The organism is Gemmatimonadota bacterium, from assembly GCA_040882465.1.
In the GTDB taxonomy this organism is placed as follows: Bacteria; Gemmatimonadota; Gemmatimonadetes; order Longimicrobiales; family Gaopeijiaceae; genus JBBEBG01.
Genome location: JBBEBG010000002.1, coordinates 1 through 46889, shown reverse-complemented (window position 1 = coordinate 46889; position 46889 = coordinate 1). Strand labels below are relative to the sequence as shown.

The window sequence follows — 46889 nt, the reverse complement described above, 5'->3', positions numbered from 1 at the left end:
TGTGGAAAACTTTAGAGACACGCTGCTCAAAAATCTGAGGGTGTTCCGGTGAATCCGCTGAAGACGGGCGGGTTCCGGTGCCCGGAGCCGCCTCGAATTTCCTTGTACGACAAGGGATTGCGTAGGGGGGCTCCGATTGGCACCGGACTTGCAAGTCATCGGCTCGGACTATCTCAACGCGTCGGCCGCGAAATGCCGGGAAAAAGAAGTCGGTAGCACAATCCACCGGGCATCACGAACGATGCCCATTCACACTCAGGGGGAGTGAATGATGAAGCTGCATCGTTCTACACTATTCGCCGGGCTGATGGCCTTCGGGCTGGTTGCCTGCGGAGACGACGTACAAGTCGTAGATCCGCCGCCGCTGCCGCCGCCGCCGCTCGTCGTGTCCATGTCGCCACAGAATCAGCAGATTCTGGTCGACGAGACCGCGGACTTCGCAATCAACATCTCCGGTGGCGCCGAGGGCGCCGACATCACCTGGACATGCACCTCGCAGAACATCAACGTGGCGAGCGACGCCACCGAGATCGGTGACGACTCCAACCCCGGGTGCCGCGTGACGGGCGAGGGGGTCGGAAGCACCGTGGTGACAGCGTCCGTCACGAAGGGCACGCAGAGTGCCAGCGTGGGCGGACAGATTACGGTGAGCCAGATCCCGGTCGAGCCCGCGACGATTTCGATCCAGCAGCTGACCCAGAACAGCGCGGGTGGTGGGATTGTAAGCGCGCCTATCGGCGCCATCCGCGGTCAGCTAAATGTCATCATGAATGTGGCTGGGAACGACGAGACGCCGACGGAGGTGTCGGTCTATCTCGGCGGCACGAAAGTGGCCTCTCAGACACTCTCCGCCGGTGCTTTCGCGGAGGCCGGGGTCGGGCCAGACGGCGTTCTGCTTCCGGTGACGATCGAGCTTTCCTTCCAGACCGATCGGTACGACGGGATGATCATCGGCGAGATCCCCACGGGCGACGCTTGGCACCTCAATGGTCTCCAGAACATTCAGGCCTTCCTCGAAGTGTCGGAGCGGCCGGATGAACCGAGCGCATCGAATATCATTGAATTGACGCTTGCCAACTTCAATCGGATTCACATCTCCGAGGTCGGCCTGGCTGCTTACCAGACCAAGCTCCCGACCGCGAAGGCCATCGGCACGACTTCCGGCGCACTGCCGGGTCAGCTTTGGTATGGTGGTAGCTCGGGCTCGGTCTTCTTCCAGGCGGCTCCCGTCATCTATCAGCCGGAAGTCCCGGGCGGGTTGACGGCGCGGAGCATCGCGGCTCCGAATGGGTCGCTCAACGTTGGCCTCCCGGGGTGCGCCGCGGATGTCGCGGCGCCTTATGGGGTCGCTCCGTTCAACTTCACCTTCCCTTGCGCTGGCTTCGAGTCGGGGGTGGCGGGCGTTGCCCCGGCCATTCTCGGCGTGCCGATCGACAAGGAAGGGAATCCCCTCGTGTTCGGAGGCGCCGTCATCTTCCCGGTGCCCAACATCGTTCCGGCGATCGTGGGACCGCATCCGTTCCCGATCAACATTGATAACAAGGCCCCGACGGGCCAAGCGATCGACTTCCGCAGGCAGGCTTCCATCGAGAACCGCGAGAACTGGGGCAACGAGACCTATGGGCTCGCGACGGGATATACGGCCCCGGTCGACGGTGGAGTCGGGCTGAACACGACGAGCGCCAGCCAGGTGCGACGCTTCCGTGTCCGCACGGGCGCGATTGTAGTGTACACTGGCAGCTATGGTGAGTCGCCGTGCCTAGGACTTACCACAGGTCCTCCGGCTGAGGGTTGTACTCCGAATACCGGGATCGCCAAGTCGGCCAACAATACGACCTACAACGCTCAGGTCGAGGTGCATGACTTCGGACTCGAGAACACGAGCAGCTGGACGAGCCAGAGCCTACCCACCGGGGCCAACGCACCTTGCGCTGTCGAGCCCACAGTTTGCGAGTTGACGGCGAGCAACGCCGCATCTCACACGCTGACGACGTTCGGCTACGATCCCGATGATCCGTCGGCGCTGTATACGACTGTCGGGGGCGCTACCGCACTCGGTCCCCTTTTCTCGACTGTTCCCTTCCCTCCGAGCATTCCCGCGATGGCGGTGGATGGCCAGGCGCGCCAGTACGTCTTTGAGACGGTACCGGCCGGTGCGAACTTCGAGTTCTCGGCGACCGACATGATTTCCGGCTTCGCCGCACCGGGCGCACCCGGAGGCTCGCGCGCGCTGCTTCACTCGCACGTGACGGCGACGGCGACCGTGAACTCGCCCCTAGGCGTGTTCACAGGAGCAGGCATCGGCCACCTGTTGGGCACGGCTCTGGTGCCGGCGAACGTGACCCCCTTCGGCACCTCGAAGGCAGGTACGGGCTTCGTGAACAGCCCGCTCAACACGGGCGCGTACGTCCAGACGCCGACGTCCATCACGACGGCGGCAGCCCCTGCGGTTCTGGTCAATGGTGGAGTCGTCGCCACGCCGACCCAGGAGGTCTACCAGGCGCGTGCGCGTGACCGCGCGGGCAACCTGACGCTGATCATCGCGTGGCACGTTTACACGAACAACACGGTGCGGCCCATCTTCACGGGGCTGATCGCACAGGGGCTCTTCTTCGGAGGCACCCTGGCGACCTTCCCGGGCACTTCGCAGGACGGGGATCCGGGGGCGACCTTCGGAAACGAGGTCTATGAGGCTTCGTTCGACCTATCCTATCTCGGTATGGCAAACCTGGTGTATGAGCGGGCCGTCAATTCGGCCCTGAAGTTCTCCACGTTGTTCGACGACTTCATCCTCATGCCGCAGCCGATCAACTTCACGACCGGCGCGGCTGGGGCAACGGCCACGTCGCCGGCCTTTATCCGGGCTCTCCAGCCGGTGACCGGTGTTGTGGCCGCGGTCTCGCCTGACGGTGAGCCGGTCGCGGGCGGTACGCCTGCCGGCGTGCAGGTCAAACCATCCATCATGACGGGACGCGCCTACAACGGGACGCTCGAAGGGCTGGCGCTGTCCCCGCTCCCGGTGCCCATTTACCCCTGTCACGCTTGGGCCGGTGCCGTGCTTGCAGCCTCGTTCAGGCCGTGCCATATCACCGATGGCGCGCCGATGGCTGCGAGTGCCACCGGAACATCCGCGCATGCGGGTGCGACGATCCTCTCGACACAAGTCGAGACGGGGACGGCATTCAGCGGCGCCGTCGGACCGCTGAACATCGCGAACTTCTACATCGCGGAGATGACGGTGTCGGCCCCGTCGGGCTCTGCTCCGAACGTAGTGCGCACCGCGACGATCAAAATTCGGGCGCGGGGTCCGACGATCACGTTCGCTAACCCGTTCCCGGGTGGGCTCGTGGTGGTCGAAAACCTTGGAACGCTTCTTCCAGGTCCGGTCGGGCCGTATTACAGACCGATCGCGGGTGCGACGGCGTCGCCCACACCCCTCTTCGCGGCGGGCTTCCCCACGCTCGACAACGGGTCGATTCGTGACTTCGACTGGACGTTCTCCTTCACCCTCCCGGTTACGACCGTGGCGGATGGTCTCGCGACCAATGGTTCGCGCGAGATCCGGGTTATCGGGCTGAGCGGCGGATTCGACGGGCTCGTTTCGAGCGGCGCCCAGGTGCCGTTTCACGCGACCACGGCGCTCACCACGGCAGTGGGTATCATGTACGTACCGTAAGCAGTCTCACTCCTCGCGAGGGGCCGGCGGCGTACCAGCCGCCGGCCCCCCTCGGGGGGGACCACCGATGGGTTGAACGCCTCGCCCCCCAGGGTGGGGCGTTCGCTTTTCTAATCGAGAGAAACGACGATGCGCGAAGGGATGAGGCCCTCGACGTTCGCTTGGACGCTAGCCATTCTTCTGCTCGCGGGATGTGAACAGCCGCCCGGGGCGGAGATTCTGGAGACCTTCGAGCCGGGTGCGCCGAAGGCGGAAGTTCTCGCTCGGATCCCTCACGGCGGAGTCGTCGCGTCCGATCCGATGGAGGCGCCCCTGATACTGCAGGGATACTGGTTCGAGCAGTACTTCGTGGACGGGGGAATCGTCGAGGTCATGTGGCTCCACGACGTGGAGCGGGGTTATCCGGAGGAAGAGTTTCGGCGCAATCTTAACCCCGTGATCTTCCGCGACGAGGTGCTGGACGGGTGGGGGTGGAGCCACTTCGACCGGCGGCAGGCCGACTGGCGCATCATCGAGCGGCAGCCGGGAATGGTGGGGAGGTATCCCGAACCGGGGGAGGACTTCATCCGCGAGCGGGCCCCGGACCGCCCAGGGGCTCCCGAGGCGATCCCGGCGGATACCGCGCCGACCGGGCCGAGGGGCGACGGAAGCGGGTCGGGAACGACCGCCTGACCTCGGGAAGGGTCGGCCAGTCAGGCCTGCGGGGGCCCCCGGAACGTCAGTACGTGGCGAGCTCCCGGATCGCGCGGAGCACGTCCGAGGTCTGCGGTAGGATGACTTCTTCCAGCTGGGGCGAGTAGGCGACCCAGGCCTCTTTCGCCCCCACCCTGCGCACCGGTCCGTCGAGCCAGGGAAAAAGATCGTCCGCGATGCGCGCGGCGATCTCCGCTCCGATCCCCCAGGCCACCGGATCCTCGTGCGCGACGATGGCACGCCCGGTTTTCTTCACCGATTCGCCCACCCGGTCCATATCGAAGGGACTGAGCGACCGGAGGTCGAGCACCTCCACCTCGATCCCGTCTTCCTCGGAGGCGATCTTCGCGGCCTCGACCGACCGTCGCACGAGGGCCCCGCAGGCGACGATCGTAAGATCCGATCCCTCGCGGACCACTTTCGCCTTCCCGAACGGGATCATGTAGTCCGGCCCTGGATACCGCCCCTTGTTGTGGATTTGCCGGTAGAGGTGCTTGTGTTCCAGGAAGAGGACGGGGTCGTCCGACCGAATCGCCGTCCTCAGGAGTCCGTTCGCGTCCTCCGCGGTGGAAGGGAGGATGACGCGAATCCCCGGGGTGTGCGCGAAGATGCTGGCGCCCGTCTGCGAGTGATAGATGGAGCCGCCCTTCAGGTATCCGCCGAAGGGGGCCCGGATCACGACGGGCGCCGCCCAGCCGTTCCCCGAGCGGTAACGAAGGGTGGCGAGCTCGTTCCGGATCTGTTGGAAGGCGGGCCAGATGTAGTCGAAGAACTGGATTTCGACGACCGGCTTGAGCCCGCGGGCGGCCATCCCGAGCGCGCGGCCGACGATGTTCGCTTCGGCGAGCGGCGAGTTGAAGACGCGGGTCCCGCCGAATTCCCGCTGGAGGCCATGGGTGACCTTGAAGACGCCCCCCTTTCCGGAGACCTCTTCAAGGGCCTCTTCGCGCGAGCAGTCGGCGATGTCCTGGCCGAAACAAACGATCCGGGGATCGCGCGCCATCTCGTCGCGAAGGCAGGCGTTGAGGAGGTCCACCATGGTGAGTCCCCGGTCGTCCACGTAGGCCGGGGAGTCCTCCGTGTCGAAGTCGGGGCCCGTCGGGTCCACGACCTCCGAATAAAGCCAGCGGGTCGCGTCGCGGGGATCTGGCTGGGGGTGCCTCAGGGCTTCATCGGCCGCCTCCGCCACCTCGTCATGGAGCTCCGCCTCGAGCGCGTCGAGCTCCTCTTCGTCGGCGAAACGCTCGTCGAGGAGGAGGGCCCGGGCGCGCACGATCGGGTCGCGGGCGGCCTGCGCGTCGAGCTCGGCCGCCGACCGATACACGCGGTCGTCATCGGACATCGAATGGGGCTGGAGCCGGACCACCTGAGCGTGGAGGAGGGCCGGACCGCGGCCGTTTCGGCAGTGCGCCACGGCCTCGCCCGCTTTTTCGAAGGAGTCGAGGAGGTCCGTCCCGTCGCAGGGGACGATGTGCAGGTTCGGGAATCCCGAGACCAGTCGGGAGATGCTCCCCCCCGCGGTCTGCACTTCGACCGGAACGGAAATCGCGTATTCGTTGTCCTCGATGAGGAAGACGACCGGGAGCCGGAGGTTGCAGGCGGTATTGAGCGCTTCCCAGAACTCCCCCTCCGAGGTTGCGCCGTCACCCGAGCAGACGAGCGCGACTTCGTCGTCCTCGAATTCATCCATCCGGCTTCGCAGCTCGGGGAGGAGCTGCGCCCGAACTCCGGCCTCGGCGGCCCCCACCGCGTGGAGATACTGGGTCCCCGTGCAGGAAGAGGAACTGACGATCCGAAGCCCGGGGTCGCTGTAGTGCGTAGGCATCTGGCGTCCCCGCGAAGCCGGATCGGCGTCGGCGGCGACGGATTGGAGCAGGTGCTCCAAGGGGGACTGGCCCAGCGCCAGCGTCAGGGCCCGATTTCGGTAGTAAGGGAAGATCCAGTCGGACCCCGGACGGAGGTGCCGCGCGATCGCGACCTGGATCGCCTCGTGCCCCGCTCCGGAGATCTGAAAGTACGCCTTGCTCTGTCGCTTGAGGCTCTCTTCTCGTTCGTCCACCAGGCGGGAGGTCACCATGACCCGGTACATCTCGAGGAGCTCGGCCCGACCGAGACCGTGCAGGTCCCGGGCCGCGACGGTCTCGGGTTGTGGAAGCCTCGTCGCCATCAACACTCCGTGTCAGGGTCCGGATCAAGATAGGGCGGCCCCCGGAGAGGGCCAAGCCGTGGAACGAGGTTGGGGCCGGCCTAAGCCGGGCGGGTCGCGACGCGCCGAAGCTGGGCGGCGAGCTCCTTCGGATCGGTCGTGGGGGCCCGGCAGGCGAAGTGCTCGCAGACAAAGGCGGTGGGAGCGTCTCCGACCGGCACGCGCCCGGCGAGGAGTGGGGTCGCAAAGGGCGGATCCATCCCCCTTCGCACGCCGGTAACGACCCGCCCGGGAAGGAAGGGGCGGTGGACTTCGCGGAGGAGGAGGTCGGTGCGGATGCCATCGTCCGCGCCGGCGATGGCCACCTCCACGGGGCTCGCGGCCAGCCGGCCCGCCACCGCGAGAAGGCGCCCGAACCCGAGGGGAGAGGATGCCATGAGGGGCGCTTCGCGCGCCACGATCGCCCGCGCGTCTTCGAAACGGGAGTCGCTTCCGAGGAGGCGGGCGAGCCGCATGCGGAGCTCCGCGGCGAGAGAGGTTCCGGAAGGGATGGGAGAATCCGAGCTCTCCCTGGGCCGCACCAGGAGCCGGTCCCCGTCGTCCGGGGCGTCGTAGAGGAGGCCGCTCTCACCGTCGCGGTACCGCGCATCCACCTCTTCGTCCAGCTCCACGGCCGCTTCGAGCCAACGCGGGTCCAACGTCGCCTCGTGGAGGGAAAGGAGGGCGTTTCCCAGGGAGGCGGCATCTTCCAGGAATGCGGGGATCCGGGTCCCCGCATGGGGTTCCTGGTGAAGGAGCCGCCCCGCCGGCCGGAGCGTGCCCAGGAGCCAGTCGGCGGCCGCCGAGGCGGCCTCGACGTAACTCGACTCACCCAGGGCCGCCCCGGCTTCGGCGAAGCTTCGCACGGCGAGGCCGTTCCATCCGGCCAGGATCTTGTCGTCCCGGAGGGGCGGCTCCCTCGAGGCGCGCGCCTCCTTCAAAGTCGCGAGCGATTCGCTGAGCGAGAGGTCGAGCGCCTCGCGCGACATCCCTTCGCCTCGAGCCACGGCGTCGAGGTCGTGGGGGAGGTGAAGGATGTTTCGTCCCTCGAAGTTCCCGCCCTCGGAGACGTCGTAACAGCGCCGAATCAGCCGCGCCTCGTCCTTCGAAAGGAGTGCCTCGACTTCCCCGGGGGTCCAGAGGTAAAAGAGCCCCTCTTCGCCCTCCGAATCGGCGTCCCGCGCGGTGTAGAAGGCCCCTTCCGGCGCCCGGAAGTCGCCGAGAAGGTCGTCGAAGATTCCCCGCGCGACGGTCAGGAGCTCACTGTCGCCAGTGATCTGATGGGCCTTGACGTATACACCCGCGAGCAGGGCGTTGTCGTAAAGCATCTTCTCGAAGTGGGGAACGAGCCACCGCTGGTCCACGGCGTACCGGTGGAAGCCCCCGCCGAGGTGATCCCGGATCCCTCCGCGCGCCATCCGGCGGAGGGTGAGGAGGACGGCGTCGAGCGCGGGGCGGTGGCCCGTCAGGGCGTGGTGCTCCAGAAGGAATTCGAGAACTACCGGCTGGGGAAATTTGGGGGCGCGGCCGAAGCCGCCGTATGCGGGATCCATCCTTCCGAGAATCTCCCCCACCGCTTCGGGCACGAGGCCGGCGTCCACGACTGGCGTCTCGCCGCCCGGCCCGGACTCCGCCGGTTCCATCGAGCGTGCGAGCAGGTCGCGGATCCTCGCCGCCGCGCTTTCCACCTCGTGGCGCCGCTCTTCCCACGCCGCTCGCGTCGCGGCGAGCAGCTGCGGAAAAGAAGGGAGTCCGTGACGGGGCTCGGGAGGGAAGTAGGTTCCCCCATAAAAAGGGGCCCCCTCCGGAGTGAGAAAGATGGTCAGCGGCCATCCGCCCTGGCCGCCGAGCGACTGAACGGCCCGCATGTAGAGGGCGTCCACGTCGGGGCGCTCTTCGCGGTCCACCTTCACGTTCACGAATCCTTCGTTCATCGCCCGTGCGGTCTCCGGGCTCTCGAACGACTCGCGCTCCATGACGTGGCACCAATGACACGCCGAGTAGCCGATGGAGAGGAGGATCGGAAGCTTTTTTTCGCGGGCCCGCGCGAAAGCTTCGTCTCCCCAGGGGAACCAGTCCACCGGGTTGTGCGCGTGCTGGCGGAGGTAGGGGCTCCGCTCGTGTTCAAGGCGATTCGGCATGGTGACCCTGGACGCCGCTCTGAACCTGGCGAGGGTCAGGGTGTCGAGGCGAGATCCGGAATCTGGACTCCGCGGGCGATCTGACTCAGGACGAAGTGGGCCACCTCGTCCGGGGAGGCCGATTCTTCGCGGGAGACGATGCGGGCGACTCCGATCTGCCGCCCATTGGCGCACACGAGGCTGAGGAAGGCGGCCGGAAGCGAGTGCATGGGGCTTTCCGCTCGCCATGGCTCGCGCGGGGCGCTGTCGTCTTCGCGGAGCGCGGTTTCATCCACGGATACTCCAGCGACGGCGACTCGCACATTTCCGCTGTCGAGAGCTCTCACCAGGGCGTCCAGATCGGCCGGCCGCACGGGGATCGTGGCGAGGAAGGAGGGGATCCCCTTCACCAGGAGCGCGAGGGATAGGGTGGCCTGCCCGGTGAATCCGGGATCGCCGGGACCGCCAACGGGCTTCACCGACCGGAGAACCGGGTAATCCGGGCTGACGAAGGTGTTGAATTCGGGCATGGTCCGTCCGATCGCCTCGCTTCCGCTCTTCTAACCACAGGGGTCCGAATGCTACCTTGCTACCTGAGGGAATACCCCGGTCGAGGTCAGGGGTCCCTCCGGATTCTCCCGGGGGGCCGGGCGGCCCGGATTCCGGGGCCCTCGCGCCGAACGCGCGCGGCGGCGCACGTCTGACGAGTTTTCCTGGGGGGCCCGATGGGACTCCATAGCTCGATGGTCCGGCTGGTCCTCCGGCATCCGTCGCTGATTCCTGCGCTCCTGGCGCTCTCCTGGGCGAGTCGTCCGCGGCGTTGGTACCTCCGTTCGCCCTACCTTCCCATTCCCCCCGCGCCCTACCTGCGCTGGAGGATGGAAACGGCCTACGGGGACGGGACGCACCAGCCTCCGCAGCGCGAAGGTGCACGGTACCTGCGCTGGACCTGGAGGATGCGGAGGGCCCGGTGACGCCGCAAAAGGGGAGAGCGTGGGAAGGCTCCTGATCGTGCTTCTGATCGTGCTGGGAGCGGGGCTCTATTTTCCGCGGACCCGCGAGAGGATCTTCGAGCGGGCAAGCCCCCTCCTGACCCCGGCCTACGTCTGGATGACGAACCAGGAGCTGGGGCAGATCGCCGTGGATCTGAGCGCCCTCCAGGGATCCCGCACCGGCCTTCCGACGCGACGGGGAGAGTTCGATGCGTGGATGGACGGGCGGTATCCCGGAGAGAAATCCCGCGTGGACCCCTGGGGAACGCGGTATCGCCTCGAGGTCTTTTCGAGCCGGTTCCGGGTCATCTCCGCCGGACCGGACCGCACCTTCGGGACCGACGACGACCTGAGTCGGGAGGCACCGAGCGACGTGGTCTCGCGGTCCCGATGACGATCGCCGCGCCAGGGGAGGGCGGCCGGTCCGAGGCGACCTCCGGGGCCGGTCCGGGCGGGGCGGGACGTGTTCGGCGCGTCCTGGTCTTCACCGCCAAGGTCCTCGCACTCCTCGGCGTCTTCGCCGCGGCGGTCTGGATGAACCTCTACGGGGCCGAGGCGGCCGGCATCGAGGAGACGGTCCGCGCTTGGGGGTATCCGGGGCTCTTCGCGATGTCCGCGCTGAGCGGTTTCAACCTTCTCGTCCCGATCCCCATCGTCCTCTTTTTCCCCTTCTTCATGGAAATCGGGATGCATGGGGGCGCGACCCTCCTGACGATCGCCGTCGGAATGACGATGGGCGACCTGGTCGGTTTCCTTCTCGGCTCGATCGGGCGCCAGGTGGTGGAGCTTCCCGATGGGAAAGTGCTGCGCATGTTGAGAGACCTTCGCAATCGCCCCTGGCTGCCCTACGCCGTGCTCTTCGCCTATGCGAGCTTCGCTCCATTTCCGAACGAGATCCTGGTGATCCCGATGGCCTTTCTCGGATTTTCGGTGGTGGGAATCTTCGCCTCGACTTTTTTGGGCAACCTCATCTTCAATACGATCGCGGCGCTCGGCCTGACGGGCGTCTTCGGGGGTGGATGAGCCTCCCGGGGCGCGGGCCGTCATGATCCACGTCGGCCTCACCGGGAACGTGGCCTCCGGAAAGTCCGCCGTCGGACGGATCTGGGCCGCGCGGGGGATCCCCGTCCTCGACGCGGACCTCTTGGCGCGAGAGGCGGTGCAGCCCGGAAGCCCGGGGCTGGCCGCGGTCCGGGAGGCCTTTGGAGAGGAGGTGGTCGCCGAGGACGGGACGCTCGACCGCGCGCGCATGCGGGAAATCGTGTTCCGGGACCCCGAGGCGCGCCGGCGCCTCGAGCGCGTTCTCCATCCCCTCATCGCATCGCTTCACCGCCGCTGGATCGCCGAGCGGGCGAACGAGGGGACGCCGCTCGCCGCAAGCGAAGTCCCCCTCCTCTTCGAGACCGGGCTGGAGGACGAGTTCGACGTCGTCGTGCTGGTGGATGCTTCGGAGGCTGAACGCCTCCGCCGTCTCGTCGAAGAGCGCGGCCTCGCCCCGGCAGAGGCTCGAAGCATCATGGCGAGCCAGGGGGACCCGGCGGTGAAGCGCTCGAAGGCCGACCACGTCCTCGACAACGATGGGTCGCTCGCGGAGCTGGAGGCGAAGGCAATCGCTCTGCTGGATCACCTTCGCGGCGGTGCGAGCGCGTGACGGGCCTCCTTCGCCTCGACCTGCACCTCCACACCCGCGGGTCGTGGGACTGCCTGTCGGATCCGGAAGAGGTCCTCGAGCGCGCCGCGCGGGGCGGGATCGGCCGGATCGCGATCACGGACCACAATCGGATCCAGGTCGCGCTCGAGATGGCGGAGCGTTACCCCGACCGCGTCATTCCCGGCGAGGAGGTGAAGACGGCGGAGGGGGTAGACGTCATCGGGCTCTACCTCCGCAGCGAGATTCCGAAGGGGACTCCGGCCGACGAAACCTGCCGGCTGATCCGGGAGCAGGGAGGAATCGTGTATCTCCCGCACCCCTATGCGTCCGGCAAGGGGGGGTCGGGGCGCCTCGCGGAGCGGCTCGCGTCCCAGCTCGACGTCGTCGAGGCCTTCAACGGGCGTCTCCACGATCCGGCGCGCGACCTCCGGGCGGTCGAGCTCGCGGATCGCCATTCCCTCCTCCGGGGTGCCGGCTCGGATGCGCACACCCTCGCGGAGATTGGCCGGACCTGGATCGAGGTCCCCCTTCACCCGAACGAGCCGCGCGCCCTCCTGGAAGCGCTGCGCCGTGGGACGATCCACGGCGAAAAGGCCCCCCGTTACGTGCATCTCGCCTCGACCTGGGCGAAGCTCCGGAAGCGGCTTCCGGGCGCTTGACCCTTGGCAACGGGTGGTCTACCCTTCGCCCCACTTCTCATGAGCTACCAGATTCCAGAATCCCGGCGGACGGACGTCGCTCGGCTCCTCCGCCTCCTTCGCGGGTCCCGGCGGGTCATCCTCACCACGCACCTGAACGCCGACGGCGACGGAACCGGTTGTGAGGCCGCGCTCCTCTCCCTCCTGTCGGCGATGGGGAAGGAGGCGTGGATCGTCAACCCGACCCCCTTTCCGGAGTCCTTTCGCTTCCTCGTGTCCGAGACGGAGCGGATCCTCGGCGCGGGGAGCCGCGCCGCGGCGGAGCGCTGCCGAGACGCCGACCTCTGCGTCGTCGTGGACACCGGCGAGAAGTCCCGCATCGGACGGGTGAAGCCGCTGGTGGATCACCTGACCCTCGCCGTGGTGGACCACCATCCCGCCGGCGGGGATGCGCTGGACGCGGTCTCCTTTCGGGATCCGGCGGCCGCCGCCGCGGGCGAGCTCGTGTTCGACCTCGTTTACGCGCACGGCGGTCCGTGGACGCCGTCGATCGTGGAGGGGCTGTACGTCGCGATCCTCACCGATACCGGATCGTTTCGGTTTTCCAACGCGACTCCCTCGGCCCATCGGGTCGTGGCGGAGTTGATCACACACGGAGCTTCCCCGGATGGGCTGTACCGGCGCGTTTATGGGGACGTGCCGCTGCGCCGCTACCGGCTTCTCCGTGAGACGTTGGACACGCTCGAGCATTCGGCCGAAGGGCGCGTGGCATGGATGACCGTACCGGAGAAGGTTTTTCGCGCGCTCGGATGCACGTCGGAAGATTTGGACGGAATGGTGGACTATCCCCGTGGGCTCGAGGGCGTCGAGGTGGGGCTTCTCTTCCGCGAGATCGAGCCGGGACAGGTCAAGGTCTCCTTCCGCTCGAACGGGCGGCTGGACGTGAACGCCCTCGCGCGAAGCTTTGGCGGGGGTGGGCACGTAAGGGCTTCCGGGGCGTTGGTGCGGGGCGCCCTCGAGGAGGTGAGGGAGCGGGTCATCCAGGACGCGGTCGAAGCGGCGCGCGGGATGGCGGAAGCCGGATCCGCGGAACCGGAGGGGGGAAAGGGCGTAATCGAATGACGGAACGAGATGCCGGCGTCCCGGGCGCCCTCGGGGAAGCTCTTCGAGAGTTGAGCGGGCGGGTTCCTCCCTCCCGGCTGGACCGCCTCTGGCTTTTTCCTCCCCTGGCGCGTGGAAGGAGCGAAAGCGGAGTGATCGCGGCGAGTTGTTTCGTGGAAGGCGATCGCCGCCTGCTCGTCACTCTCGCTTATCGCGCGGAGGAGACGGGAAGCGGAGTTTCCTTCAAGCCGGTCTTTCAGGAGGAAGGGGAAGCGCCCGAGGACCGCCTTCCGCGAATCATGGATGGCGTGGTCCGACGTTCGGAAGAGGCGCGGGAGCCCCCCAGGGCGGTTTCCATCGCGGGGGACCCGGGGGCCTTCGCCGGCCTGATCGAAGAGCTCGCGGCGCCCGCGGGCCTACGCGGAGCGGCCGGCACGCAGAGCTCCAGGGAGTGAATTCATTCGCATGACACCAACATCCGCCCCCCAGGTTTCTCCATTCGTCCGTCTCTTCGGGCGGTATCTCCGCGATCAGGGGCTTCCGGTGACGCAGCAGCGGGAGGCCGTCGCCGAGGTCGTTTTTTCTTCGTCGGAGCACCTCTCCGTCGAAGACATCGAGCGGCGGCTGCGCGAGGGCGGGGAGCGCATCGGCAAAGCCACGGTTTATCGCACGCTCGACCTCCTCGTGCGCAGCCAGCTCGTGGCCGAGCACGACTTCAGCCAGGGGTTCAAGCGTTACGAACACCGCCTCTCCCGGCAGCCGGAGCATGAACACCTCATCTGCCAGGAGTGCGGGAGGGTGACCGAGTTCAAGAGCGAGGAGGTCCAGAGGATCCAGGACTCGATCGCGGGAGAACACGGCTTCCTCCCTACCCGGCACAAGCTGGAGATCTATGGGCTCTGCGCCGCCTGCCGGCAGGCGGGGGCCGAGCTTCCGAGCGGAGGGTTGACCTGCCCGATCGAGACCGTCTGACCGAGGCGAAGATCGGGGGGCTGGAGGGGGAGGATGCGCCGAGCCCCTTCCCCGAACGCGCCATGAGCCGGGCTACCGCCTCGTCGCGGATTGACGGGAATCTGATCGCCCTTCAGTTCGATGGTCCCACGACGTTCGACACCTGGCTCGAGGCCATCCGCAAAGCCCGCTCTTACGTACACTTCGAGAACTACATCCTCCGGGACGACGACGTCGGCCGCGAGTTCCGAGATGCGCTGACGGAGCGCGCGCGGGCCGGGGTGCAAGTGCGCGTCCTCTACGACTGGGTCGGATGTTGGGCGACTCCGCGGCGTTATTGGCGTCCGTTTCGCGCCGCGGGGGTCGCGGTCCGGGCCTTTAATCCGCCGAGCGTCGGCGACCCTCTCGGCGTTTTCCAGCGCGGCCATCGGAAGCTCGTCGTCGTGGACGGTGAGGTTGCCTACATCGGAGGGTTCTGCGTCGGCCAGGAGTGGGCGGGGACCGATGTGGATCCTCCTTGGCGCGACACCGGGGTGGAGATTCGCGGCCCCGCGGCGGCTCACGCCGCGCAGGCCTTCGAGCGGTCGTGGACCGAAACGGGGGCGAAAATCCCTCCCGAGCTCCGCGCCGACCCCGCGAATACTCCGATCCGGGGCAACTCGAAGGTCTGGCTAATCGAAGGCCGCCCATGGCGCTCGCGCGTTTATCGAGCCACCCAGCTCATGGCTTCCTGGGCGCGCCATCGCCTCTGGATCACCGACCCCTACTTCCTCGCGCCGCGACCCGTCTCGGAGGCGCTCATGGCGGCGGCCCGGGACGGGGTGGACGTTCGGATCCTGGTGCCCGCGCACAACAACTGGCCCTGGGTGGGGAGCCTTTCCCGCGGTGGATTCCGGTCGCTCCTCATGGCAGGAGTGCGGCTCTTCGAGTGGCAGGGGCCGATGATCCACGCGAAGACGTCGGTCGTGGACGGGCGGTGGTGCCGGATTGGGTCCACGAACCTGAATTCGGCCTCGCTTCTCGGGAATTGGGAGCTCGATGTCGGTGTCCTCGACGAAGATCTGGCCTCCCAGGTGCAGGCGCTTTTTTTCGCGGACCTCGCGTCCGCTGTGGAGATCGTCCTCCCGAATCACCTGTCGGCGCGCCCGAGGGAGCTGGGGGAGCCGGGGCTCGGGACCACCCCCCTCGATGGAGAGCATACCTTTCCAGGGCCCAAAGGGTGGCACCGAGCCGGGGGACAGACCCTCACGATCGCCGACCTCGTGCGCGCGGGCTCCGCTCTTGGAGACGCGATCGCCGGCCAGCGCGTGCTCGGCCGCGAGGACCGCGTGACCCTCTGGACCGCGGTCATCATTCTCCTCGCCGTGGCGGCATTGGCCGCATTTTTCCCGCGGGCGGTCGGATGGGTCTTGGCCGTGGGCTTCGGCTGGATCGGGCTGACGCTGGCCGTGCGGAGCGCGGTCCAGGCCCGGCGCGCCCGCCGGGAAAAGGAAGCCGGGCCGGAGGACTGACCCGGCGTTTGGGGGGAAGCTACCCCGAGGCGCCCGCGAGGGCACCGGGCGCGTTCCCCCTCCCGCTCTCCTCCTCGAGGTCCCTCTCCAGGAGCTGCCGGTGGAGGAGAGTGGCGTACACGCCGCCCTTCGCGCGGAGCTCGTCCGGTGTCCCCGCTTCCACGATCCGCCCCTCGTCGAGAACGAGGACGCGGTCGGCGTGGAGGACCGCCGTCGCGCGGTGGGAGACGATGAAGGAGGTCCGGCCTCTCAGGAATGTCCCGAGCCGAGCGAGGATTTTGGCCTCGGTTTGCGTGTCCACGGAGCTCAGCGCATCGTCGAGGATGAGGATCGCCGGGTCGCGCGCCAGCGCCCGTGCCAGGGTCGCGCGCTGCTTCTGGCCGCCGGAGAGATTGATTCCGCGTTCGCCGAGCCAGGTCGCATATCCGGCCGGGAACTCGGTGACCTGCTCGTGGAGCTGGGCGACTTCCGAAGCCCGGAGAATCCGCGGGTCGGTGCCTTCGTCGCCCCCCGACGGCATCGCATCCGCAAGTCCGAGCCCCAGGTTCGATTCGATGGTCTCGGAAAAGAGGAAGGTGTCCTGCGGGACCACGCCGATCTCCGCCCGGAGCCGTTCCAGGTCGTATTCCCCCAGGGGGATCCCGTCCAGGACGATCTGACCCTCGGTCGGATCGTAGAGCCGTGGGAGGAGGGAGACGAGGGTGCTTTTCCCCGATCCGGTGGCCCCCACGATCGCGATGGTTTCGCCCGGTTCCACCTTGAACGCGAGGTGCCGTAAGACGTCCCGCTTCGTCCCCGGATACCGGAAAGAAACGTCGCGGAATTCGATCTCCCCCCGAATGCCCGCGGTCGGGCGTCCCACCCCGGGGACGACCGCCGGCTCGGCGCCGAGGATCTCGTTGATCCTCCCCATGGAGGCTTCGCCGCGCTGGAAGAGGTTGACCACCCATCCCAGCGCGATCATCGGCCAGGTGAGAAGGTTCACGTAGAAGATGAGGGCGATGAGATCTCCGACCGACAGGGTCCCCGCCATGACCCGCGCTCCCCCCGACCAGATCAGGGCGACCATCGCAATGCCGGTGAGGAGGCCGAGGGTAGGATGGAAGAGCCCCTCGACTCGCACGAGGTGGAGATTTCGATCCATGTACTCTCGGTTCATCTCGCGGAACCGCGCGACCTGATCGGACTCCTGGACGTAGGCCCGCACGAGCCGGACGCCCGTCAGATTTTCCTGCGCCCGCGTGGAGAGGGAGGAAAATTGCTCCTGGATCCTCTGGAAGCGGCGATGGATCACCCGTCCGAAAGCGAGGACCACGGGAGGGAGGGCGACCATCGGCACGAGGACGATGGCCGTCAGTCCCGGCGAAATCCAGAGCATCAGGGAGAGGGCGAAGGCCGTCATCACGGCGGTGTTCGCCGCGTACATGACGGCGGGTCCCACCGCCTGGCGGACGGCGAGGGTGTCGTTCGTCGCCCGGCTCATGATGTCACCGGTGCGGGTGCGCCCGAAGAAAGTCGCGTCGAGGCGCAGGAGGTGGCGAAAGAAACTCGCGCGCAGGTCACATTCGATCCTGCGGCTAACCCCGTTGAGGAGCTCCCGCATCCCGTAGCGGGCGGCGCCTCCGGCGAGCGCGGCGGCCACGATCAGCCCCGCGTACCCGCCGATTCGCGCCGGGGTGGTGTCCGGGCTCCCGAGAGAGTCCACCGCGAGCCGGAGGAGCCAGGGTCCCGCCACGGTGAAGCCACTTGCGATCACCAGGAGCCCGAACCCCGCCGCGACCGTGCCGCGATAGGGGCGGAAGTAGGGGAGCACCGTTCGGAGATGGCTCATCCGGGGAGTGGGGGGTGTAGGAAGAGTCGGATCGGAAGCGCGCGCGCACGCCGCGCAAATCGGACAAGGAGATTATAACGTGGACCGTCGAGACAGGTCCCCCAGCGGCCGGCTCGCCTCTATCCTCGCCCCGGCACTTGTTTTTTGGATCGCCGCCTGCGCTCCGGACGCGGAGACCGCGCCGGAAACCTCCGGAGGAGAGACGCCCGCCCTGAACGACCCGGCTCCGACTCAGTCCGTGGCTCCCGCGCCCGAACCCACCCCGTCCCCAGCGCCCGCGCCGGCGGGAGGGAACGTGACGCCCACGCCATCGTCCGCGACCTCGAGCACTCGGCCGCCCTCGTCGGTTTTTTCATCCGACGAGGGTCCGGCCCCGGACGCGGTCGCCGCAGCCCCGCCGCCCGCTCCCTCCCCCGCGCCCTCGGCCGCCCCGGCTCCAATGCCGGTCACGATTCCCGCGGGGACCACGATTCCGATCGTGATGGAGGTGGCCCTTTCCACTCGAACGCACGTCACGGGCGACCTCTTTTATGCGCGTGTCGCGGAGGAGGTTCTCGCGGCGGATGGGATGGTGCTCATTCCCGAAGGGACCCGGGTCGAAGGAAGGGTGGCCGAGGCGCGCAAGGCACAAAACGCCTCGGAAGAGGCGTTGCTCCTCCTGACCTTTGAAGCGCTTCTCCTGCGGGGCGGGCGCGTCTCCGTAGACGCGGTTGTGACCGAGGTTACGATTGAGGAAGTGGACGACGGGTCCACCACGCGGACGGCGGTCGGCGTGGCCACGGGAGCCGCGGCCGGAGCGATCGTCGGCCGGATCCTGGGGCGGAACCGCAACACCACGATCGGGGCGGCCGCCGTGGGCGCCCTCGCGGGTGCGGGGATCGCGCTCACGACGCGGGATGGGCACGCGGAGATCCGCGAAGGGGCACGCCTCGTGATCGAGCTCCAGACTCCGACCCTTCTCGCGACCTCGGGCTGACCCCGGGGCCGGTGGCGCCATGCCGCCGGCTTCGCGTCAATATCCCGCGGCCGTTCCGCCCCGGCGCGGGTCCGAATAAGCGGAGATCGTCCCGTCGGGGAGGACCAGGATGGCCTGGACGTCCCCCGAAATCCCGCTCCGCTCCTCCAGCGTATGCCCGAGGGCGCCAAGCGCCGCCACGATGGCGGGGTCGAGCCCATCCGCCTCGAATTCGATCCGGTCCGGGAGGTGCTGGTGGTGTACTCTCGGGGCGTTCACCGCCTGGGCGACATTCATCCCGAAGTCCACCACGTTCGAAAGCACCTGAAAGACGGTGGTGATGATCGTGGACCCGCCCGGGGTTCCAGCGACGAGGAAAAGGGCCCCGTCCGCCGTTTCCACGATGGTCGGCGTCATCGCGGAGAGCATCCGCTTTCCGGGCTCGATCGCGTTCTGTTCTCCCTGCACGAGCCCGAACTGGTTCGGGAAGCCGGGACGCGACGCGAAGTCGTCCATCTCGTTGTTCAGGAGGAATCCGGCTCCCGCGACCGTCACCTTGCTCCCATAGCTCGAGTTGAGGGTCGTCGTCAGGGCGACGGCGTTCCCCTCCTCGTCCACGATCGAAAAATGGGTCGTGGATTCCCCTTCCGTGAGCGCCGCTCCGGGTCCGATTTCCGTGGACGGGGTCGCACGCTCCCTCGAGATGCCGCCACCGCGCTCGGCCGCGTATTCGGGAGAGATCATCCGCGTGAGGGGAACGGTCACGAAGTCCGGGTCCGCGAGAACCTGGTTCCGGTCCGCATAGGCCCGCTTCCACGCTTCGGCCATCAGGTGGATGGATTCGGGAGAGTGCCATCTCATCGCTCCGAGCGGATACGGCTCGAGGAGATTCGCCATGAGCGCCAGGGTGGCCCCTCCGGAGGAGGAGGGGGGCATCGAGTGCACCGTGTATCCCCGATACCGGAATGTGACCGGCTCTCGCCAGACGGCGGTGTACTCCGCGAGGTCCGAGGTGGTGATGATCCCGCCCCCCCGCGCCATCTCGGCGACGATGAGCCCGGCGGTCTCCCCGGAATAAAAGCCCTCGGGTCCGGCGTCTCGGATCCGCGTCAGCGTTGCGGCCAGCTCCGGTTGGCGGAGCACGGTCCCCATCGCGGGAAGCGAGCCGCCCGGAAGGAAGGCGTCCCGCGTGGCTTCGAAAAGAGAAAGGCTCCCCTGGAATTCGCGGAGTGAAGCGGAAAGCTGCGACCCGACCGTGAAGCCTTCGGCCAGCTCGATCGCGGGCTGGACGAGAGCGGTCCATTCGAGGCGTGCGAGCCGCTGGTGCGCTTCCCAGAGCCCCCTCACCGTGCCCGGGACCCCGGAGGCGAGGTGCCCCACGATCGAGGCGTCGGTAAGCTCCCCCGAATCGTCGAGGTACATGTCGCGCTGCGCGGCGGCCGGCGCCCGTTCGCGGAAGTCGAGGGCGAGAACCTCCCCCTCCGCGCTTCGGAAGACCATGAAGCCCCCGCCGCCGATGTTCCCGGCGGAAGGATGCACTACGGCGAGAGCGAAGGCGATCGCGATCGCCGCATCCACGGCGTTCCCTCCCTCGCGCAGGATGTCGAGCCCCACCTCGGTCGCATACCGGTCGGTGCTGCTGACCATCGCGTCTGGCGCGAGGACCGGGTCCACTTCCGCGGGAAACTGCCACTCGTCCGGGAAAGCGACCTGGGCCCTCGCGACCGCAAGCGCTGGGGCGGGAGACTCGGCCTCGCATCCGGAGAGCCCGGAGAGGAGGAGGGAGAAAAAGAGGAGGCTCGAGACGGCGCGAGTCATGCCCCTGACTTCGCTTTCCGGGAACCACTCTCCGCGAGGCGTTCCAGAATGTGGACCGCCGAAGTCGCGAGGAGTGCGGCACCCAGGGGAAGGACTTCTTCATCCGCGTCGAAGCGCGGAGAGTGATGTTCCCGCGGCTCCGGGAGCGCCGCTCCGAGCCAGAAGAAGGCACCGGGAACCGCCTGAGCGAAAAAGGCGAAGTCTTCGGCGAGGAGGCTCGGCTCCGCCCGGACGAACCGCTCGTCCCCGATCACGGGTCGAACCGCCTCTTCGACCCATCGGGTGACCGTCGGATCGTTTACCACCGGGGGATACCCTCCATGAAATCTCACTTCGCTCCGCCCTCCCATGGCATCGGCGGTCGCGAAGGCCTGTTCGACTCCGCGGTGGATCCGAGCCCGCACGCCGGGATCGAAGTAGCGGAGGCTTCCCGTGAGAACCACGCGTTCACAGACCACGTTGGGCGCGGTGCCTCCGTGGATCGTGCCGAAGGTGAGCGCGGCGGGCTCCGAAGGGCCGAGCATCCGGCTCACCACCTGCTGGGCAGCGACGACGCCGAGCGCGGCGAGGGCGAGGGCGTCCACCCCTTCGTTGGGCCGTGCGGCGTGAGCCCCTTTCCCCTCGATCGTGACCTGGACTTCGTCGGACCCGCCCCAGAACGGGCCTTCGCGGAGAAAGACGTGCCCCGCCGGAAGGTGCGCCCCGACGTGAAGCCCGATCGCCGCGTCCACCCCCTCCATCGCCCCTTCCTCCACCATCCGCATCGCCCCGCTTTTTCCTTCGCTGTCGCTCGCCTCTTCGGAAGGCTGAAACAGAAGCCGGATTCGGCCTCGGGGGAGGGCCCCTTCGGCGTGCAACTCCGCGAGGATCCGGGCGGCGCCGACGAGGCCGGCGGTGTGGAAGTCGTGCCCGCAGGCATGCATGACCCCCTTCACGGCGGAGGCGAAGGGGAGCCCGGTCTCCTCCTGGATCGGAAGCGCGTCCATGTCGGCGCGAAGGGCGACGGTGGGCCCGTCCCCGTCTCCGATCTCGGCGATGACACCGGTGCGCGCCACACCGGTCCGGACGTCGTACCCGGCCTCCGCCACCTCTCTTGCGGCGAGCGCGGCGGTTCTCGTCTCCCGAAAGCTCAGCTCGGGATTGCGATGAATGTCGCGGCGCAACTCGACGAGGCGAGGGGCGATGCGGCGGGCGCGGTCCAGGAGTTCCATGGGGAGCGAGTGCGGTGTCCTGGCAGGTCGCCGGTCGAGGGTCCGAGGGACGGGAAAACCGCGATCGCCGGCACGTTGGCGAGCCCACCCGGGCGCCGTTAGCTTCCGCCCGCGGAACGGGAATCGGGGCGGGTGCCTCCAAACCGAACATACCACCGGTGGCGGGCCCGCGACCACCCCTCCCACTTCTCCAGCGAACTGCTGAAATGGAGCGCGCGGAACGGGTGAAGCGGGATCGAATGCTTGTGGGAGGCATCCTCTCCGGCACCTCCCTGGACGGCGTGGATGCCCTCCTCCTCGAGGTCCGTGGACGGGACGCGGAGTCGCTCGAGTGGGAGATCCTCGGTTTCCTCACGGAATCTTACACGCCGGCGGAACGGAACCGGATCGCGGAAACGATCGCCTCCGGAGGCGTCCGGGAGCTCACCCTTCTGGCCACGGATCTCGGGCGACGCTTCGCCGGAGTCTTTTTGGAGCTCCTCTCCCGAATCGGGGTCGCGCCGGACGAGGTCGAGGCCGTGGGGTCTCACGGGCAGACCGTTTGGCACGAGCCACCCGCAGGGGGCAAGCGAGGCGCGACGCTCCAGATCGGGGATCCCGCGACCCTCGCGGAGGAGACCGGGTGCCCCATCGTCAGTGACTTTCGCGGGCGCGACATGGCCGCGGGAGGGCACGGGGCTCCGCTGGTTCCCTGGGCGGACTGGGCGCTCCTTCGGCGCAAGGGCGTGGGGCGCGCGCTCCAGAACCTCGGCGGGATGGGAAACGTCACTTTTCTTCCCGCCGACGGCACCACGGACGGGGTGCGCGGCTTCGATACGGGGCCCGGCGTCGCCCTCCTCGACGGTGCGGCACGCCGGGCCTCGGGCGGGACGGAGGCCTGGGATGCCGACGGGCGGCGGGCGGCGCGGGGGCGCGTGAACGCCGAACTCCTCGCGAACCTCCTCTCCGATCCCTTCTTCGCCCTCCGGCCACCGCGCTCGACCGGGCGCGAGCGATTCGGAGAGACGCGCCTGGACGAGATCGTGAAGGGTGTTCGGCCCGAATCGAAGGAAGATTGGGACGGCCTCCTCGCGACCCTCGTCGCCCTCACCGCCGGGTCCATCGCGCGCGCGTACCGCGACTTCCTTCCTTCCACCGGCGTGGACGAGGTGGTGCTCACGGGTGGGGGGGCCCGGAATCCCGCTCTGGTGGCGGCGATCGCCGAGGCGGTCGCTCCCCTTCCCGTCCGTTGCGGGGCGGAGGCGCTCGGCATGGACCCGGACGCCCGCGAGGCGGCCGCCTTCGCCATCCTGGCGTGGGCGCACAAAAAGGGGATCCCGGCAAACCTCCCCGCGGCGACCGGCGCGAGCGGCCCGCGGGTGCTGGGGTCGCTGACCCCTGGTGGACCGGGACGGTGACCCGGCCCGATCGCCGCGCAACCGCGCTCCTGGCCGGGGGGATCGCCCTCGCCGCGGCTCTCGTCCTCGGATCCGTCTTCACCCCGGCGCCACACACGGGGGGAGACAACGCCACCTACCTCTCCCTCGGCCACTCCCTCGCGGCAGGGACCGGTTACGTCGAGCATTGGGATCCCGGCGCGGCCCCGCACACGAAGTATCCCCCGCTTTTCCCCGCACTCCTCGCGGGTCTCGTCCTGGCGGGCGCCTCCACCTGGACGACCTTCAAGCTCCTTTCGGCACTCGCGGTGGGGAGCGCCGTCCTCTTCGCGTTCGGATGGGCCGCGCAGCGGCGGGGTCCCCTCGCGGGAGCGGCCGTCGCGCTCCTCACCCTCCTCGCGGGAGGGTGGATAGACGCCGGGCGATGGATCCTTTCGGAGCCTCCCTTTCTCCTCCTGACCTTCCTCGGGCTCTGGGGGGCGGAAGTGGGGATGACCCGAATCCGGCCGATCGGGGCGGCCGCGCGCGCGGCTCCCGTTCCCGACCCCGAAAGGGTGCCGGGACATTGGGGTTGGACCGCGCTCGCGGCGGCCGCCGCGCTGCTCGCGTTTTTTACCCGATCCGCGGGGCTCCCCCTGGTGTTGGCCCTGGGAGGCGTGCTCCTGGCGACCCGAAGGTGGCGTACCGGAGCGATCTTCGGCGCAGCCTTCGCACTTCCGGCCGCCTGGTGGGTGCTGCGGGCGCAAGGGGGCGGGGAAGGGGCATACCAGTCGGAGTTCTGGATGGTGAATCCCTACGAACCGGGCCTCGGGACGATCGGGATCCTCGACCTCCCGGTCCGGGCGTGGGAAAACCTCAAGTTGTACGCCGGCGAGATCCTGGGTGCCCAATGGTGGGGGAGCGGGAGCATCCCCACGGTCGCGATCGCGGGACTCGTCATCGCCGCTCTCGCGCTCTGGGGATGGACCCTGCGCGTGCGGTTGGGGGCTGGCGTGGCGGAGCTTTTTGTGCCCCTTTACTTCGGGCTCATCCTCGTCTGGCCCGAAGTCTGGTCCGGCGACCGGTTTCTCCTCCCCCTGATCCCGATCCTCCTTCTCTATGCCGGGGAGGCCGTCCGCTACGCCGCGCTCCCGTTGGGAAAGACGCTCGGGACCGCGGTCCTCGCCGCCGGGATCCTCCTCCTCGCCCTTCCCGCCGTTCCGGGATGGCTTCGAATCGCGGACGCCGCGGGGGACTGCCGGCGAATGGCCTCCCTGGGAGACGTCTTTGAGTGCCACGCACCGAGCTTCCGCGAGTTCAGGAGCGCCGCGGCCTGGTCCGGGGCGAACCTCCCCGGCTTCGCCGTCGTGTTGAACCGGAAACCCTCGATGTTCCACCTTCTCGGTGGAAAGCCGGGGCGGATCTTCCCTTTCACCGGAGAGCCCGGACCCTTCCTCGACGAGGCCGATCGCCTCGGAGCGGCCTACGTCCTCTTCGACCACCTGGACGGGATCTCCGCCCTTTACTTATCCGCGGTCATCCGAGCGCGGCCGGGGGCTTTTTGTCACCTGATTGGATGGGGCGGAGGGGAGAGCGTCCCGGGGACCGAGCTCTTCGGAATCCTTGCGCCCTCCGAGAGGATCCCAGGAAGGGACATCCCGGAGATCTACCCGTGTCCCGCCTCCTACCGGCGGGCGCAAGGAAGGGAGCCGGTCATCGAGGGAGTGCGAATCCCGCTCCTCGTCGGTGCGGAGTCGCCGGGTCAGGCGTCGCCGGTGTCCCCGTAAAGGACGCCGAGGATCATCCCATGGAGGAGGAAGGTGACGTAACTGTCCTCTTCCGCGTCGCCGGTCTCGAGGAGGATCGAGAGGATGGGAATGCTGCGGACCGGGGAGAGGGCCTGGAGCTTCGAAAAGAGCCCGCCGAACGGAACGGCGAGGTAGTCCACCGTTCCGGCGACCGCGCCCCGCACCAAGGGTGGGCCGGGGAGATAGGGATCGAGGAGGGTCGCGTACAGGACGCCTCTTCCCGCGCCCGCAAGGAGCTCGTCGGCGGCCTCGCGGGCCGAATCCGGTGGTTCCATCCGATCCCTCTCGAGGAACACACGCGCGGCATAAAGGATGCCCGCCGCGCCCGCGCCTGCCGCCGCGCCCCGGAGGATGCGGCTCATGGCCGGGCGCCGACCGGTGGACCAGCGCATCGCCGCCGATGCGCCGAGGGCCGACACGGCTCCGGAGACGACCGACGAAAGCGGAGTCGCATCGGGAACGGACGCCGGGTCTGGTTCGCGACGTCGCTTGGAGGGGCGCTTTTTCTCGGCGGGTGCGGAGAGGAGGGACGTGGCGGCCTGGACCGTCCGTCCCAAAGCGTACCAAAAGGAACCGTCGTCACGCGGCATGTGCCGATGCTCCTCACGCGGGGGAGAAAACGCTTGAAAGAATGCCAGCGATCCGGGTGGAAGGGAAGGGCCGTCCGTCCGGCGGCGCGCTCCTTCTCCCTCTTTTTCCGGTTCGCGTGGACGCTCATGGCGGCCTTCCCCGCCGCGGCGCAGGCTCCTCCCCCGGATCTCGACTACTTCACTCTTCGGACCGAGCACTTCCGAATCACCTATCCCGAGGGACTCGGCGCCCTCGTCCCCCGCGCCGCCGCGACCGCGGAGCGCGCCCACGCCCTCCTGATCGGGAGCTTCTTCCCCGCGCCGGCCGGACCGATTGACCTCCTCCTGACGGATCACACCGACTTCTCGAACGGATTCGCGCGCGTCACCCCCTCGAGCCGAATCACGATCTGGGTGCATCCGCCCCTCGATGGGCTCGCGCTCTCCCACTTCGACGAGTGGCTGGAGCTGGTGATCACGCACGAGGTGGCGCACGTCTTCCAGCTCGATTACACCGGGAGGCTCGGCCGCGCGCTCCGCAGCCTCTTCGGCCGGCCGTCGCTCCGATGGCCGTATTTCGCCGGGTACACTCTTCCCCAGCTCGCCATCGAAGGAGTCGCCGTCGAGCTCGAGTCGCGGTATACGCTCGCGGGGAGAGCGCACGGCACTCTCTTCGATGCCGTCGTGCGAGCGCGGGTCATCGGCGCCGGCCCGGAACCCCTTTCGACCGGGCTCAGCGCATCCCCGATCTGGCCGGGAGGAGAGAGACCCTACGTCTACGGCTCCCTCTTCTTCGACTTCCTCGCCGAGCGACACGGCGCCGGGGCCGTGGCGCTTTTCCTCCGGGAGGCCGCGGACCAGTGGATCCCCTACCGGCTCGACGCCGCCGCGCGAGTGGCCTTCGGGGCCTCCTTCACGGGGCTCTGGACCGACTGGATGGCGGAGGTGGTCGAGGAGGCGTTCGCACTCGAGTCGAGGACGACCCGACACACTCTCCCTTCCGTGGAGATTCTGACGGAGGGGGCGCGCGAAGCCTTTCACGCGGCACCACACCCGGGCGGGCGAGGAGTCGCCTATCTCCGCGACGACGGACGGAGCGACCCCCGCCTCGTCCTCCGGACCGCCGAGGGAGAGCGGACACTGACGCGCTGGAACGGAGCGCCTGCCCCGCCGCGATGGACCCGCCAGGGGACTCTTCTCCTCCCCGACGCCGAATTCATGGACCGGTACCGGATCCAGCGCGACCTCTACGAGGTGACGCTTTCCGGGGAGGTGACGCGGGTGACGAGCGGCATGCGTGTCATTCACGCGGATCCCCATCCCGGAGAGGGACCGATCGCGGCGGTCCTCGGGGGCGAAGGAACGACGCGGCTCGCGCTCCTATCCAACGAGGGCGCTTTCCTTCGAAGCCTTCGCGAATCGGAACCGGGCGTCTACTGGAGCTTTCCCGCCTGGTCCCCCACGGGAGACCGGCTCGCGGTGATCCGCAGGCGGCCGGGAGGGATGAGCGCGGTCCTCGTCCTCGACACCGAGGGGGCGCTCCTCCATTTGGTCGTGGAGGATCGGAGCCTGAACACGGCACCGGCGTGGGCGCCCGATGGGAGCGCGCTCCTCTGGGGCTCGGACCGGTCCGGGGTCGCCAATCTCTACGGGGTCATTTTCGGGGAAGGGAGCGGGGCGCCCGGAGAGCCCCGCCAGATCACCGACCTTCTCACAGCGGGCACCTTTCCGGCAGTGGATCCGGCGGGGGACTGGATCTACCTCTCCGTACTCTGGGAGGAGGGGTGGGAGCTGGCGCGAGTCCCCTTCGATCCGGAGGGATGGTTCACCCCCCTCCCTGAGCTCGACCGATTCGCCCTGGGGCCCGGGGAGCCGTCGCCCGGCGCCGCGTCGGGGCCGCCGGCCACGGCCGCGCCGGTCCGCTATTCCTCTTTCCCCACCCTCCTTCCCCGTTACTGGCTTCCGATCTATCGGGAGGAGGAACGCGTGGCCGATCGGCGCGTCCTCCGGGAGGGATGGGGGATCGAGACCTCGGGAACCGACCTCCTCGAGCGGCACGGTTATTCCGCCTGGATCGCGGCACTCTTCTCGCGAGAAGAGACCCGGGTGGAGTGGAACGCCCGCTATCGGTGGGCCGGACTCGGAAACCCCGTGCTGTCGTTCGAGACCGGCCAGGAGTGGGATGCACAGGCATTGGTCCGCGTTCCGCACGAGGAAGGCGAGCCGGTGGATTCGCTCCTCCCCATTTTGCGCGAGCGGCATTACGGGGTCGCGGCCGAGCTTCGCCGCCAGGGCGTTCGGCGCTCCGTCTCGCTCACGCTCGGTGCCCGTCTCGTCTCGACCGAACGCCGTCTTTTCGAGCTCGACGGCGCCGAGAGCGGGCGCTACGGCTTTGTCCGCCCCGAGTCCGATCTGATCGAGGCGCGCGTGGCCCTCTCCTTCTCGACGGCACGCTCCCACCCCTTCTCGGTTTCGACGGAGTCCGGTGCGAGGGCCACCCTCTCGCTCCGGGAGCGGTGGGACCACTCCGTTCCCGACAGCCTGTCGGGGGACGCCGGCGCCGACGGAGGATTTCGCGAGGCGGTCGTCTCGGGGCAGCTCTTTCGTCCCCTGGCGGGGCCCGGGTACGCGAACCAGGTCCTGGCGCTTCGCCTCGCGGGGGGGGGCGCGGAGGGCCCGGGGACCGGAACCGGACAGTTTTCTGTGGGGGGAATTTCCCGTTTCTTCTCGGTTCGGGGGCACGACTCCGGCGGGCTTCGGGGGGACCAGGCCTGGTCGGCCTCCGCCGAGTGGCGTTTTCCCCTCGGAATCGTGAATCGGGGGCTGGGATCCTGGCCAGCCTACCTCGACCGCGTCGCCGCCGGGGTCTTCTTCGACGCGGGTGGGGCCCGGACCGCCGGCGACGGGGGGGGAACGAGTTGGGAAACCGTCGCTTCCGTGGGCGCCGAGGTCGTCTTTTCGGCGGCGTTTTTCTGGGAAGGGCTCGACCGAATCCGCCTGGGAACCGCTCTCCCGCTTGAATCTTCGCCCCAGCCGACGGCGTATTTTCGCGCAGGATGGTCGTTTTAGGCGACTCGGAAAATCTTCTCTTGACCCACTATATGTCGTGGGGTATTGTGGACCCTGCAACGACATTTCGTGTCGGCAGCCGTAGGCTCTCCACACAAATGTTCGTCGTGGGTCGCGGGTCCGGGAGCTTTTCCACGGACCCAGGGGTTCTTTTCCACGTAATTCCCACACCATCCTCCACGGCGTGGACGAGGTGTCGGCGGTGGAAGCGAGGCCCGCCGGAAAGTCTTTCACCGAATGGAGTCCCGTACCATGCCGTTCACCCCGGAGTCCCGCACCGCATCCGACGGTCTCCTCGCCGCCGGGCGCATTCCCGACGACCTGCCGGTCGCCGAATTCACGGAAAACGCCCGGCTCGTGCTGGCGCGCCGATACCTGACGAAGGACGAGGAAGGGAACCCGACCGAAGCGCCCGAAACGATGTTCTGGCGCGTGGCGCGGGTCGTCGCCGAAGAGGACCGCGACTTCGGCGCTTCGCCGGCCGCGGTGGAGGAGCTCGCTCGGCAGTTTTACGACCTCATGACCACGGGGAAGTTCGAGCCCAACTCCCCTACCCTGATGAACGCGGGGCGCCCACTCGGACAACTTTCCGCCTGTTTCGTGCTCCCGGTCGACGACGCGCTCTCGAACGGAGAGAGCGGGATTTACGACACACTGAAGGCAATGGCGCTGGTTCATCAGTCCGGCGGTGGCACCGGCTTCTCATTTTCGAGGATCCGTCCGGCGGGGGACACCGTCCGCTCCACGATGGGGGTCGCGTCGGGGCCGGTCTCCTTCATGCGCCTCTATGACGCCTCGACGGAAGTCGTGAAGCAGGGAGGAACGCGCCGCGGGGCGAATATGGGGATCCTGAGGGTCGACCACCCCGACATTCGTGCCTTCATCACCTGCAAGGACGACACGTCTCAGATCACGAACTTCAACATCTCCGTCGCGATCACGGACGAGTTCATGGAGGCGGTTCGCAACGACAGCGAATACGACCTAGTGAGCCCGCGTTCCGGAAAGGTCTTCGGGAGCGAAAACGCCCGTGAGATCTTCGGCCTGATCGTCCACGGGGCCTGGAAGACGGGAGAACCCGGCGTCTTCTTCATCGACCGCGCGAACGAATTCAACCCGGTGCCGCACCTCGGATCGTACGAAGCGACGAACCCGTGCGGAGAGCAGCCGCTCCTTCCCTACGATGTCTGCAACCTGGGGAGCATCAATGTCGGCAAGTTCGTTCGTGCCGACGCGGAACGCTTCGACGATCCCGCGGGGAAGGTGGACTGGAGCGCGCTCGCGCGGGTGGTGCATCTCTCCGTCCACTTCCTGGACAACGTGATTGACGCGAATCGGTATCCGCTCGAGCAGATCACCCGGCTCGCGCAGGAGATCCGGCGGGTGGGGCTCGGGGTGATGGGGTGGGCGGATCTCCTGGTCCGCGTAGGCGTCCCCTACGATTCGGAAGACGGGGTGGACATGGCGCGGGAAGTCATGGAGTTCGTCAACGAGCAGTCCCGCCTTGCCTCGGAGCGGCTCGCCGAGAGCCGCGGGGTCTTCCCGGCCTGGGAAGGGTCCATCTGGGGCCCCGACCCGACCTGCGCGCGCCGCGACGACGGGTCGCGGATTCGCCCGCAGCGCCGCCTCCGGAACTGCAACCTGACGACGGTGGCGCCCACGGGGACGATCTCGATTTTCGCGGGGTGCTCGGGCGGAATCGAACCTCTCTTCGCCGTTGCCTTCATGCGGAATCAGGCGGGGGCCTTGATGCCCGACGTCAATGAAGATTTCGTGCGGCTCGCCAAGGAAGGGGGGTGGTATTCCGACGAGTTGATGGAGCGGATCGCTTCGGAGGGACACATCCACTTCGAAGAGGTCCCGGAAGAGCTGCAGCGCGTCTTCGTGACCTCGCACGACATCGCGCCGGAGTGGCACGTCCGGATGCAGGCCGCCTTTCAGGATCATACGGACAGCGCGATCTCGAAAACCACGAATTTCTCGAACGAGGCGACCGAGAAGGACGTGCGTGAGATTTACGAGCTCGCCTTCCGCCTCGGATGCAAGGGCGTGACCGTCTATCGCGACGGCTCGCGCCCGATGCAGGTCCTCTCGACGGGGAAAACGGGGAAAAGCGAAGTCGCGGATCGGGAGAGGGCGGCCCTCGAGAGCCAGCTGGCGGATGCGCGCGAAGAGGCGCATCGCCTCCGGGTGGACCTGGAGCGGTCCCGGCGGGAGCGAGAGGAGCGGGACGAGGAGGCACGCGCGGGACGGCACAAGCGGCAGCGTCCGGAAATGCTCCGCGGGCGCACGGTCAAGATGAACTCCCCCCTCGGCGATCTCTACGTCACGATCAACGAGGACGAGAGCGGCCGTGCCTTCGAGGTCTTCTGCACACTCGGAAAGGCCGGGGGCGCGGCGATGGCGGACACGGAGGCGATCGGCCGTCTCGCGTCGCTCGCCCTTCGCTCGGGGATTCCGATCACGGCCGTGCGGGATCAGCTCCGGGGGATCTCTTGCGACCGCGCCGTGGGGATCGGGCCCAACAAGGTCCTCTCGGCGCCGGACGCGGTCGCGCAGGCCATCGAGCGGTACCTCGCCGAGCGCGAAGGAGTGCAGGAGGAGCTCTCGATCCTCAGTCCCGCGCCGGTCGGGACCGCTTCGGGGACCCGCCCGGAGGCCGGCTCGACGCGAATGGCGGCCCAAATGGACCAGTCCTACCTCGGGAGCTGCCCCGAGTGTGGTACCGGCCAGCTCGCGTACGAGGAAGGGTGCGTGAAGTGCCACGTCTGTGGGTACAGCGAATGCGGGTGACGGAGTAAGGCAACGATGCCGTGGGGCCGGGGCGCCGGAGAGCCTCGGCCCCCGATTTCCGGCGCCTCCGCAAAGGCACCATTCCCCCCTTTTCGAGTTCCTAACCGGCCCTCCCCACCCTATACTTTGGCTCCGTCCGCCGTCCATCGAGTACGGAGAACCCCGATGACCCAGGCCGTGGATTCCCGAACGCCTGAACTCCTCGCCGAAGCCGAGCGCTGGTGCGCCCATAACTACGAGCCGCTCCCGGTCGTCCTGGAGCGGGGCGAGGGGGTGTGGGTCTGGGACGTACAGGGAGCCCGCTACCTCGACATGCTCGCGGCGTACTCGGCGCTCAACCAGGGGCACCGGCACCCCCGAATCGTCGCGGCCGCGCGCGAACAGCTCGACCGACTGACGCTGACCTCACGCGCGTTCCACAACGACCAGATGGGCCCCTTCCTCCACGAGCTCTGCGAGGCAACCGGGTACGAGCGCGCCCTCCCCATGAATACGGGGGCGGAAGCGGTCGAGACCGCGATCAAGATGGTGCGGAAGTGGGGCGAGGAAATAAAAGGGGTCGGGCGCAATCGGGGCGAGATCGTCGTCTGCGAGGGAAATTTCGCCGGACGGACGACGACGATCATCTCCTTTTCCTCGGAGGAGCAGTATCGTGCGGGCTTCGGTCCGTACACGCCGGGATTTCGGCTCATTCCCTACGGGGATGCCGAGGCGCTCCGGAACGCCATCACGGAAAACACGGTCGGGTTCCTCGTCGAGCCGATCCAGGGAGAGGGCGGGGTCGTCGTCCCCCCGGACGGGTATCTCGCGGCCGCCGCGGAGATCTGCCGCCGGGCGGGAGTGGCTCTGATGGCGGACGAGATCCAGACCGGGCTCGGCCGCACCGGCCGCCTCTTCTGCTGCGAGTGGGAGGGGGTCCGCCCGGACGTCATGATCGTCGGGAAGGCGCTCGGTGGTGGAGTGTATCCGGTTTCGGCGGTCCTGGCGGACGACGTGCTGATGGACGTCTTCCGCCCCGGGGACCATGGCTCCACCTTCGGCGGCAACCCGCTGGGCGCGGCGGTGGCTCGCGCCTCCCTTCGCGTGGTGCTCGAGGAGGAGCTCTCCGAAAGGGCCGAGGCGCTGGGGGGCTGGTTCAGCGGGGCCCTTCGCACGATCGAATCGCCCCACGTGGACCAGGTCCGGGGAAGGGGACTCATGATCGGGGTGGTGATCCGGGAGAGCTCGGGTCCCGCGCGCCCCTTCTGCGAGGCCCTGATGCGCCGCGGCATCCTGGCGAAAGAGACGCACCGGCAGGTGGTGCGCTTCGCCCCTCCGCTCACGGTCGAACGCCAGGTCCTCGAGGACGCGCTGGAAGAGATCGCGCCGGTCCTCCGCGGCGAGGGCGTCCACCTGGACTGATCCCCCGGGGCTACCTCCGGCGGGCCCGCACTCCCGGAGACCCCGGGCGCGCGTCCCCCGCGCCGCACCTTACCACTCGATCATGCCCCGCTCCGAGCCGTCCACCCGCTCGGCCTGGCCGTCGCCGAGGAGGACATCGTCCACCTGCGAGTATAAAAATTCCCGGGCCTTCGGGTCGCGTGGGTCGAGCCCGTAATGGTTGATGAGGAGGGTCTGGTGTTTCAACCAATCCCCCCAACAGGCACTGCAGATCGAGGCCAGGATTCGTTTGCCTCGCTCGTTTCGGAAGGGAGGGTTCTCGAGGGCGGGGCGTTCCTCGCCGCAACGGCGGCAGTGAATCAACTCCAAGGGGGCCCTCCACTGTGGACGCGCGAATGGGGATGCGGTATTTTTCCGAGCTTAGCGCGGATCGTAACTGCTCCCGCGTGTTCGAGAGCTACCCGTTCCGACCAGGCTGGTTTCTTTCGCCGGATGGGTTCGATGCTGAAAAAGGCGCAACTGACGCACATAGAGAAGCGGCTCCTCCAGGAGCGTTCTCGGGCGCTTCGCTCCCTGGGTCTCTTCGACCAGATGGCGAAGGCCGACCGCGAGTCCCACGATTCGGATCTCGCGGCGTACACGGATCACATGGCCGATCAGGGAACCGAGGCCATGGAGCGCGAGAAGGCGGCGCTCTTCGCCACTAAAGAGGGGCGGTACCTCTATCGCATCGAGGAAGCGCTCCGGCGCCTCTATAACGAGCCCAAGAAGTTCGGGACCTGCCACACCTGTGGGGCCGAGATCGGCTTCGAGCGGCTCGACGCCCTCCCCCACGCGCGCTATTGCATCGACTGCAAGGTCCGTGAAGAGGAGTCGGTCTAGGGAACGCTCCTAGCCCACCTCTTCCAACTCCTCCTCGGGCGCCGCAATCTCGGGGCTCGCCTCGCGCCACAACGCTTCGATCTGATCGCGGACCTCACGGATCCTCCCCTCGATGGGGTCGTCCTGGAGGTGATAACGAGCCGCGCTCAGCGCGCGGAAGGCGCGCCAGAGCGCCGAAGAGGCCGGCGTCTGCTCGTGGCTCCGTCGCTTTTCTCCGCGGACGCGCGCGAGTGTCCACTCGGCCATCTCGTCGTCTAGAAGCATGACCTCTCCGTCCGACTTGGACTCGGCGTCCACGAACTTCTGAAGCCGCTTCTTGAAGCTCTTGGGGACTCCGGCCACGATGTAGATGGAAAGGTCCTGTCTGAGAAGGATTTCGGGAGCCATGCAACCTCCGGGTTCGTCTTCGGGTCAGCCGTCAGAGCACATCGAGCAAAAATTTTCCGAGGAGTGCCGCCTGCCATTTCCGCATTCCTTCGACCGCCGCGAGCTCGTCCAGATTCGCGGGGGGAGACTCCGCGAGGAGCTGAAGGATGCCATTGGGAAGCAATGTCCCACGGGCGATTCCCAGGATCTCCGCGTGGGCGTTTCGGATTTCCTTGAGGCGGGCGAGCCTCTCCTCGACCTCGGGGGTCGGGCGCCCGTTGCCGTTGCGCGTGCGTGGCGTGCGCGGGTAGCCGCGGAGCTCCGACTCCGCGAGGGAGTCCACCGCCGTGAAGCGGCGGAGGAGCTCCCCGCCGCGGGAACGCGCCAGGTTTCGGTTCATCCCGGGCACGGACTCGAGCTCGCGCACCGACTGGGGCGCGAGGCGGACCGCCTCGACCAGGGCGCCGTCCCCGACCACGCGAAATAGAGCACGGTCCCACTCGCGAGCGACCTCGTCCCGCCACTCGAGCGCCTCCCGCAGGCGATCCACTTCGCGGGCGCCTAGCCCGCGCGCGAGCTTCACCCGCGTCACCGGGTCCTGATGCCCGTTCGGCTCGAATCTCACCTTTTCCAGCTCCCGGCACTCTTCGCGGGCCCACTCGACGCGATCGAGCGCGTCCAGCTCGGCCAGAAGTCCTTCTGCGAGCTCGTGGAGGTGCGAGGTGTCGTGCGCGGCATACTCGCGCATCGCGTCCGGAAGAGGGCGCTGGGCCCAGTCCGCCTTCTGGTACTTTTTCGAAAGGCGAATCCCGAATCTGTTTTCCAGGAGCGAAGAGAGGCCTACGGTTTCGGAGCCGATGAGCGCGGCGGCGATCTGCGTGTCGATGAGCCCCCGGAGCGCGATCCCGAGGTCGCGCTCCAGCAGGCGGATGTCGTAATCCGCTCCATGCATGACGACCTCGATGGCCGGATCGCGCAGGAGGGGCCCAACGACCGGCTCGGGGTTCACCGCGAGCGGGTCCAGGAGAAAGGTCTTGGGTCCGACCGTCAGCTGGAGGAGGCAGAGGCGATCCGAGTACCGGTGGTAGCCGGCCGCTTCGCAATCGAGCGCCACGCGGCTCGCCCCGGCGAGCGCTGACCCCACTGAGTCGAGGCCCCCGGCGTCATCAACAACCTGGATGTCCATGGGGCTCCCCCTCCTCCGCCCGCACGCAATATCACACTGAAGTGCTTGTGGATACACGCTTTCCAGTCCCAAAGTTCCGTCGCATGAAGCCCCCGCAGGGTGGGCCCTGCCAGGCGCGCCATGAGGACCCGGAGGCGGGTTGGAGCCCCCATGCAAGGTCGGGGAACGCGCCTTGCCCTCCCTCGGGCCCCCGACCAACTTCGGAAACGCCTTCTCGTCTTTCTCCCCACGGGGCCTTGCTTCCATGCGCCGCACCAAGATCGTCTGCACGATCGGCCCCGCGACGGCGGCCGCGGGGACGATTCGGGAGCTGGTTCAAGGAGGGATGGACGTGGCGCGGGTCAACCTCTCCCACGGGGACCGCGACACCCACGCGCGGGTGATCCGCCGGGTCAAAGAGGCCGCGGCGGCCGAGGGACGCCCCGTGGCGATCCTGGCCGACCTCCAGGGCCCGAAGATTCGCATCGGCCGCCTCGACCTCCCCGTCGAGCTCGAGCCCGACGACGAAGTCGTCCTGGCTCCGGAAGGGGATGTCGGGCCGGGAGAGCTTCCCACCACCTACTCGCACCTGGCGCGCGACCTGAAAGCGGGCGACCGGGTGCTCCTCGACGACGGGCTCCTCGAGTTGAGGGCGGAGGGCGTTGACGGAGACCGCGTCCACCTCCGCGTCGTGCGTGGCGGAGTCCTGGGGAGCCACAAGGGGATCAGCATTCCCTCGGGCGCGGCCTCCGCGCCGTCCCTGACCGAAAAGGACCTGGGCGACCTCGCTTTTGTCCTGGAGGAGGGGGTCGAATGCGTGGGGCTTTCTTTCGTCCGGGCCGGATGGGACGTCCGGAACCTGAAAGCGAGGATCGGGGGGCAGGCCCTCACGGTTGCGAAGATCGAGCTCGCCTGCGCCCTCGAACACCTGGACGAGATCCTGGAGGCGGGCGACCTCGTCATGGTCGCACGCGGGGACCTCGGCGTGGAGCTTCCCTTCGAGGAGGTGCCGCTGGCCCAGAAGCGACTCATCCAGAAGTCGAACTTTCACGCCCGGCCGGTGATCACGGCAACACAGATGCTCGAGTCCATGATCGAGCACCCGAGGCCCACGCGGGCGGAGGCTTCCGACGTGGCGAACGCGGTCCTCGATGGCACGGATGCGGTGATGCTCTCCGGAGAGACGGCGGTCGGGCGCTACCCGCTTCTCGCACTCGACGCCCTCGTGCGAATCATCCGGGAGATCGAGGCGAGCGGCGTGCTCGAGGCGGGGCCGCGTTACGTGGCGAGCCCCGGACCGGACGGGCGGACCGGGGCCACCCGACGGGAACACGCCGTCGCGTCCGCCACGGTGAACGCCCTGAAGACCCTCGACGCGCCGGCCGTGCTCGTGATCACCCGGAGTGGTTTTTCGGCGCGGCTCGTGGCCTCGCACCGCCCGCCGGTTCCCATCTTCGCGGTCACCACGGACCCGCTCACCTACCGGCAGCTCGCGCCCGTCTGGGGGGTCATCCCCCTCCTCGCAAGCGAATCCGAAGTCAGCTACGAGGCGCTGCGGGATTTCGGGAGTCGCGCGATCGTTGCCTCGGGACTCGGCGTTCCCGGCGACACGGTCGTCGTCACGGCGGGCTTCCCCTTCCATCAGTCGGGCTCGACGAACACCCTGAGGGTCGAGCATCTCTGATGGGCCACGCCGTGACGATGCCTCGCGCCCCGCTGAGCCCCGGCTTTCCGGCTTCGGCGCCTCGCCGATGAAGCTCACCTTCCTCGGCACCGGGACCTCGTTCGGCGTTCCCGTTCTCGGTTGCGGATGCGCCGTCTGCACTTCCCTCGACCCGAAGGACCGGCGCCTTCGCCATGGGGCGCTCCTCTCCTGGGAGGACGGGAAAACGATTCTCGTGGACACGCCGCCCGAGCTTCGGCTGCAACTCCTGCGGGAGGGCGTGACGCGGGTGGACGCGGTCTGGTTCACGCACGTGCATGCGGATCACCTCCACGGGGTCGACGACCTCCGCATCTTTTCGATGAGGACCCGGCGGAGCCTCCCCGCCTACGCCTCCGAAGAGGCGTGCGCTACGATCGTACGGCGCTTCGACTACATCTTCGACCCTTCGGTGCGACCCGGGCCCGGTTCTTCGAAGCCCCACCTGGAGATGCACGCGGTCCGGGCGGGAGAATTCACCCCCGTCGCCGGAGAGAACTTCGTCCCGATCGAGGTGCCGCACGGGCCGATGCGCGTCATGGGCTTCCGAGTGGGAGATCTCGGCTACGTCACGGACGCGAAGCGGCTTCCCAGCGAGGCGATGGCCCTTCTCGAGGGCGTACGGGTCCTCGTGCTCAACGCCCTCTGGTGGGGGGATCCCCACCCGACCCACTTCAACGTGGAGGAAGCGGTGGAAGCCGCGCGACTCATTGGAGCCGAACGAACGTTTTTCACGCATTTCACCCACCGCGTGTCCCACACCGCGCTGGCGGAGCGCCTTCCCGCGGGAATCGCTCCCGCGTACGATGGGCTGACCGTGCGCGTGGAGGAAAAGGAGAGCCCCGGGCCCGTGGAGCTTCGGGGTGCGAGCGACAGCGGAGAAACGCCGACGTGACCAGGATCACACTCGATCCATCGAACCTCCTCGATTCCAGGCTCGGCAGTCCCGGCATCGAGGCGCGAAGATTGACCGGGGACCTCGCGGATCGCTTCCGCGCGGCCCACGCGGAAGCCGAAGCGCGAAGGGAGTCCGGTGAGGCCGGCTTCTTCGCCCTCCCCTACGCGCAGGAGGCGATGGAAGGGGTCCGGGAAGTCGCGGACTCCTTCGGACAGTGGTTCGAGGCGCTCGTGGTTGTGGGAATCGGGGGCTCGAGCCTCGGGGCCCGAGCGATCGCGGACGCCCTCCTGAAACCCTACTGGAACGAGCTCTCTCCAGAGGAGAGGGAGCACTTTCCCAGGCTCTATTTCCTGGAAAACGTGGATCCAGGCACGACGAAGGCACTCCTGGGGCGGCTCGACCTCCGGAAGACGCTCTTCAACGTCGTGAGCAAGTCGGGATCCACCGCGGAAACGATGGCGCAGTATCTCGTGGTCGAGGAAGCGCTCCGCGCGGTCCTCGACGAGGCGACGCTCCCGGGCCACCTCCTCTTTACGACCGACCCCGTTTCCGGGGCGCTGCGGAAGCTCGCGGGAGAGCGGGGGATCCCCGCGCTCGAGGTCCCGGCCAATGTCGGTGGACGTTTCTCCGTCCTCTCCGCGGTCGGTCTTCTTCCCGCGGGGGTGGTCGGGGTGGACCTCGCCGAGCTCCTCGCCGGAGCAGCGGCCATGGACGAGCGCTGCCGCACGAACGTGCTGGAAGAAAATCCGGCCGGCCTCTTCGCCACACTCCTCCATGCGGCCCACGCGGAGTCCGGGCGGAGCATTCACGTCTTCATGCCCTATGGCGACCGGCTTCGGACCCTCGGGCTCTGGTTCCAGCAGCTCTGGGCGGAGTCGCTCGGAAAGGCACGGGACCGGAAGGGGAATCCCGTGCATGTGGGACCGACGCCGGTCGCGGCGCTCGGCGCCGTGGACCAGCATTCCCTTCTCCAGCTCCTCATGGAGGGCCCGCAGGACAAGGTCGTCTGCTTTCTCCGGGTCGAGGAGCGGGACTCCCCGGTGGAGATCCCGAGGAGCCACCCGGAGGTCGGCGCCTTTTCCTACCTGGGCGGACACACCCTCGACGAGCTCCTCGAGACCGAGAGGCAGGCCACCGCCGAGGCTCTCCGCCGTGCCGGTCGGCCCTCGCTGGCCATCTCGGTCCAACGCCTGGACGCGCGTGGGTTGGGGGGCCTCATCATGCTCTTCCAGATCGCCACGGCGTACGCCGGTGAGTTATACGGAGTGGATCCCTTCGACCAGCCTGGGGTCGAACTCGGAAAGGTTCTGACCTACGGAATGCTCGGGCGGGAGGGTTACCCACTGTCACCGCCCGGGAGCGAACCCTAACTTGAGCCCAGTCCGCGGGATCGAGCCCGAACACGGATCGAAGGCGAAGAGGAGGAGGGAAATGCGGGATCGTGACGAGGTGCCCTACATCGTGGTGGAGCGGGAGAGCGGCGGGGTCGGAGCGTTCATTTTCGGGGCGCTCCTCGGCGCGGGGATCGCACTCCTGTTCGCCCCCAAGTCGGGTGAAGAGACGCAGCGGGAGATCAAGGAGAAGGCGCTGAAGTTCCGCGACGCCGCGGAGGAGCGCGTCCGCGAGATGCAGCGCCAACTCGAGGACAAGCTGGACCAGACTCGTACGGAGGTGATGGACCGCGTGGACCAATTCCGCACCGCCGTGGAGTCGGGAAAAGAGACTGCGCGCGAGGCCCGGGGCGAGCTGGAGGACCGGATCGAGCGCTCGAAGGCGGCTTACCGCGCGGGGGTGGATGCAGCCCGGGCGGCGGCGAAGGAGGGAGAGGAGTCCTGATTTACGCGAGGGCGCCGCACGGGGGCCGCCCGATTCGTGATCAACCCCTTTAGGCGGCGGGATTCCTCCGCGGAGCCCGCGCGTCCCCCGCTCCGCGAACGCCCCGGACCGCTCGGCTTCCTGGCCGAGCTCTGGACCATTGTCAGCCGGAGCGACTTTTTCTTCCTGGCCGGCGCGATCACCTTCAACGTCCTGCTCGCCGGGGTTCCCCTCCTCCTTCTCGTCGCGGGGCTTTTGGGATTCGTCCTGACCGCCCGATTCGGCGGTGCCTCCCCGGAGCTGATCGAGGTCGTTCTCTCGTATTTTCCGGCGGTCGAGGGAGACATCGAGCTCACCCAGGCGGTCCGTGGCCTTCTCGGGGGGCTGATGGAGGAGCGCACCGGCTTCACGATCCTCGCGGCTCTTTTCCTCCTTTGGATCTCGACCCGCCTCGTCTCGACCCTTCGGGTCGTCCTCCGGCAGGTTTTCCATGTGGAGAAGGACCGGGGGATCCTCGTGGGAAAACTCTTCGACATTTATGTCGTGGTGGTGGGCGGTTTCCTCCTCGTTCTGAACGTGGGTGTGACGGTGGCATCCCGGGCGCTCGGCGACGTCGGGGCCGGGCTCGGCCTCGCGAGCCGGGTCGCGGAGCTCCTGCAGGCCACGGCGGGGCACGTGATCTCCTTCTCCGCGGCCTGGATTCTGTTTTTTCTCCTCTATCGGTATGTCCCGGCGCGCCTTATCCCCTTTCGCACCGCCACCGTTGGCGCGACATTTGCTACAGTTGTTTTCGAGGTCATGAAGGGGGTGTTCGCCTGGTACGCCACTTCGGTGGCGAATTACTCGAGCGCCTACGGGAGCCTCGCGGTCGTAGCGATCCTTTTTCTCTGGATTTACTACAGCGCCGCGGTCTTCATCCTGGGGGGCCAGGTGGCCCGTGTGTACGAGAAGCGGAGGGTCAAGCGAATGGACGCGATTCAGGACGCCCGCGAAAAGACGCAGGAGGGCGGTGGCCCCGGGACGGTCGCTGCCATTCTGGCAGTATTTTCGCTCCTTGCTTCTTCCCTCCTCCTTCCGGCCGGCGCCGCCGGCCAGGACGGACTCGCGCCCTTCGGGGGGAATGGGAAGACCACGGGCTTCCTCAATGGCGGCGAAGGGGTCGTCCTCGCCGAGCAGACCCTCGAACGAAACCTCTCCCTCGATCGTCCGCTCGTCCAAACGGACGGGCCCTACATCGTGGTCCACATCGCCGAAAACCGGGTGCTCGTCATGGAGGGGACCGAGGTCGTCTGGTCCGCTCGCGCCGGGACCGGAACCGGGTATCAGCTCGAGGGACAGGGCCGGGAGTGGACCTTCACGACTCCGGTCGGGCTCTTCCACGTTCTCCGCAAGGAAAAAGACCCCGAGTGGATCGCGCCGGATTGGTGGTACGTGGAACAGGGCCGTGCAATCCCCGCGCCCGAGGACCGCTACCGGTCCCCCAACACCCTCGGGACCTCGGCGCTTTTTCTCGGCGACGGCATCGCGATCCATGGCACCGACCGGCCCCAGCTCCTCATCGACTTCATCAACCCCGATGACAGGCGCGTCTCGCACGGTTGCATCCGGCTGACGAACGAGGCCGCCCGCGAGTTGTACCACCGCGTCGGGGTGGGAACGCCGGTCCTCATCTTCTAGGACGGGACACTAGCCCCGCGCCTCGGAGGCACGGTGGCGAGCACCGCGGTGGAGGCGGGATGAACGAGGAGCGTGGAGGGCGCCGGATCGTCGCGACGAACCGGAAGGCTCGCCACGAGTATCACATCCTCGACACGTGGGAGGCGGGGCTGGTCCTCGCTGGGCCCGAGGTGAAGTCGCTCAGGGAAGGAAAGGTCTCCTTCAAGGACGCCCACGCACGTGTCGAAGGGGGAGAGATCTGGCTCCACTCGCTCCACATCTCACCCTACGATCCGGCGAACCGCTGGAACCAGGATCCCGAGCGGCCGAGGAAGCTCCTCCTGCACAGCCACGAGATCCGAAAGCTGATCGGGAAGGTGGAGGAAAAGGGATTGACCCTCGTCCCGCTCGACATCTACTTCCGAAACGGGTACGCACGAACGACCCTCGCGCTGGCCCGAGGGAAGCAGCTCCACGACAAGCGAGAGAAGCTGAAGCGCCGCACGCAGGAGAGGGAGGCCCAACGCGCGATGCGCCGGGAGTGAACGGAATGCACTGCCGCATGAAGACCCCAGTAACGATCCGCCGCCCCTTCCTCCTGTCCGCCGCCCTCTTCACACTCCTCCCCGCATCCCTGGCCGGCCAGGGAGGAAGAAGCCTCGGAGTCAGCCTCCCGCACGGCCCCGGAAGCGCGATCCAGATCGCGAGCCATCGCGGGTATCCAGCCTTCGACGCCTCGGCACTGGGCCCTCTCGGCTGGGGCGCCTCGATCCGGCCCGACGGAGAAGACGTCGTGCTGCGGCACCGGTCCGGCCTCACCCTTCGATTCACGCCCGGCTCGCCTTTTTTCCTCTGGGACGAGGGGCTCCTCCAGACGGCGCACGCCCCTTACTGGTTCGGGGAGAGCCTCTATCTCCCGGTTCAGCTCCTCGTGGATCTCTTCCCCGGGCTCCTCCCCCGCGCATACCGCTTCGATTCGGAGCGCTTCGTCCTGCAGGTCGAGGGGGCGGGCGACGCGTCGGAGGCGACCGTGAGGAATCCGGTTCCCGGCTCCCCCTCTCCCCTCCCCCCCGCGACGACCCCGGCGGAGGCCCGCGCTCCCCGGATCGTCGTGATCGATCCCGGGCATGGAGGAGAGGACCCCGGCGCGATCGGCGGTCGCGGGACTCGCGAAAAGGACGTGGCGCTGGCCATGGCGATGGCCCTCGCGCGGGAGCTCGCGAATGATCCCGGAATCGAGGTGCGCCTCACTCGGGACCGAGACGTTGCGATCCCCATCTGGAGCCGGGGGGAGTCGGCGACGGGGTGGAAGGGGGACCGCCCGGGTGTCTTCATCTCGATTCACGCCAACGCGCTTCCGGACCGAACCGGAGTCCGCGGATTCGAGACGTATTTCCTCTCCGAGGCGAGGGACGAGCACGAACGACGTGTCGCAGCGCTGGAGAATGCCCCGCTCGCGGCGGGCGCGTCGCCGGGGGGCGCGACCGCGGGAGATCCCCTCCTCGGGGCCATCCTACGCGACCTTCGAACCTTCGACCACCAGCACTGGTCCGCAGCGCTGGCCGATCAGGTTCAGAGGGAGCTGGGGGCCTTTCACCCGGGTCCCGACCGCGGAGTCAAGCAGGGGCCGTTCGCCGTGATCACGAACTCGATGATGCCATCGGTCCTGGTGGAGTTGGGGTTCATCACGAATCCCGAGGAAGAACGTCTCCTTTCCCACGCCGAGTTTCACCGCGATACCGCGCGAGCGATGGCGAGGGCCATCCGGCGTTTCTTCGAAAGTTATCCCCCCGGCCAGTAAGAATGGATCAGACGGTCGAGCGCTTCGGGATCCGGTTCGGGAACCCGATTCTCCTCGCCGCGGGGACCTGTGGGTTTGGCGAGGAGGTCGCCGAGGTCGTGGACCTCGATCGCGTCGGTGGACTCGTCACGAAGTCCGTAACCCTCGAGCCCCGCGTAGGGAATCCCGCGCCGCGAGTGGCCGAGTTCCGCGCGGGGATGCTGAATTCGGTCGGGCTGGCGAATCCTGGCGCTTTTGCCGTCCTCCGGGAGAAGCTCCCCTGGATTCGGGACCATCTTGCGGAGCTCCCCGTTTTTTTGAGCGTTGCCGGAAATACGCTGGACCAATATGTCCGCACCGTGGAGATTCTCGAGGGAGGGACCGGCTTCGTGGGCTTCGAGCTGAACCTTTCCTGCCCTAACGACGCGAAACAGGGGGCCTTTCCTTTCGCCCTCGACCCGGATGCGATCCAACAGGTGGTGGGAAGAGTTCGTTCGGTCACGCCGCGTCCCCTCCTCGTGAAGCTCGCTCCGAACGCTCCCGTACTCGAACCGGTGATCCAGGCGGCGGAGTCCGAGGGCGCGGATGGGCTCACTCTCGTCAACACCCTTCCGGCCCTGGCCTTCGATCCGGAGACCCGCAGGCCGGTCCTCGGGGCCGGATCGGGAGGGATGAGTGGCCCGGCCCTCCTCCCCATCGGGGTGCACGCGGTCTGGAGCGCGTCGCGTCTCACCCGGCTCCCCCTCGTGGGCGCCGGCGGCGTGGCGAGCGGGGAAGACGCGCTCCAATACCTCCTCGCCGGGGCGTCTCTCGTGCAGGTCGGAACGGCGTCATTTTGGGATCCGCGGGCAGCCGGAAGGGTAGCAGAAGAGTTACAAAGGTACGGAGTTTCGCACGGGATCCGATCCGTCGCGGAACTGGTCGGCGCCGGGGAGGTGGGGAGCGAACCGACGCCCTCTTCCCGGAGCCGGGACGAGGGTCCTGATGCATCCCTCGAGCAGGTGGGGCATGCCCGGGGCTGAGGTGATCGTCGCGCTCGACTTCCCTTCCGGGGGGAGTGCCCTAGAACTCGTGGACCGGCTCGGTGGGCGCCCGGGGTTTTTCAAGGTCGGGTTGGAGTTGTTCACGCGTGAAGGGCCGGCGATCGTACGCGAGCTCCAGGCGAGGGGGCACCGGGTATTCCTCGACCTGAAGCTCCACGACATCCCGAATACGGTCGCCGGCGCGGCGCGTGCGGCGGCCGAGCTGGGCGCCGACCTTCTCACGGTGCATGCCGTCGGCGGCCCCCGGATGGTGGCGGCGGCGCGCGGAGCAGTCGAAGGGTCGCCCACGCGGCTCCTCGGTGTTACGGTTCTCACCTCCCACTCGTCGGTGGAGCTCGCCGAGGCTTGGGGGCGCCCTTCCGCGGTCGCCGAAGAAGAAGTGGAGCGGCTGGCCATATCGGCCGTCGGGTACGGAGCGCACGGGATCGTGGCCGCGGCGGGAGAGGCACGACGAATTCGCGACCGGCTGGGGCCGGAGGTCCTGATCGTGGTACCGGGAGTCCGGCTCCCCGGCGAGGATCCCGGGGACCAGGCACGGACCGCGACCCCCGCCGAGGCGGTGAGCGCGGGCGCGACCTATCTCGTGGTCGGCCGGACGGTCACGAAGGCCTCGGATCCGGCGGTGGCGGCGGAAGCGGTCCGCGCAGCGATGGAACGGGGCGGGCGAAGCGAGTGATGACACACAGATCGAGGAGGGCCATCCTGTTGCGCGCCGCGTTGTCCCTGACCGCGATCGTCTTTCTTGTCCCCGCCGCGCTCCGGGGCATGGAGCTCGCACCGGTTGTCGCCGATACGATCCGCGTTCCGGGAAGCCCCCTCGAGGCGGCTTCGATCGCATTCGCGCGCGCGCTCGCCGATCCGTCCGGGGACGCCCTCACCTCCCTCCTCGCGCCCAGCGGAATCCGGCTTCACCTCGGAAACGCGGGCCACGTCGGGCTCTCGGCGCGACAGGCGGTCGCGTCCCTTCGAGAATTCTTGCGGGGCTACGACGGAGGGATCGCGGTCGTGAGCCGCGCGGCGCCGGTGGATGGCTCCCCGTTCGGAGGGTACGCCGAAGTCCTCTGGTCGGGGCGGGTCGCCGGAACCTCGCAGGACATCCAACGCACTCTCTTCGTCGGCTTCCTCAGAGACTCCGGGGAGTGGCAGGTGGACGAGGTACGACTCCTCCGGTGATCCCGGAGGCTTCTTCCGCCGACTCGATGACGCTTCGCCTCTACAACACGCTCACGCGTTCCCTCGATCCTTTCGAACCCCTCGAGGTCCGAAAGGTGGGGATCTACGGATGCGGCCCAACCGTCTATGGTCCGGCGCACGTAGGCAATTTTCGCAGCTTTCTCTTCTACGACATCGTCCACCGGTACCTCGAGTGGAAGGGGCTGGACGTGCGGTTCGTCATGAACTTCACGGACGTGGACGACAAGACGATCAAGGCGGCGGCGCTCGCGGGGAAGTCGCTGCACGACTACACGGCGCCGCACCTGAAGTCGGTCCTCGAGGAATCCGACCTCCTCGGGGTGCGCCGATTCGACGCCTATCCCCGCGCCACCGATTACATCCCTCAGATGATCCACCTGGTCCAGACCCTCCTGGATCGCGGGTTGGCGTATCCGACCGAGGAGGGGTCGGTTTTTTTCGACATCTCCGCCTTCCCGGAATACGGAAAGCTGTCGGGAAAGGACCTCGATGAAGGGCGGATCGGCGAGCGGGTCGCCCAGGATGAATACGGGAAGGAGGACGCGCGGGACTTCGCCCTCTGGAAGGCCGTAAAACCTGGGGACGAAGAGGTCGGGGCCGCCTGGGACGCGCCGTGGGGGCGCGGGAGGCCGGGGTGGCACCTCGAGTGCTCCGCGATGGCGCTCGCGGAAATCGGCCCGACCCTCGATCTCCACCTGGGTGGAGAAGACCTGGTGTTTCCGCACCACGAAGACGAAATCGCCCAATCGGAGGGGGCGACCGGGAAACCCTTCGTCCGGACCTGGCTCCACGTGAAGCACCTGACCGTGGAGGGGCGAAAGATGTCCAAGTCCCTCGGAAACTTCATCACGGTCCGCGAGCTCCTCGAGGGCGGGACGTCTCCCGCCGCGATTCGGCACCAGCTCCTCTCCGCGCAGTACCGGAGCGACCTGAACTTCACGCGGGAGGGGCTCGACGCCTCCGCTCGTGCGGTGAGCCGGCTCCTCGACTTCGAAGCCCGCCTCGGCGCCCACTCGACGGACGAGGGTGCGGACGCCGGAGATCTCGCGACTCTGGCGGACGAGGCGGTCGCGGCCTTCGCCCGCGCCATGGACGACGACCTGAACGTCTCCGGGGCGATGGCGGCGCTTTTTGTCTTCCTGAACAAGGTGAACGCCCTGCTGGATGGGTCGCCCGCCATCCGACCTAGTGAGAAGTCGCGGGCTCTCGGCGTCCTCGCCTCGCTCGACGAGGTGTTGGGGCTCCTCGAGGTGGGACGGAAGGACCGAAAAGTGGACGATTCGCTCCGAATCTGGGTCGAAGACCGGATTCAGGCTCGGGCCCGGGCACGCGATGAGCGGAATTGGGCGGCCGCGGATGCGATCCGCGATGAACTTGCGGGGAAAGGGATCGTCCTCGAAGACGGACCTTCCGGAACACGCTGGAAGCGTGATTGACACTTCTCCAGGCATAAACTAGACTAAAAAGCTCTGTTACCGCTGACGTAGCTCAACTGGTAGAGCAGCCGCCTTGTAAGCGGCAGGTTGGGGGTTCGAGTCCCTCCGTCAGCTCGTCCGCCGTGTCCGAGTCCGCGCTCTGCGCGGAGTCCGCACGGCGACGCGCTTGCTGGGGTGGGGTACCGAAGCGGTCAAACGGGGCAGACTGTAAATCTGCTGGCTCATGCCTTCGTAGGTTCGAATCCTACCCCCACCATAGGAGTGGCCGGCATCTCCGGAAGCCCGACGGAAAAATTCGCGGGTGGCGGGGGCGAAAAGACAGAGATTCAAGAGGAATCTGAAGGAATAGCGGCACGCCATGCGGGAGTAGCTCAGTTGGCTAGAGCATCAGCCTTCCAAGCTGAGGGTCGCGGGTTCGAGTCCCGTCTCCCGCTTTCCGGTGCAGGAACCTCAGGGGACCTGCCGGTGGCGAGGCTCCGGTAGCTCAGTGGTAGAGCACTTCCTTGGTAAGGAAGGGGTCGAGGGTTCAATTCCCTCCCGGAGCTCGTGAAAAAAGATGAGTCGGCTCCAGCGGACCTGAACGGAAGACCAAGAGGAAAGCGATGGCCAAGGCGAAATTCGAGCGAACGAAGCCGCACGTGAACG

General features: G+C 67.8%; 40 protein-coding genes and 4 tRNA genes. 33 read left to right on the top strand and 11 right to left on the bottom strand.

Going from position 1 to position 46889, the window contains the following annotated elements:
• The first annotated feature begins 268 nt into the window (after positions 1-268).
• Positions 269-3676, top strand: a complete 3408-nt coding sequence (locus tag WEG36_01075) for a hypothetical protein (GenBank protein ID MEX1256184.1) — start codon at positions 269-271, stop codon at positions 3674-3676.
• A 141-nt stretch (positions 3677-3817) separates the two neighbouring features.
• The gene (locus WEG36_01070; protein MEX1256183.1) at positions 3818-4348 is read left to right on the top strand and encodes a hypothetical protein; all 531 of its coding nucleotides are present in this window, start codon (positions 3818-3820) and stop codon (positions 4346-4348) included.
• Positions 4349-4394: 46 nt separating this feature from the next.
• On the opposite strand, the gene WEG36_01065 is transcribed toward WEG36_01070, so the two are convergent.
• From WEG36_01065 to WEG36_01055, 3 genes are all read right to left on the bottom strand, one after another.
• Entirely contained in the window at positions 4395-6536 is a 2142-nt protein-coding gene (locus WEG36_01065) for a dehydrogenase E1 component subunit alpha/beta (GenBank protein MEX1256182.1), read from the bottom strand.
• An 80-nt stretch (positions 6537-6616) separates the two neighbouring features.
• On the bottom strand, positions 6617-8695 hold the full coding sequence (locus WEG36_01060) for a thioredoxin domain-containing protein (GenBank protein MEX1256181.1): 2079 nt from the start codon (positions 8693-8695) through the stop codon (positions 6617-6619).
• A 35-nt stretch (positions 8696-8730) separates the two neighbouring features.
• Positions 8731-9204: a hypothetical protein gene (locus tag WEG36_01055; GenBank protein MEX1256180.1), complete on the bottom strand. Its 474-nt coding sequence runs from the start codon at positions 9202-9204 to the stop codon at positions 8731-8733.
• A gap of 195 nt (positions 9205-9399) precedes the next feature.
• Between WEG36_01055 and WEG36_01050 the strand changes: the two genes are divergently transcribed.
• From WEG36_01050 to WEG36_01010, 9 genes are all read left to right on the top strand, one after another.
• Positions 9400-9648: a hypothetical protein gene (locus tag WEG36_01050; GenBank protein ID MEX1256179.1), complete on the top strand. Its 249-nt coding sequence runs from the start codon at positions 9400-9402 to the stop codon at positions 9646-9648.
• 19 nt (positions 9649-9667) lie between these two features.
• A complete protein-coding gene (locus WEG36_01045; protein MEX1256178.1) occupies positions 9668-10060 on the top strand; it encodes a hypothetical protein in 393 nt (130 codons plus the stop codon).
• On the top strand, positions 10057-10689 hold the full coding sequence (locus WEG36_01040) for a hypothetical protein (GenBank protein MEX1256177.1): 633 nt from the start codon (positions 10057-10059) through the stop codon (positions 10687-10689). Before WEG36_01045 ends, WEG36_01040 begins: the two co-directional genes overlap by 4 nt.
• On the top strand, positions 10682-11317 hold the full coding sequence (coaE, locus tag WEG36_01035) for a dephospho-CoA kinase (protein ID MEX1256176.1): 636 nt from the start codon (positions 10682-10684) through the stop codon (positions 11315-11317). Before WEG36_01040 ends, coaE begins: the two co-directional genes overlap by 8 nt.
• Positions 11314-11976, top strand: a complete 663-nt coding sequence (locus WEG36_01030) for a PHP domain-containing protein (protein MEX1256175.1) — start codon at positions 11314-11316, stop codon at positions 11974-11976. Before coaE ends, WEG36_01030 begins: the two co-directional genes overlap by 4 nt.
• A gap of 3 nt (positions 11977-11979) precedes the next feature.
• Positions 11980-13077, top strand: coding sequence for a bifunctional oligoribonuclease/PAP phosphatase NrnA (locus WEG36_01025; GenBank protein MEX1256174.1), 1098 nt, complete (start codon positions 11980-11982; stop codon positions 13075-13077).
• Positions 13074-13511 carry a hypothetical protein gene (locus WEG36_01020; GenBank protein MEX1256173.1) on the top strand — a complete coding sequence of 146 codons (438 nt, stop codon included), beginning with the start codon at positions 13074-13076 and terminating at the stop codon, positions 13509-13511. Before WEG36_01025 ends, WEG36_01020 begins: the two co-directional genes overlap by 4 nt.
• A 10-nt stretch (positions 13512-13521) precedes the next feature.
• Positions 13522-14028 (top strand): Fur family transcriptional regulator, encoded by a 507-nt coding sequence (locus WEG36_01015; protein ID MEX1256172.1) that lies wholly within the window; start codon positions 13522-13524, stop codon positions 14026-14028.
• Between the two features lie 62 nt (positions 14029-14090).
• Positions 14091-15518, top strand: coding sequence for a phospholipase D-like domain-containing protein (locus WEG36_01010; GenBank protein ID MEX1256171.1), 1428 nt, complete (start codon positions 14091-14093; stop codon positions 15516-15518).
• 19 nt (positions 15519-15537) lie between these two features.
• Here the strand turns inward: WEG36_01010 and WEG36_01005 are convergent, their stop codons facing one another.
• Positions 15538-17349 (bottom strand): ABC transporter ATP-binding protein, encoded by a 1812-nt coding sequence (locus WEG36_01005; protein MEX1256170.1) that lies wholly within the window; start codon positions 17347-17349, stop codon positions 15538-15540.
• 231 nt (positions 17350-17580) lie between these two features.
• Positions 17581-17850, bottom strand: coding sequence for a hypothetical protein (locus WEG36_01000; GenBank protein MEX1256169.1), 270 nt, complete (start codon positions 17848-17850; stop codon positions 17581-17583).
• On the opposite strand from WEG36_01000, the gene WEG36_00995 reads away from it, so the two are divergent.
• A complete protein-coding gene (locus tag WEG36_00995; protein MEX1256168.1) occupies positions 17837-18325 on the top strand; it encodes a hypothetical protein in 489 nt (162 codons plus the stop codon). The two genes, WEG36_01000 and WEG36_00995, sit on opposite strands and share 14 nt — an antisense overlap.
• A 36-nt stretch (positions 18326-18361) precedes the next feature.
• Here the strand turns inward: WEG36_00995 and ggt are convergent, their stop codons facing one another.
• Together ggt and WEG36_00985 are read right to left on the bottom strand one after the other, a co-directional pair.
• Entirely contained in the window at positions 18362-20122 is a 1761-nt protein-coding gene (gene ggt, locus WEG36_00990) for a gamma-glutamyltransferase (protein ID MEX1256167.1), read from the bottom strand.
• Positions 20119-21333 (bottom strand): M20 family metallopeptidase, encoded by a 1215-nt coding sequence (locus tag WEG36_00985; GenBank protein ID MEX1256166.1) that lies wholly within the window; start codon positions 21331-21333, stop codon positions 20119-20121. The genes ggt and WEG36_00985 overlap by 4 nt, the downstream gene beginning before the upstream one ends.
• Before the next feature lie 224 nt (positions 21334-21557).
• Here WEG36_00985 and WEG36_00980 point away from each other — a divergent pair, with 224 nt between their 5' ends.
• Positions 21558-22730 carry an anhydro-N-acetylmuramic acid kinase gene (locus WEG36_00980; protein ID MEX1256165.1) on the top strand — a complete coding sequence of 391 codons (1173 nt, stop codon included), beginning with the start codon at positions 21558-21560 and terminating at the stop codon, positions 22728-22730.
• A complete protein-coding gene (locus WEG36_00975; protein ID MEX1256164.1) occupies positions 22727-24475 on the top strand; it encodes a hypothetical protein in 1749 nt (582 codons plus the stop codon). The genes WEG36_00980 and WEG36_00975 overlap by 4 nt, the downstream gene beginning before the upstream one ends.
• Here WEG36_00975 and WEG36_00970 read toward each other — a convergent pair.
• Positions 24451-25086 carry a hypothetical protein gene (locus WEG36_00970; protein ID MEX1256163.1) on the bottom strand — a complete coding sequence of 212 codons (636 nt, stop codon included), beginning with the start codon at positions 25084-25086 and terminating at the stop codon, positions 24451-24453. The two genes, WEG36_00975 and WEG36_00970, sit on opposite strands and share 25 nt — an antisense overlap.
• Positions 25087-25119: 33 nt before the next feature.
• Between WEG36_00970 and WEG36_00965 the strand changes: the two genes are divergently transcribed.
• The 3 genes from WEG36_00965 (at position 25120) to rocD (ending at position 32328) form a co-directional block, all read left to right on the top strand.
• On the top strand, positions 25120-28134 hold the full coding sequence (locus tag WEG36_00965) for a hypothetical protein (protein MEX1256162.1): 3015 nt from the start codon (positions 25120-25122) through the stop codon (positions 28132-28134).
• A 252-nt stretch (positions 28135-28386) separates the two neighbouring features.
• Complete coding sequence (locus WEG36_00960) at positions 28387-30927, top strand: vitamin B12-dependent ribonucleotide reductase (protein MEX1256161.1); 2541 nt, start codon at positions 28387-28389, stop codon at positions 30925-30927.
• Positions 30928-31092: 165 nt separating this feature from the next.
• Complete coding sequence (gene rocD / locus WEG36_00955) at positions 31093-32328, top strand: ornithine--oxo-acid transaminase (protein MEX1256160.1); 1236 nt, start codon at positions 31093-31095, stop codon at positions 32326-32328.
• Positions 32329-32397: 69 nt separating this feature from the next.
• Here the strand turns inward: rocD and WEG36_00950 are convergent, their stop codons facing one another.
• Positions 32398-32670: an oxidative damage protection protein gene (locus tag WEG36_00950; GenBank protein ID MEX1256159.1), complete on the bottom strand. Its 273-nt coding sequence runs from the start codon at positions 32668-32670 to the stop codon at positions 32398-32400.
• A 138-nt stretch (positions 32671-32808) separates the two neighbouring features.
• Between WEG36_00950 and WEG36_00945 the strand changes: the two genes are divergently transcribed.
• Entirely contained in the window at positions 32809-33189 is a 381-nt protein-coding gene (locus tag WEG36_00945) for a TraR/DksA C4-type zinc finger protein (GenBank protein MEX1256158.1), read from the top strand.
• 9 nt (positions 33190-33198) lie between these two features.
• On the opposite strand, the gene WEG36_00940 is transcribed toward WEG36_00945, so the two are convergent.
• Positions 33199-33576, bottom strand: coding sequence for a hypothetical protein (locus WEG36_00940; GenBank protein MEX1256157.1), 378 nt, complete (start codon positions 33574-33576; stop codon positions 33199-33201).
• Between the two features lie 31 nt (positions 33577-33607).
• On the bottom strand, positions 33608-34741 hold the full coding sequence (locus WEG36_00935; protein ID MEX1256156.1) for an HRDC domain-containing protein: 1134 nt from the start codon (positions 34739-34741) through the stop codon (positions 33608-33610).
• Between the two features lie 244 nt (positions 34742-34985).
• Between WEG36_00935 and pyk the strand changes: the two genes are divergently transcribed.
• The 15 genes from pyk (at position 34986) to WEG36_00860 (ending at position 46789) form a co-directional block, all read left to right on the top strand.
• Complete coding sequence (pyk, locus tag WEG36_00930; protein ID MEX1256155.1) at positions 34986-36404, top strand: pyruvate kinase; 1419 nt, start codon at positions 34986-34988, stop codon at positions 36402-36404.
• A 67-nt stretch (positions 36405-36471) separates the two neighbouring features.
• Entirely contained in the window at positions 36472-37317 is an 846-nt protein-coding gene (locus WEG36_00925; GenBank protein ID MEX1256154.1) for an MBL fold metallo-hydrolase, read from the top strand.
• On the top strand, positions 37314-38690 hold the full coding sequence (locus WEG36_00920) for a glucose-6-phosphate isomerase (protein ID MEX1256153.1): 1377 nt from the start codon (positions 37314-37316) through the stop codon (positions 38688-38690). The genes WEG36_00925 and WEG36_00920 overlap by 4 nt, the downstream gene beginning before the upstream one ends.
• Before the next feature lie 61 nt (positions 38691-38751).
• Positions 38752-39156: a YtxH domain-containing protein gene (locus tag WEG36_00915; protein MEX1256152.1), complete on the top strand. Its 405-nt coding sequence runs from the start codon at positions 38752-38754 to the stop codon at positions 39154-39156.
• A gap of 36 nt (positions 39157-39192) precedes the next feature.
• Positions 39193-40812 carry a YhjD/YihY/BrkB family envelope integrity protein gene (locus tag WEG36_00910; protein MEX1256151.1) on the top strand — a complete coding sequence of 540 codons (1620 nt, stop codon included), beginning with the start codon at positions 39193-39195 and terminating at the stop codon, positions 40810-40812.
• 59 nt (positions 40813-40871) lie between these two features.
• The gene (smpB, locus tag WEG36_00905; GenBank protein ID MEX1256150.1) at positions 40872-41336 is read left to right on the top strand and encodes an SsrA-binding protein SmpB; all 465 of its coding nucleotides are present in this window, start codon (positions 40872-40874) and stop codon (positions 41334-41336) included.
• A gap of 17 nt (positions 41337-41353) precedes the next feature.
• Positions 41354-42592 (top strand): N-acetylmuramoyl-L-alanine amidase, encoded by a 1239-nt coding sequence (locus WEG36_00900; protein MEX1256149.1) that lies wholly within the window; start codon positions 41354-41356, stop codon positions 42590-42592.
• Positions 42593-42594: 2 nt separating this feature from the next.
• Complete coding sequence (locus WEG36_00895) at positions 42595-43593, top strand: dihydroorotate dehydrogenase (GenBank protein ID MEX1256148.1); 999 nt, start codon at positions 42595-42597, stop codon at positions 43591-43593.
• The gene (pyrF, locus tag WEG36_00890) at positions 43580-44290 is read left to right on the top strand and encodes an orotidine-5'-phosphate decarboxylase (GenBank protein ID MEX1256147.1); all 711 of its coding nucleotides are present in this window, start codon (positions 43580-43582) and stop codon (positions 44288-44290) included. The genes WEG36_00895 and pyrF overlap by 14 nt, the downstream gene beginning before the upstream one ends.
• On the top strand, positions 44290-44787 hold the full coding sequence (locus tag WEG36_00885; protein MEX1256146.1) for a hypothetical protein: 498 nt from the start codon (positions 44290-44292) through the stop codon (positions 44785-44787). The genes pyrF and WEG36_00885 overlap by 1 nt, the downstream gene beginning before the upstream one ends.
• On the top strand, positions 44784-46244 hold the full coding sequence (gene cysS, locus WEG36_00880) for a cysteine--tRNA ligase (GenBank protein MEX1256145.1): 1461 nt from the start codon (positions 44784-44786) through the stop codon (positions 46242-46244). Before WEG36_00885 ends, cysS begins: the two co-directional genes overlap by 4 nt.
• 41 nt (positions 46245-46285) lie before the next feature.
• Positions 46286-46358, top strand: a tRNA-Thr gene (locus tag WEG36_00875).
• Positions 46359-46417: 59 nt separating this feature from the next.
• Positions 46418-46500, top strand: a tRNA-Tyr gene (locus WEG36_00870).
• A 104-nt stretch (positions 46501-46604) separates the two neighbouring features.
• A tRNA-Gly gene (locus WEG36_00865) sits at positions 46605-46678 on the top strand.
• A 39-nt stretch (positions 46679-46717) separates the two neighbouring features.
• Positions 46718-46789, top strand: a tRNA-Thr gene (locus WEG36_00860).
• Positions 46790-46889: the final 100 nt, after the last annotated feature.

Coding starts and splice junctions, on each gene's coding strand:
- WEG36_01070 (MEX1256183.1), top strand. CDS start 3,818: ATGAGGCCCTCGACGTTCGCTTGGACGCTAGCCATTCTTCTGCTCGCG.
- pyk (MEX1256155.1), top strand. CDS start 34,986: ATGCGCCGCACCAAGATCGTCTGCACGATCGGCCCCGCGACGGCGGCC.
- WEG36_01020 (MEX1256173.1), top strand. CDS start 13,074: ATGACGGAACGAGATGCCGGCGTCCCGGGCGCCCTCGGGGAAGCTCTT.
- WEG36_00985 (MEX1256166.1), bottom strand. CDS start 21,333: ATGGAACTCCTGGACCGCGCCCGCCGCATCGCCCCTCGCCTCGTCGAG.
- WEG36_01055 (MEX1256180.1), bottom strand. CDS start 9,204: ATGCCCGAATTCAACACCTTCGTCAGCCCGGATTACCCGGTTCTCCGG.
- WEG36_01010 (MEX1256171.1), top strand. CDS start 14,091: ATGAGCCGGGCTACCGCCTCGTCGCGGATTGACGGGAATCTGATCGCC.
- WEG36_00945 (MEX1256158.1), top strand. CDS start 32,809: ATGCTGAAAAAGGCGCAACTGACGCACATAGAGAAGCGGCTCCTCCAG.
- WEG36_00895 (MEX1256148.1), top strand. CDS start 42,595: ATGGATCAGACGGTCGAGCGCTTCGGGATCCGGTTCGGGAACCCGATT.
- WEG36_01040 (MEX1256177.1), top strand. CDS start 10,057: ATGACGATCGCCGCGCCAGGGGAGGGCGGCCGGTCCGAGGCGACCTCC.
- pyrF (MEX1256147.1), top strand. CDS start 43,580: ATGCCCGGGGCTGAGGTGATCGTCGCGCTCGACTTCCCTTCCGGGGGG.
- WEG36_01050 (MEX1256179.1), top strand. CDS start 9,400: ATGGGACTCCATAGCTCGATGGTCCGGCTGGTCCTCCGGCATCCGTCG.
- WEG36_01065 (MEX1256182.1), bottom strand. CDS start 6,536: ATGGCGACGAGGCTTCCACAACCCGAGACCGTCGCGGCCCGGGACCTG.
- WEG36_01005 (MEX1256170.1), bottom strand. CDS start 17,349: ATGAGCCATCTCCGAACGGTGCTCCCCTACTTCCGCCCCTATCGCGGC.
- ggt (MEX1256167.1), bottom strand. CDS start 20,122: ATGACTCGCGCCGTCTCGAGCCTCCTCTTTTTCTCCCTCCTCCTCTCC.
- WEG36_01015 (MEX1256172.1), top strand. CDS start 13,522: ATGACACCAACATCCGCCCCCCAGGTTTCTCCATTCGTCCGTCTCTTC.
- WEG36_00915 (MEX1256152.1), top strand. CDS start 38,752: ATGCGGGATCGTGACGAGGTGCCCTACATCGTGGTGGAGCGGGAGAGC.
- WEG36_01060 (MEX1256181.1), bottom strand. CDS start 8,695: ATGCCGAATCGCCTTGAACACGAGCGGAGCCCCTACCTCCGCCAGCAC.
- WEG36_00960 (MEX1256161.1), top strand. CDS start 28,387: ATGCCGTTCACCCCGGAGTCCCGCACCGCATCCGACGGTCTCCTCGCC.
- rocD (MEX1256160.1), top strand. CDS start 31,093: ATGACCCAGGCCGTGGATTCCCGAACGCCTGAACTCCTCGCCGAAGCC.
- WEG36_00935 (MEX1256156.1), bottom strand. CDS start 34,741: ATGGACATCCAGGTTGTTGATGACGCCGGGGGCCTCGACTCAGTGGGG.
- WEG36_00885 (MEX1256146.1), top strand. CDS start 44,290: ATGACACACAGATCGAGGAGGGCCATCCTGTTGCGCGCCGCGTTGTCC.
- WEG36_00970 (MEX1256163.1), bottom strand. CDS start 25,086: ATGCCGCGTGACGACGGTTCCTTTTGGTACGCTTTGGGACGGACGGTC.
- WEG36_00925 (MEX1256154.1), top strand. CDS start 36,472: ATGAAGCTCACCTTCCTCGGCACCGGGACCTCGTTCGGCGTTCCCGTT.
- WEG36_00940 (MEX1256157.1), bottom strand. CDS start 33,576: ATGGCTCCCGAAATCCTTCTCAGACAGGACCTTTCCATCTACATCGTG.
- WEG36_01075 (MEX1256184.1), top strand. CDS start 269: ATGATGAAGCTGCATCGTTCTACACTATTCGCCGGGCTGATGGCCTTC.
- WEG36_00900 (MEX1256149.1), top strand. CDS start 41,354: ATGAAGACCCCAGTAACGATCCGCCGCCCCTTCCTCCTGTCCGCCGCC.
- smpB (MEX1256150.1), top strand. CDS start 40,872: ATGAACGAGGAGCGTGGAGGGCGCCGGATCGTCGCGACGAACCGGAAG.